Origin of the sequence: Micromonospora sp. GCM10011541 (assembly GCF_042650725.1) — a bacterium.
Lineage (GTDB): Bacteria > Actinomycetota > Actinomycetes > Mycobacteriales > Micromonosporaceae > Micromonospora > Micromonospora sicca.
Genome location: NZ_JBHSBP010000057.1, coordinates 113,764 through 169,112, shown reverse-complemented (window position 1 = coordinate 169,112; position 55,349 = coordinate 113,764). Strand labels below are relative to the sequence as shown.

The 55,349-nt window shown below is 73.5% G+C and carries 52 protein-coding genes, 1 tRNA gene and 2 pseudogenes (2 of these 55 only partly in view); 21 read left to right on the top strand and 34 right to left on the bottom strand.

Translation table 11 applies throughout. The annotated features are described in order from the left end of the window. Window positions 1–305 carry the 3' portion of an aminodeoxychorismate/anthranilate synthase component II gene (locus ACFOYX_RS25445; RefSeq protein ID WP_322439771.1) on the top strand. Its footprint begins 346 nt before the window's first position, so 305 of the gene's 651 nt are visible here — the last part of the coding sequence; its start codon lies off the left edge, out of view; its stop codon occupies window positions 303–305. Between the two features lie 15 nt (window positions 306–320). Here ACFOYX_RS25445 and pknB read toward each other — a convergent pair whose 3' ends face one another. The 7 genes from pknB to ACFOYX_RS25410 are packed head-to-tail and all read right to left on the bottom strand — an operon-like array spanning window position 321 to window position 9,229. Next, window positions 321–2,120 carry a Stk1 family PASTA domain-containing Ser/Thr kinase gene (gene pknB, locus ACFOYX_RS25440; protein WP_322439772.1) on the bottom strand — a complete coding sequence of 600 codons (1,800 nt, stop codon included), beginning with the start codon at window positions 2,118–2,120 and terminating at the stop codon, window positions 321–323. Beyond that, the gene (locus tag ACFOYX_RS25435) at window positions 2,117–3,493 is read right to left on the bottom strand and encodes a protein kinase (RefSeq protein WP_322439773.1); all 1,377 of its coding nucleotides are present in this window, start codon (window positions 3,491–3,493) and stop codon (window positions 2,117–2,119) included. The genes pknB and ACFOYX_RS25435 overlap by 4 nt, the downstream gene beginning before the upstream one ends. A 1-nt stretch (window position 3,494) precedes the next feature. Continuing rightward, complete coding sequence (locus ACFOYX_RS25430) at window positions 3,495–5,000, bottom strand: penicillin-binding transpeptidase domain-containing protein (RefSeq protein ID WP_322439774.1); 1,506 nt, start codon at window positions 4,998–5,000, stop codon at window positions 3,495–3,497. After that, window positions 4,997–6,484 carry an FtsW/RodA/SpoVE family cell cycle protein gene (locus tag ACFOYX_RS25425; RefSeq protein ID WP_109802037.1) on the bottom strand — a complete coding sequence of 496 codons (1,488 nt, stop codon included), beginning with the start codon at window positions 6,482–6,484 and terminating at the stop codon, window positions 4,997–4,999. The genes ACFOYX_RS25430 and ACFOYX_RS25425 overlap by 4 nt, the downstream gene beginning before the upstream one ends. Window positions 6,485–6,512: 28 nt before the next feature. Next, the gene (locus ACFOYX_RS25420) at window positions 6,513–7,949 is read right to left on the bottom strand and encodes a PP2C family serine/threonine-protein phosphatase (protein WP_109802036.1); all 1,437 of its coding nucleotides are present in this window, start codon (window positions 7,947–7,949) and stop codon (window positions 6,513–6,515) included. Next, complete coding sequence (locus tag ACFOYX_RS25415; RefSeq protein WP_322439775.1) at window positions 7,946–8,431, bottom strand: FHA domain-containing protein; 486 nt, start codon at window positions 8,429–8,431, stop codon at window positions 7,946–7,948. Before ACFOYX_RS25415 ends, ACFOYX_RS25420 begins: the two co-directional genes overlap by 4 nt. Before the next feature lie 6 nt (window positions 8,432–8,437). Beyond that, window positions 8,438–9,229, bottom strand: a complete 792-nt coding sequence (locus tag ACFOYX_RS25410) for a DUF3662 and FHA domain-containing protein (protein ID WP_238455054.1) — start codon at window positions 9,227–9,229, stop codon at window positions 8,438–8,440. A 210-nt stretch (window positions 9,230–9,439) separates the two neighbouring features. Between ACFOYX_RS25410 and ACFOYX_RS25405 the strand changes: the two genes are divergently transcribed. The 3 genes from ACFOYX_RS25405 (at window position 9,440) to ACFOYX_RS25395 (ending at window position 11,509) form a co-directional block, all read left to right on the top strand. Next, window positions 9,440–9,525, top strand: a tRNA-Leu gene (locus tag ACFOYX_RS25405). Window positions 9,526–9,632: 107 nt separating this feature from the next. Then, entirely contained in the window at window positions 9,633–10,706 is a 1,074-nt protein-coding gene (locus tag ACFOYX_RS25400; protein WP_322439776.1) for an NAD-dependent epimerase/dehydratase family protein, read from the top strand. Continuing rightward, a complete protein-coding gene (locus tag ACFOYX_RS25395; RefSeq protein WP_322439777.1) occupies window positions 10,703–11,509 on the top strand; it encodes a WecB/TagA/CpsF family glycosyltransferase in 807 nt (268 codons plus the stop codon). The genes ACFOYX_RS25400 and ACFOYX_RS25395 overlap by 4 nt, the downstream gene beginning before the upstream one ends. Window positions 11,510–11,603: 94 nt before the next feature. Here the strand turns inward: ACFOYX_RS25395 and ACFOYX_RS25390 are convergent, their stop codons facing one another. Further along, a complete protein-coding gene (locus tag ACFOYX_RS25390) occupies window positions 11,604–13,613 on the bottom strand; it encodes a S8 family serine peptidase (RefSeq protein ID WP_322439778.1) in 2,010 nt (669 codons plus the stop codon). Between the two features lie 215 nt (window positions 13,614–13,828). Between ACFOYX_RS25390 and ACFOYX_RS25385 the strand changes: the two genes are divergently transcribed. Next, entirely contained in the window at window positions 13,829–14,428 is a 600-nt protein-coding gene (locus ACFOYX_RS25385; RefSeq protein ID WP_322439779.1) for a hypothetical protein, read from the top strand. Here ACFOYX_RS25385 and ACFOYX_RS25380 read toward each other — a convergent pair. From ACFOYX_RS25380 to ACFOYX_RS25370, 3 genes are all read right to left on the bottom strand, one after another. After that, complete coding sequence (locus tag ACFOYX_RS25380; RefSeq protein WP_322439780.1) at window positions 14,396–14,797, bottom strand: hypothetical protein; 402 nt, start codon at window positions 14,795–14,797, stop codon at window positions 14,396–14,398. The two genes, ACFOYX_RS25385 and ACFOYX_RS25380, sit on opposite strands and share 33 nt — an antisense overlap. A gap of 191 nt (window positions 14,798–14,988) precedes the next feature. Further along, a complete protein-coding gene (locus ACFOYX_RS25375) occupies window positions 14,989–15,210 on the bottom strand; it encodes a DUF397 domain-containing protein (RefSeq protein WP_130330317.1) in 222 nt (73 codons plus the stop codon). Beyond that, window positions 15,180–16,061: a helix-turn-helix transcriptional regulator gene (locus tag ACFOYX_RS25370; protein WP_322439781.1), complete on the bottom strand. Its 882-nt coding sequence runs from the start codon at window positions 16,059–16,061 to the stop codon at window positions 15,180–15,182. Before ACFOYX_RS25370 ends, ACFOYX_RS25375 begins: the two co-directional genes overlap by 31 nt. A gap of 634 nt (window positions 16,062–16,695) precedes the next feature. Here ACFOYX_RS25370 and ACFOYX_RS25365 point away from each other — a divergent pair. Continuing rightward, window positions 16,696–16,980, top strand: coding sequence for a hypothetical protein (locus tag ACFOYX_RS25365; RefSeq protein WP_109802030.1), 285 nt, complete (start codon window positions 16,696–16,698; stop codon window positions 16,978–16,980). Window positions 16,981–17,080: 100 nt separating this feature from the next. Further along, window positions 17,081–17,512 (top strand): hypothetical protein, encoded by a 432-nt coding sequence (locus ACFOYX_RS25360; RefSeq protein WP_238455163.1) that lies wholly within the window; start codon window positions 17,081–17,083, stop codon window positions 17,510–17,512. Window positions 17,513–17,515: 3 nt separating this feature from the next. Here the strand turns inward: ACFOYX_RS25360 and ACFOYX_RS25355 are convergent, their stop codons facing one another. Continuing rightward, the gene (locus ACFOYX_RS25355) at window positions 17,516–18,256 is read right to left on the bottom strand and encodes a PASTA domain-containing protein (RefSeq protein ID WP_322439782.1); all 741 of its coding nucleotides are present in this window, start codon (window positions 18,254–18,256) and stop codon (window positions 17,516–17,518) included. A gap of 100 nt (window positions 18,257–18,356) precedes the next feature. Further along, window positions 18,357–19,040, bottom strand: coding sequence for a PASTA domain-containing protein (locus tag ACFOYX_RS25350; RefSeq protein ID WP_322439783.1), 684 nt, complete (start codon window positions 19,038–19,040; stop codon window positions 18,357–18,359). 118 nt (window positions 19,041–19,158) lie between these two features. Between ACFOYX_RS25350 and ACFOYX_RS25345 the strand changes: the two genes are divergently transcribed. Beyond that, on the top strand, window positions 19,159–20,601 hold the full coding sequence (locus tag ACFOYX_RS25345; protein WP_322439784.1) for a hypothetical protein: 1,443 nt from the start codon (window positions 19,159–19,161) through the stop codon (window positions 20,599–20,601). A 97-nt stretch (window positions 20,602–20,698) separates the two neighbouring features. Here ACFOYX_RS25345 and ACFOYX_RS25340 read toward each other — a convergent pair whose 3' ends face one another. After that, on the bottom strand, window positions 20,699–22,177 hold the full coding sequence (locus ACFOYX_RS25340) for a glutamate--cysteine ligase (protein WP_109806008.1): 1,479 nt from the start codon (window positions 22,175–22,177) through the stop codon (window positions 20,699–20,701). Window positions 22,178–22,436: 259 nt separating this feature from the next. Beyond that, window positions 22,437–23,018: a YceI family protein gene (locus tag ACFOYX_RS25335; protein ID WP_322439785.1), complete on the bottom strand. Its 582-nt coding sequence runs from the start codon at window positions 23,016–23,018 to the stop codon at window positions 22,437–22,439. Between the two features lie 102 nt (window positions 23,019–23,120). On the opposite strand from ACFOYX_RS25335, the gene ACFOYX_RS25330 reads away from it, so the two are divergent. Continuing rightward, complete coding sequence (locus ACFOYX_RS25330; RefSeq protein WP_109806010.1) at window positions 23,121–23,630, top strand: MarR family winged helix-turn-helix transcriptional regulator; 510 nt, start codon at window positions 23,121–23,123, stop codon at window positions 23,628–23,630. A 258-nt stretch (window positions 23,631–23,888) separates the two neighbouring features. Here the strand turns inward: ACFOYX_RS25330 and ACFOYX_RS25325 are convergent. From ACFOYX_RS25325 to ACFOYX_RS25295, 7 genes and pseudogenes are all read right to left on the bottom strand, one after another. After that, a pseudogene (locus ACFOYX_RS25325) lies at window positions 23,889–24,182 on the bottom strand (hypothetical protein); the annotation flags it as partial. A gap of 75 nt (window positions 24,183–24,257) precedes the next feature. Continuing rightward, window positions 24,258–26,474 (bottom strand): annotated as a pseudogene (locus ACFOYX_RS25320) (ATP-binding protein); the annotation flags it as partial. A 129-nt stretch (window positions 26,475–26,603) separates the two neighbouring features. Then, window positions 26,604–27,758, bottom strand: a complete 1,155-nt coding sequence (locus ACFOYX_RS25315; RefSeq protein WP_322439787.1) for an acyl-CoA dehydrogenase family protein — start codon at window positions 27,756–27,758, stop codon at window positions 26,604–26,606. A 137-nt stretch (window positions 27,759–27,895) separates the two neighbouring features. Then, window positions 27,896–29,428: an acyl-CoA carboxylase subunit beta gene (locus tag ACFOYX_RS25310; protein WP_322439788.1), complete on the bottom strand. Its 1,533-nt coding sequence runs from the start codon at window positions 29,426–29,428 to the stop codon at window positions 27,896–27,898. A 106-nt stretch (window positions 29,429–29,534) separates the two neighbouring features. After that, entirely contained in the window at window positions 29,535–30,455 is a 921-nt protein-coding gene (locus ACFOYX_RS25305; RefSeq protein ID WP_322439789.1) for a hydroxymethylglutaryl-CoA lyase, read from the bottom strand. An 84-nt stretch (window positions 30,456–30,539) separates the two neighbouring features. Beyond that, window positions 30,540–31,877: a biotin carboxylase N-terminal domain-containing protein gene (locus tag ACFOYX_RS25300; RefSeq protein WP_322439790.1), complete on the bottom strand. Its 1,338-nt coding sequence runs from the start codon at window positions 31,875–31,877 to the stop codon at window positions 30,540–30,542. A 112-nt stretch (window positions 31,878–31,989) separates the two neighbouring features. Continuing rightward, window positions 31,990–32,616: a TetR/AcrR family transcriptional regulator gene (locus tag ACFOYX_RS25295; protein ID WP_238454475.1), complete on the bottom strand. Its 627-nt coding sequence runs from the start codon at window positions 32,614–32,616 to the stop codon at window positions 31,990–31,992. Between the two features lie 126 nt (window positions 32,617–32,742). Here ACFOYX_RS25295 and ACFOYX_RS25290 point away from each other — a divergent pair, with 126 nt between their 5' ends. Together ACFOYX_RS25290 and ACFOYX_RS25285 are read left to right on the top strand one after the other, a co-directional pair. Further along, entirely contained in the window at window positions 32,743–34,008 is a 1,266-nt protein-coding gene (locus ACFOYX_RS25290) for an MFS transporter (RefSeq protein WP_322439791.1), read from the top strand. 214 nt (window positions 34,009–34,222) lie between these two features. Continuing rightward, entirely contained in the window at window positions 34,223–34,321 is a 99-nt protein-coding gene (locus tag ACFOYX_RS25285) for a hypothetical protein (protein WP_322439866.1), read from the top strand. A gap of 78 nt (window positions 34,322–34,399) precedes the next feature. Here the strand turns inward: ACFOYX_RS25285 and ACFOYX_RS25280 are convergent, their stop codons facing one another. The 3 genes from ACFOYX_RS25280 to ACFOYX_RS25270 form a co-directional block, all read right to left on the bottom strand. Continuing rightward, a complete protein-coding gene (locus ACFOYX_RS25280) occupies window positions 34,400–35,302 on the bottom strand; it encodes a sulfurtransferase (protein WP_322439792.1) in 903 nt (300 codons plus the stop codon). Between the two features lie 149 nt (window positions 35,303–35,451). Then, complete coding sequence (locus tag ACFOYX_RS25275; protein ID WP_322439793.1) at window positions 35,452–35,898, bottom strand: hypothetical protein; 447 nt, start codon at window positions 35,896–35,898, stop codon at window positions 35,452–35,454. Between the two features lies 1 nt (window position 35,899). After that, entirely contained in the window at window positions 35,900–36,667 is a 768-nt protein-coding gene (locus ACFOYX_RS25270) for an SGNH/GDSL hydrolase family protein (RefSeq protein ID WP_109801611.1), read from the bottom strand. 230 nt (window positions 36,668–36,897) lie between these two features. On the opposite strand from ACFOYX_RS25270, the gene ACFOYX_RS25265 reads away from it, so the two are divergent. Then, complete coding sequence (locus ACFOYX_RS25265; RefSeq protein ID WP_377534446.1) at window positions 36,898–38,427, top strand: hypothetical protein; 1,530 nt, start codon at window positions 36,898–36,900, stop codon at window positions 38,425–38,427. Window positions 38,428–38,567: 140 nt separating this feature from the next. Here the strand turns inward: ACFOYX_RS25265 and ACFOYX_RS25260 are convergent, their stop codons facing one another. The 3 genes from ACFOYX_RS25260 to ACFOYX_RS25250 all read right to left on the bottom strand — a co-directional run bounded on the left by ACFOYX_RS25260 (window position 38,568) and on the right by ACFOYX_RS25250 (window position 40,712). Further along, a complete protein-coding gene (locus ACFOYX_RS25260) occupies window positions 38,568–39,731 on the bottom strand; it encodes a hypothetical protein (RefSeq protein WP_322439795.1) in 1,164 nt (387 codons plus the stop codon). After that, window positions 39,728–40,258, bottom strand: coding sequence for a SigE family RNA polymerase sigma factor (locus tag ACFOYX_RS25255; protein WP_322439796.1), 531 nt, complete (start codon window positions 40,256–40,258; stop codon window positions 39,728–39,730). Before ACFOYX_RS25255 ends, ACFOYX_RS25260 begins: the two co-directional genes overlap by 4 nt. A 103-nt stretch (window positions 40,259–40,361) precedes the next feature. Next, window positions 40,362–40,712 carry a hypothetical protein gene (locus ACFOYX_RS25250; RefSeq protein ID WP_322439797.1) on the bottom strand — a complete coding sequence of 117 codons (351 nt, stop codon included), beginning with the start codon at window positions 40,710–40,712 and terminating at the stop codon, window positions 40,362–40,364. Window positions 40,713–40,983: 271 nt separating this feature from the next. Here ACFOYX_RS25250 and ACFOYX_RS25245 point away from each other — a divergent pair, with 271 nt between their 5' ends. Together ACFOYX_RS25245 and ACFOYX_RS25240 are read left to right on the top strand one after the other, a co-directional pair. Further along, complete coding sequence (locus tag ACFOYX_RS25245) at window positions 40,984–41,787, top strand: helix-turn-helix transcriptional regulator (RefSeq protein ID WP_322475085.1); 804 nt, start codon at window positions 40,984–40,986, stop codon at window positions 41,785–41,787. Beyond that, entirely contained in the window at window positions 41,778–41,960 is a 183-nt protein-coding gene (locus ACFOYX_RS25240) for a DUF397 domain-containing protein (RefSeq protein ID WP_322439799.1), read from the top strand. Before ACFOYX_RS25245 ends, ACFOYX_RS25240 begins: the two co-directional genes overlap by 10 nt. Window positions 41,961–42,005: 45 nt before the next feature. Here the strand turns inward: ACFOYX_RS25240 and ACFOYX_RS25235 are convergent, their stop codons facing one another. After that, a complete protein-coding gene (locus tag ACFOYX_RS25235; RefSeq protein WP_322439800.1) occupies window positions 42,006–42,752 on the bottom strand; it encodes an SDR family oxidoreductase in 747 nt (248 codons plus the stop codon). 83 nt (window positions 42,753–42,835) lie between these two features. Between ACFOYX_RS25235 and ACFOYX_RS25230 the strand changes: the two genes are divergently transcribed. The 5 genes from ACFOYX_RS25230 (at window position 42,836) to ACFOYX_RS25210 (ending at window position 46,904) form a co-directional block, all read left to right on the top strand. Continuing rightward, complete coding sequence (locus ACFOYX_RS25230; RefSeq protein WP_236647727.1) at window positions 42,836–43,444, top strand: TetR/AcrR family transcriptional regulator; 609 nt, start codon at window positions 42,836–42,838, stop codon at window positions 43,442–43,444. 71 nt (window positions 43,445–43,515) lie between these two features. After that, the gene (locus ACFOYX_RS25225; protein WP_322439801.1) at window positions 43,516–45,285 is read left to right on the top strand and encodes a proline--tRNA ligase; all 1,770 of its coding nucleotides are present in this window, start codon (window positions 43,516–43,518) and stop codon (window positions 45,283–45,285) included. Window positions 45,286–45,339: 54 nt separating this feature from the next. After that, on the top strand, window positions 45,340–45,759 hold the full coding sequence (locus tag ACFOYX_RS25220) for a CBS domain-containing protein (protein ID WP_322439802.1): 420 nt from the start codon (window positions 45,340–45,342) through the stop codon (window positions 45,757–45,759). Between the two features lie 66 nt (window positions 45,760–45,825). Beyond that, on the top strand, window positions 45,826–46,251 hold the full coding sequence (locus ACFOYX_RS25215) for a SufE family protein (RefSeq protein ID WP_109801601.1): 426 nt from the start codon (window positions 45,826–45,828) through the stop codon (window positions 46,249–46,251). 20 nt (window positions 46,252–46,271) lie between these two features. Beyond that, window positions 46,272–46,904 (top strand): DsbA family oxidoreductase, encoded by a 633-nt coding sequence (locus ACFOYX_RS25210; protein ID WP_322439803.1) that lies wholly within the window; start codon window positions 46,272–46,274, stop codon window positions 46,902–46,904. 88 nt (window positions 46,905–46,992) lie between these two features. On the opposite strand, the gene ACFOYX_RS25205 is transcribed toward ACFOYX_RS25210, so the two are convergent. The 5 genes from ACFOYX_RS25205 to ACFOYX_RS25185 all read right to left on the bottom strand — a co-directional run bounded on the left by ACFOYX_RS25205 (window position 46,993) and on the right by ACFOYX_RS25185 (window position 50,381). Beyond that, window positions 46,993–47,541: a YbaK/EbsC family protein gene (locus ACFOYX_RS25205; RefSeq protein ID WP_322439867.1), complete on the bottom strand. Its 549-nt coding sequence runs from the start codon at window positions 47,539–47,541 to the stop codon at window positions 46,993–46,995. A 68-nt stretch (window positions 47,542–47,609) separates the two neighbouring features. Continuing rightward, the gene (locus ACFOYX_RS25200) at window positions 47,610–47,804 is read right to left on the bottom strand and encodes a hypothetical protein (protein ID WP_109801598.1); all 195 of its coding nucleotides are present in this window, start codon (window positions 47,802–47,804) and stop codon (window positions 47,610–47,612) included. Window positions 47,805–47,841: 37 nt separating this feature from the next. Continuing rightward, the gene (locus ACFOYX_RS25195; RefSeq protein ID WP_322439804.1) at window positions 47,842–48,624 is read right to left on the bottom strand and encodes an NAD(P)H-binding protein; all 783 of its coding nucleotides are present in this window, start codon (window positions 48,622–48,624) and stop codon (window positions 47,842–47,844) included. A 15-nt stretch (window positions 48,625–48,639) separates the two neighbouring features. Further along, on the bottom strand, window positions 48,640–50,037 hold the full coding sequence (locus ACFOYX_RS25190) for an MFS transporter (RefSeq protein WP_322439805.1): 1,398 nt from the start codon (window positions 50,035–50,037) through the stop codon (window positions 48,640–48,642). Window positions 50,038–50,120: 83 nt separating this feature from the next. Further along, complete coding sequence (locus ACFOYX_RS25185; protein ID WP_322439806.1) at window positions 50,121–50,381, bottom strand: hypothetical protein; 261 nt, start codon at window positions 50,379–50,381, stop codon at window positions 50,121–50,123. A 225-nt stretch (window positions 50,382–50,606) separates the two neighbouring features. Here ACFOYX_RS25185 and ACFOYX_RS25180 point away from each other — a divergent pair, with 225 nt between their 5' ends. Continuing rightward, window positions 50,607–55,211 (top strand): HAD-IC family P-type ATPase, encoded by a 4,605-nt coding sequence (locus ACFOYX_RS25180; protein WP_322439807.1) that lies wholly within the window; start codon window positions 50,607–50,609, stop codon window positions 55,209–55,211. Between the two features lie 9 nt (window positions 55,212–55,220). Further along, window positions 55,221–55,349: the beginning of an MBL fold metallo-hydrolase gene (locus tag ACFOYX_RS25175; protein ID WP_322439808.1), read on the top strand. 675 nt of this gene lie beyond the right edge of the window; 129 of the gene's 804 nt are visible here — the first part of the coding sequence; its start codon is at window positions 55,221–55,223; its stop codon lies beyond the right edge, outside the window.

Here is a 55,349-nt window from a genome sequence, read left to right as displayed (position 1 = left end):
TCGCCGGGCTGCCGGACCCGTTCACCGCGACCCGGTACCACTCGCTCGCCGTACTGCCGGAGACGCTGCCGGACGACCTGGAGGTCACCGGCCGGACGGAGTCCGGTGTGGTGATGGCCATGCGGCACCGGACCCTGCCGATCGAGGGGGTCCAGTTCCACCCTGAGTCGGTGCTGACCGAGGGCGGGCACCTCATGCTGGCGAACTGGCTGGCCGTCTGCGGCTACCCGGAGGCGCTGGAGCGGGCTCCGGAGCTGGCCGCCGAGGTGGACGCCCGCCGCCGGGCCGCCTTCGCCGCCGCCTGACCGGCCAGCTCACCGTTACTGAGTGGCCGCTCCGGGTGGCCGGGTGGTGGGCAACGGCCAGCCTCCACCGCTACCCGGCGTGGTCGGCGTGCCGCTGGGGGTCGGGCTGGTCGGCGTAACGGTGGGCTCGGGCGGCGCGAAGTCGACGTAGATGGTGACCCGCTTTCCCTTCGCCAGCTCTTTCCTGGCGTCGGGGCTCTGCCTGCCGACCTTCCCTGCCTGATCCGGTGCCACCTCGTCGCCGTCTAGCACCCGCACCTCGTAACCGGCGTCCTTCAGCGTCCTGACCGCCTGGTCCTTCGGGAAGCCGACGACGTTCGGCACCTCGGCTACGTTGCCCCGGGAGACCTTCACCTTGACGGTGCTGCCCTCGGGGACCTTGGTACCCGCCTTGGGTTCGACGTCGACGACCGTGTCCTTCGCCTCACCGCTGTCGACGTACTGCTCATCGACGGTGAGGTTCAGGGCCGCCAGCTGCTGCTTGACGTTGTCGAGCCGGTTGCCCACCACGGGCGGAATGGCGACCTGCTGCGGGCCGCCGCACAGCTGGTAGGTCACCTGGCGTTTCTGTTCCAGCTGCGTGCCGGCGGCCGGGTCCTGTTGGACCACCGTGCCCTTCGTGCAGTCCGTGCCGGCAATCGGATCACCGGGCTGCGGAATGAGCCCCGCCTGCTGGATCTGGGCCCGGGCGACGGCCTCCGCCTTGCCCTTGAGGTCCGGCACGGCCACCTTTTCGTTGCCGCCCTGGTTCAGCAGCAGGGCGGCGACCAGGGCGATCACGGCGAGCACGCCGAGCGCCGCGAAGGTGGCGATCACCCAGGAGGAGCTCTTGCGCTTGCCCGGGTCGCCGACGCGGGCCGGGACCTGCCGGGTCTGCGGCCCCATCACCTGGGTCTGGTAACCCGCACCGGCGGCCGGGGCCATCGGGGCGGTCTCGTCCTCGCGCAGCACCGGGGTGGCCAGCACCGGCCGGCCGGCCGCCGCCCGCAACAGGTCGGCCCGCATCTCGCCGGCGCTCTGGTAGCGGTTGAGCGGGTTCTTCGACAGCGCCTTGAGCACGATCGCGTCGACCGCCGGGTTGACGTCGGGGTTGATGTCGCTCGGCGTCGGCGGCGCCTCCCGGACGTGCTGGTACGCGACGCTGACCGGGCTGTCCCCGACGAACGGCGGGTGCCCGCAGAGCAGTTCGAACAGCACGCAGCCGGCGGCGTACACATCGGAGCGGGCGTCGACGGCCTCGCCGCGCGCCTGCTCCGGCGAGAGGTACTGCGCGGTGCCGATGACCGCGCTGGTCTGGGTCATCGTGGTGGCGCCGCTGGCCAGCGCCCGGGCGATGCCGAAGTCCATCACCTTGACCTGGCCGGTCTGGGTGAGCATCACGTTGCCCGGCTTGATGTCCCGGTGGATGATGCCGTGCCGGTGGCTGAACTCCAGCGCCGCGCACATGTCCGCGCAGATCTCCAGCGCCCGGCGCGGCTGGAGCCGCCCCTCGACGCCGAGGACCTCCTTGAGGGTCCGTCCGTTGACGAACTCCATCACGATGAACGGCAGCGTCTCGCCGGTCGGGGCGGTCTCCTCGCCGGTGTCGTACACGGCGACGATGGCCGGGTGGTTGAGCGAGGCGGCGTTCTGCGCCTCCCGGCGGAACCGCATCTGGAAGGTGGCGTCCCGGGCGAGGTCGGTCCGGAGCATCTTGATCGCGACATCCCGACCGAGCCGGAGATCGCGACCGCGGTGCACCTCCGCCATGCCGCCGTAGCCGAGCAGCTCGCCGACCTGGTACCTGCCACCGAGCAGGCGGGCCTGCGCTGTCATCGCGTCTCTCGTCCTTCGCTCGTCGTCGTCTCGCCGCCACCGGGCTGGAGCCGTACCCCACGACGGTACGACGTCCGGACCGGATCGTCGGCTCCGTGGGCCCGCACCGCGCCGGAGGTCACGCTCACCGGAGCGAGCGCCCCGGTGTCACCGGACGCCGCGCTCTTCCGGAAGTTGTAGGAAATCACGCCGGAGCAGATCAGGACCAGCGCGGCCACCAGGATGGCGGCCCACCACAGGCCGCTCCGGGACCGGCGGGGGGCCGGCAGCGGCGGAGCCGGGGCGACCGGCGGCCGGGCGTACCCCAGGGGATTGTGCTGGCGGGGCGGCGGCACCGACGCCGCCCCACGCGGGGCGACCGGCGCCGCCACCGGCGGCCGGGGCGCGGATGCCGCCGCCGTCGGCCGGGACGCGAGCGGCGGGCGCGGCGCGACCGCGGGCGGACCGGACTGCTGCCGCGACGCGGTGGGGACCTGGGCGCGGGCCGACGGCGCGGCCGGCGACGCGGGTACGCCGGAGATCGGACCCGGGTGGGCGCCGGTACGCGCCTGCTGCGACAGCGCCAGCTTGGCCTGGCGGGCGACGCCGGCCAGCGCGGCGGCGCTCGGCCAGCGGGCCGCCGGGTCCTTCGCCAGGGCCCGCTCCACGATCGCCTTGACCTGCGGCGGGATGTCGTTGGGCAGCGGTCGCGGCGGCTCTTGCACGTGCTTCATGGCGATTTCGAGCGGGTTGTCCCCCTCGAAGGGACGCCGACCGGCGAGGCACTGGTACGCGACCACGCCGAGCGCGTACACGTCGGAGGCGGGAGTGGCGACCGCGCCGGTGGCCTGCTCGGGCGAGATGTAGGAGGCCGTGCCGAGCACCGAGCCGGCCGCGGTGAGCTGGCCGACCAGGTCGGAACGGGCGATGCCGAAGTCGGTGAGCACCAGCGTGCCGTTCGGCCGGACCAGCAGGTTGCCGGGCTTCACGTCGCGGTGCACGATGCCCTTCTCGTGCGCGGCGTGCAGCGCGTCGGCGGCCTGCGCCAGCAGGGCCATCGTCCGGGCCGGGGTGAGCCGGCCGACCCGGCTCAGCGTGGCGGAGAGGGCGTCGCCCTCGACGTACTCCATCACCAGGAAGGCGATGTGCTGGTCGCTGCCGAAGTCGTAGACGTCGACCACGCCCGGGTGGTTGATGGTGGCCATGGTGCGTGCTTCGCCGCGGAACCGCTCGGCGAAGCCGGGCTCGTCGAGCAGCGCCGGGAGCAGGCTCTTCACCGCGACCGTACGGCCCAGCACCTGGTCGGTGCCACGCCAGACGTCGCCCATGCCACCGCTGGCGATCCGCTCGTCGAGGCGGTAGCGGTTGCCGAGCTGGACGCCGGGGCTGAGCATGTCAGCGGCCCCCGGAGTCGGCGATCGCCGCCTGCATGATCCTGCCGGCGATCCGGGCCGCCTCGGCGCTGCCGCCGCTGCCGGCCTGCTCCAGCTCCACGCAGACCGCGGAGACCGGGGTGCCGTTCTTGTCCAGCGCGAAGCCGATGAACCAGCCGTGGTCGGGGGTGTTCGGCCCGGACTGGGCGGTACCGGTCTTGCCGCCGACGGTGTAGCCGTCGATGGCGGCCTTCCGGCCGGTGCCGTTCTTGACCACGCTCTCCATCATGTCCCGCAGGTCGCCGGCGACCTGGCCGCTCACCGGCCGGCGCAGCTCCCGCGGCTTCGCGGTGTAGTAGCTGGTGGTGCGGTCCGGGGCGAGCAGCTGCTTGACCAGGTACGGCCGCATCTGGCTGCCGCCGTTGGCGACCGAGGCGGCGATCAGCGCGCCCTGGAGCGGGGTCATCCGCACGTCCCGCTGGCCGATGGAGGACTGGGCCAGGGCGGCCGGGTCGGTGGCTCCGCCGGGAGCCTCCATGTCACCGGTCCGGCTGGCCGCCACCCCGAGGCCGCCCTCGCCGAGCTGCCCGACGGTCAGGTCCTCCTGCTCGAAGCCGAACTGGCGGGCCTTCTCCTTGAGCTTGTCGGCGCCGAGCTTCACGCCGAGCTGGGCGAAGCCGGTGTTGCAGGACTCGGTGACCGCCGCCATCAGGCTGACCTGAGGCTCGGGGCAGATCGACGGCGCGGCGTTGCGGATCGGCTGGCCGGACGTCGGCGGGGTGTAGCTGGACCCGGCCGGGATCTGGGTGCTCTTGCCGACGCCGCTCTCCAGCGCCGCCGCGGCCACCACGATCTTGAAGGTCGAGCCGGGCGGCAGCGTCTCCGACAGCGCCCGGTTGGCCAGCGGGCGTTCCGGGTCCTTCTCCAGCCTGTTGTACGCCGCCGACGCCTCGTTGGTGTCGTGGTTGGCCAGCGGGTTGGGGTCGAAGCTCGGCATGGAGACCAGCGCCTGCACCGCCCCGGTCCGCGGGTCGATCGCGATGGCCGCGCCCCGCTTCGCCCCCACCTGGTTGTCCTGGAGCTGCTTGAACGCCGTGTCCTGGGCCCGCTTGGAGAGGGTGAGCAGCACGTTGCCGCCACCGGTCTCCTCCCCGGTGAACATGTCCTTCACCCGGTTGGCGATCAGCTGGTCGCTGGTGCCGGCGAGGAAGTCGTTCTCGGTGCGCTCGATGCCGGTCTCCGCGAGGTTGACCGGCTTGTAGCCGAGCACGTGCGCGTACGTCTCCCCACCCGGGTAGGTGCGCAGGAACCTCAGCTTGCCGCCGGTCTCCTTGCTGAGCGCGTACGCGGTGCCGCCGACCTCGATGTTGCCGCGCTTGCGCTCGTACTCGGCCACCTGGACCCGGCCGTTGTAGTCGCTGTTGCGGTACTCATCGGCCTTGTACGCCTGGATCCAGTTGAGGTTCGCGAAGAGCAGGCCGAAGAGGATCATGACGACCACACCGACGCGGCGCAGGGGTGCGTTCACGGCCTGATCACCTCCGTCGGGGCCCCGTGCAGCTGCTCGGGCGGACCGCCGCTCGGGCGGGCCGCCGGGCCGCCGCCGGTCACCGGACGGCGGGCCCCGTCGGAGACCCGGAGCAGGACGGCGATGAGCAGCCAGTTCGCCATCAGCGACGAGCCGCCGGCGGAGAGGAACGGGGTGGTCTGGCCGGTCAGCGGGATGAGCTTGCTGATCCCGCCGACGATGACGAAGACCTGGAGGCCCAGGGTGAAGGCGAGACCGCCGGCCAGCAGCTTGCCGAAGGAGTCGCGCACCGCCAGCGCCGCCCGCAGGCCCCGCTCGACGACCAGCAGGTAGACCACGAGCAGCGCGGAGAGGCCGAAGAGCCCGATCTCCTCGCCGATGCCGGCGAAGATGAAGTCGGTCTGCACCTCGGGCAGCAGGGTCGGCTGGCCGCCGCCCGGGCCGGCGCCGAAGAGGCCGCCGGTGCCGAGGGTGAGCAGACCCTGGACGAGCTGATAGCCCCGGTCGTACGGCTCGGCGAACGGGTCCAGCCAGATCTGCGCCCGGTCGTAGAAGTTGAGGAACGGGCCGCCGACCGTGCTGCCCAGCAGGTACGCCAGGTAGGCGCCGCCGAAGAAGAGGATCAGACCGATGAGCAGCCAGCTGACCCGTTCGGTGGCGATGTAGAGCGTCACCACGAACATGCCGAAGTAGAGCAGCGAGGTGCCGAGGTCCTTCTCGAAGACCAGGACCAGCAGGCTGATGATCCAGACCACCAGGACCGGGCCGAGGTCCCGCCCGCGCGGGAAGTCGATGCCGAGCACCCGCCGGCTGGCCAGCGACAGCACCTCGCGCTTGCGGACCAGGTAGTACGCGAAGAAGGCGAGCAGGGCGAGCTTGGCGAACTCACCGGGCTGGATCGAGAAGCCGCCGATCCGGATCCACAGCTTGGCGTTGTTGATCTCGGAGAACCGGGCCGGCAGCACCGCCGGGATCATCACCAGCACGATGCCGGCCAGGCCCAGGGTGTACGCGTACCGGGAGAGCGACCGGTGGTCCCGCATGATCGCCAGCAGCCCGGCGGCGAGGATCACCGCGCCGAGTGTCCAGGCGAGCTGCCGGCCACCCGTACCGGCGAAGATCGCCAGCGTCTCCCGGTCCGCCGGGGCCGCCTTGGCCAGGTCGTACCGGCGCAGGAAGCCCACGCCGATGCCGTTGAGCAGGGCGACCGCCGGCAGCAGCGCCGGGTCGGCGAACGGCGCCAGCCAGCGGATCACCAGGTGCAGACCGAGGAAGACCAGCCCCAGCGCGGCGGCCGGCATCCAGAAGTCCGGGGTGACCGTGTCCAGCACGTTCGCCTCGACCGTCGCCGAGTACGCCGCCACGAGGACCATGGCGAGCAGCAGCAGCGACAGCTCGGCGTTCCGCCGGGACCGGGCCAGGCGTACGCCGGGCTGCTCGCCCGTCGAGGCGGGCGAGGCTACCGGTACGGCCGCTGCGGTCACGGATGAGTCCTCGGTGTCGAGCCGACGCTCACTCCGGCGACCGGCAGCCCGCCGGGTCGACCGGCGGGACGGTGTCGGAGGGGACGGCGTCGGGAGTGGTGGTCGGCGCGGGTGTGGGGGTGACCGGCGGCCGGGCGCTGGCGCTGACGGGCGGGGCGACCGCGGAGGCGGTGACCGCCGGCGTCGGGCTGACGGCGGCGGCCGTCGGGCTGACCGCGGCCGCCGTCGGGCTCGGTGGGCACATCGGCTTGAGGTTCGGGTTCGCCGGGTCGTCGCTGGTCAGCTCGGCCAGCCGGCGCTGCGCGTCCGGCTCGCTCTTGGCCTGGATGCCCTGCTTGACCTGCTCCTGCGCGGCCAGCGTGAGGTCGTCCAGCTTGGCCCCGCTGGTGGAGTGCACGCTGGACAGGTCGAGGCCGGCGATCTGGCCCGGCACGCCGCGGAAGACGGCGAGCTGGCCCTGCTCGGTGGCGCCGACGTAGTACTGCCGCTGGGTGTAGCTCCACCCGGCGAACAGGCCACCGCCGAGGATGACCAGCAGCGCCAGCAGCATCGCCGCGCTGCGCAGCGGGCGGTGCCGGCGCCGTTCCGGCTCGTCGTCCCGGTTGTCCGCCGGCTCCTCTGGGGCCGGCGAGCGCGGGGCGGACAGCGCCGAGGCGCGGGCCGCCGGGGTGGAGACGTCGGCCGACGTGGCCATGCCCCGGTCCCGGGCGGCGGCGCCGCCGACGATCGGGGAGGCCTCGACGATGTCCTGGTCGGTGGCGTCGGCGATGATCACCGTGATGTTGTCCGGGCCGCCGCCGCGCAGCGCGAGCTGCACCAGGCGCTCGACGCACTGCTGCGGGTCGGGGTACTCCCGCATGGTGTCGCCGATGGTGTCCGCGCTGACCACGCCGGAGAGCCCGTCGCTGCAGATCAGGTAGCGGTCGCCGGGAAGGACCTGGCGGACGCTGTACTCCGGGTCGATGTCGCGGCCGTCCAACGCGCGGGTGAGCAGCGAGCGCTGGGGGTGGCTGCTCGCCTCCTCCGCGCTGATCCGGCCCTCGTCGACGAGCATCTGGACGTACGTGTCGTCCTTGGTGATCTGCGCGAACTCGCCGTTGCGCAGCAGATAGGCCCGCGAGTCACCGATGTGGACCATGCCGAGCTTGCTGCCCGAGAAGAGGGTGGCGGTGAGCGTGGTGCCCATCCCCTCCAGCTGCGGGTTGGCGTCCACGGTGTCGCGGAGTTGTTGGTTGGCGGTGCCCACGGCCGAACGCAACGCGTCGACGAGGGCGTCCCCTGGGACGTCCTCGTCGAGCGGCGCCATGGCACCGATGACGATGTTGCTGGCGACGTCACCGGCGGCCATACCGCCCATGCCGTCGGCGACGGCGAGTAGCCGCGGCCCGGCGTAGACGGAATCCTGGTTACCGTCTCGGATCAGACCGCGGTCGCTGTGGGCCGCATAGCGCAGGGTCAGAGTCATGGCCGTAATTCGAGAGAAGTGCGGCCGATCCGGATCGGCACGCCGAGGGGGACGGGGGTTGGTCCGGTGACCTTAGCGCGATCCAGATAGGTGCCGTTAGTCGAGCCGAGATCCTCGACGAACCACTGCCCCTCGCGCGGCACGAGCCGGGCGTGCCGCGCGGACGCGTAGTCGTCGGTGATCACCAGCGTGGAGTCCTCGGCCCGTCCGATGGTGATCTGGGCTTCGCCGAGGGTGATCCGGGTGCCGGCCAACTGGCCGGCGGTGACCACCAGCTGGTGCGCGGCCCTGCCCCGCTTCACCTTCGCCGGCCTCGCGGCCTGACCGGTCGAGGCGCCGACCGCGCGTGGCGCGGCCACCAACCGACCCGACCGGGCCCCGGCGAAGAGGTCCCGGCGGATGACGCCGACCACCGTGAACACGAAGATCCACAGCAGGATGAGGAACCCGAACCGGGCGACGGTGATGACGAGTTCCGGCAAGGCGGGTCAGCCGTCCACGCGGAAGGTCAGGGTGGTCGTGCCGAGCTGGATCATGTCGCCGGGGTTGAGGGCGACGGCGGAGACGCGCTGGCCGTTGACCATCGTGCCGTTGGTGGAGCCGAGGTCGGTCAGCACGACCTGGCCGCCGTCGAAGTCCAGCCGGGCGTGTCGCCGGGAGATCCCGACGTCGGGCAGGCGCAGGTTGGCCTGGTCGCCGCGGCCGATCACCGTCGAACCCATCTGGAGAGGGTAGGTGCGACCGTCGCCGGAGACCAGCCGCACGTTGCGACCGCCGCCCTGGCCGGGCGGGGGGCCGTAGCCGCCGCCCTGGTCGTACGCCGGGTACGCCGGCGGGCCGGCGTCGTAGCCGGCGGGCGCGGAGACCGGGGCGACGTCTCCGCCGGTGTAGACCTCGGCGGTGACCCGGAACATGCCGGTATCCAGCCCCTCGCCGCGCTCGATCTCGACGATCACGTCGCCGTAGACCGTCCAGGCCTGCTCGCCGATGAACTCCGCCTGCGACTGGGCCAGCTCCTGGGCCAGCGCGGCGGCGTACGGCGCCAGCCTGCTGTGGTCGTACGGCGAGAGATCGATCACGTAGCGGTTGGGCACCAACGTGCGCCCACCGGCCAGGATCGCCTTGTGCGCCTCGGCCTCCCGCTGCATGGCGTTGAGGATCTCCACGGGGTGGACCACCCCTTTGAAGACCTTGGCGAAGGCCCCCTCTACCAGGCCTTCCAGACGCTTCTCGAAGCGTTGCAGCACGCTCACCGGCTCCTCCTCGGGTCCCGAGGGAATGATGGTATCTGGACACCGCCCGCGCAGCTCACATGCCGCTCGGCCGGCCGCCGGCGGCCCGTTCGAACGGACCCCACGGGTCGTGCTACAGTTTCGTCCGCCACGAACGGTGATCGCTCGTGGCGATGACCGGTGACAGCGTAATATGTCTCGGCACCCGCCGCAGGTGGCGGGGCCGCGATGGGATACGGTTGTTCCAGGTCAGGCCACGGGGAAGTGGCGGAATGGCAGACGCGCACGGTTCAGGTCCGTGTGTCCGAAAGGACGTGGGGGTTCAACTCCCCCCTTCCCCACCATCACGAGGGCTCCGCAGCTTGCGGGGCCCTCGCGTCATATCGGGGCGTGCCGGACGTCACGCTATGCTCCGATGGTTTCCCTGCCTCCTACTGACCAGGAGTGGCGTGTGACTGTCGCGTTGGTGACCGGCTCGGGCGGTCTGATCGGCTCGGAGGCGGTCCGGCACTTCGCCGGCCTCGGGCTCGACGTGGTCGGCATCGACAACGACATGCGGCAGGAGTTCTTCGGCGCCGAGGCGTCGACCGCCTGGAACGTCCGCCGGCTGACCGACGAGCTCGGCTCCGCGTACTCGCACCACAGCATCGACATCCGGGACCGGGACGCGCTGGCGAAGCTCTTCGCCCGCTACGGCCGGGACATCGCCGTGGTGGTCCACACCGCCGCGCAGCCGTCGCACGACTGGGCCGTCCGGGACCCGTTCACCGACTTCGACGTCAACGCCGGCGGCACCCTCAACGTGCTGCAGACCGTCCGCGAGCACTGCATCGAGACGCCGGTGATCCACTGCTCGACCAACAAGGTCTACGGCGACCGGCCGAACAGCCTCCCGCTGATGGAGCTGGAGACCCGCTACGAGCTGCCCGAGGACCACCCGTACTACCAGGGCGTCCGCGAGGACATGTCGATCGACGCCTGCCTGCACTCGGTCTTCGGCGCCTCCAAGGTCGCGGCCGACGTGATGGTCCAGGAGTACGGCCGCTACTTCGGCATGAAGACCGCCTGCTTCCGGGGCGGCACGCTGACCGGCCCGGCGCACTCGGCCACCGAGCTGCACGGCTTCCTCGGCTACGTGATGCGCGCGAACATGGAGCGCCGGACGTACAAGATCTTCGGCTACCAGGGCAAGCAGGTCCGCGACGCCATCCACAGCTCGGACGTGGTCTCCGCGTTCGAGGCGTTCTTCCGCAACCCGCGCTCGGCGGCGGTCTACAACCTGGGCGGCGGCCGGCACTCCAACATCTCCATGCGCGAGGTCTTCGCGCTGGCGGAGGAGATCACCGGCCAGGAGATGATCAGCGAGTACGTCGAGGCGAACCGGATCGGCGACCACAAGTGGTGGATCGGCTCGAACGAGGCGTTCCAGGCCGACTACCCGGACTGGAAGCAGGTCTACGACGTGCCGATGATCGCGCGCGAGATCTACGAGGCCAACGTGGACAAGTGGGTGCCGCAGGCATGACCACCGGCACCAAGCGGAACGTGCTCGGCGTGCTCGTCGACGCGACCGACTACGCCACGGCCACCGAGGCGGTCGTCACCGCGGCGCGGGAGCGCCGCCCACTGGCGCTGACCGCGCTGGCCGTGCACGGGGTGATGACCGGGGTGCTCGACCCGGCGCACAACGCCCGGCTCAACTCGTTCGACGTGGTCACGCCGGACGGCCAGCCGGTCCGCTGGGCGCTGAACCTGCTGCACGGCGCGGGCCTCACCGACCGGGTGTACGGCCCCGAGCTCACCCTCCGGGTGCTCGCCCGCTGCGCCGACGAGGGGCTGCCGGTCTACCTGTACGGCTCCACGGAGGAGACCCTGGCGCGGCTGATCCCCGCGCTGGAGGAGAAGTTCCCGGCGCTGAAGATCGCCGGCGTCGAGCCGTCGAAGTTCCGTCAGGTGCAGCCCGGCGAGGACGTGGAGATCGCCGACCGGATCAAGGCCAGCGGTGCCCGGCTCGTCCTGGTCGGGCTGGGCTGCCCCCGGCAGGAGGTCTTCGCGTACGCCATGCGGCCGCTGCTGGACATGCCGCTGATGGCGGTCGGCGCGGCCTTCGACTACCACGCCGGCCTGCTGCGCAACCCCCCGCCGTGGATGCAGCGCGCCGGGCTGGAGTGGGTCTGGCGGCTCGGGCTGGAGCCGAAGCGGCTCTGGCGCCGGTACGTCATCCTCAACCCGGCCTACCTGTCCCGCCTGGCGGCCCAGAAGACCGGCCTGTGGAAGGCCACCCCGCCGCCCCCGGCCACGGAACGCCCGCCCACCTTCACCGTCTGAGCCCGACACCGGCCGGCCGGCTGGCCTCGGCCCGGAAACGACGCCCGGCGGCCACCCGTGGAGGTGACCGCCGGACGCCGGTGGGAAGGTTGGCTCAGGAGACGTTCAGCGCGGTGTCGTCGAGGACGAACGAGGTCTGCAGGGAGATGTCCTCCACGCCGGTGAACTTGATCTGGATGGTCTGGCCGGCGTATGCGCCCAGGTTGAACGACTTCTGCGCATAGCCGGTGTTCTTGTCCAGGTTCGAGTAGGTGGCGAGCGTGGCCAGCACCGAGCCGCTGCTGTTGAGCACCTGTACCCGCAGCGTGTCGTAGGCGGTGCCGGTGGTGGTCTCGGCGGTGTCGATGTGCAGCCAGAAGCTCAGGCTGTACGACGAGCAGCCGGCCGGCAGGGCCACCGACTGGGCCAGGGTGTCGGTGTGCGAGGTGCCGTAGCCGTCCAGCCAGGCGTTCCAGGTGCCCGTGCGGGGCGGCTGGCCGGAGGAGCCGTACTGGCCGATCACCCCGGAGGTGGCGGTCCACCCGGTGTTCCCGGACTCGAAGCCCGGGTTGGCGAGCTTCTGACCGGCGCCCGTGCAGCCACCGGTGCCGGTGACGGTGAGGGAGTAGCTCGCCGTCTTCGTGCCCGAGGCTGCCGTGCCGCTGACCGTGACCGCGTACGTGCCGGCCGGGGTGCTCGCCGAGGTGGTGATGGTGAGGGTGGACGAGCCGCCGGAGGTCACCGTGGCCGGGTTGAACGAGGCGCTGGCGCCGGCCGGGAGGCCGCTGGCCGAGAGGCTGACCGACTGGGCGGAGCCGTTGGTGGTGGCCGTGGCGACGGTGGCGCTCACCGAGCCACCGGGGGCGGTGGATCCGGTGGTGGGCGACACCGAGACGGAGAAGTCGTTGGTCGGCGGCGGGGTGCTGCCGTTGACCACGTAGAGCAGCCGGTTCGGGGTGCCGGTGCCCACGTTGGTCACCACGTTCGGGGTGGCGTTGTTGACCAGGCTGTCCCGCACCTGCTGCGGGCTCCACGACGGGTTCGCCGAGAGCACGAGCGCCGCGGCGCCGGCGACGTGCGGCGACGCCATCGAGGTGCCGCTGATCGTGTTCGTCGCGCTGCTGCCGGTGTACCAGGCCGAGGTGATGTTGACGCCCGGCGCCAGGATGTCGACGCAGGTGCCGTAGTTGGAGAAGCTCGCGGCGGCGTCGTTGTTCTGCGTGGCGCCGACCGTGATCGCCGACGCGACCCGGGCCGGGGAGTAGTTGCAGGCGTTCTGCCGGTTGCCGAAGATGTCGCCGTTGCCGGCCGCCACCGCGTAGGTGATGCCGGAGTTGATGGAGTTGGTGACCGCCGTGTCGATCGAGCTGTTGGCGGAGCCACCGAGGCTCATGTTCGCCACCGCCGGCTTGACCGCGTTCGCGGTGACCCAGTCGATGCCGGACACCACCTGGGCGTTGGTGCCGCTGCCCTGGCAGTCCAGCACCCGGACGCCGACGATCTGGACGGCCTTGGCCACGCCGTACGAGGAGCCGCCCACGGTGCCCGAGACGTGCGTGCCGTGGCCGTTGCAGTCGTCGGCGGAGCCGCCGTCCACCGCGTCGAAGCCGGACACCGCCCGGCCGCCGAAGTCGTTGTGCGCGAACAGCACGCCGGTGTCGATGATGTACGCGTGCACGTTGCTCGCCGTGTTCGGGTAGGTGTACGAGCTGTCCAGCGGCAGGTTGCGCTGGTCGATCCGGTCCAGGCCCCAGGACGGCGGGTTCGTCTGGGTGCCGAAGATCGAGACGGTGTGGTTCTGCTCCACGTACGCCACGGCGGGGTCGGCGGCGATCCGTGCGGCGGCCGGCGCGCCGACCCGGATCTCGAAGCCGCGCAGCGCGGCGCGCCAGGTGCGGGCGACGCTGCCGCCGTGCCGGGCGGTGAGCCGCCGCGCGGTATCGGCGACCTGGCTGGGGGCGACGGCACTGTCCTTCAACACGACGATGTAGCTGTCGGCCACCGCGGTGGTGCCGCCGGCGGCCCGGATCACTCCGGTCGGTTCGGCGGCCAGCGCGGGGCTGGCCGCCGCGAGCATCGTCAGGGCGGCCACGCCGACGAGTACGGACCTGTGTGGGAGACCCATCTCCCTACCTCCCTCCGACCGGCACCCGATCGTCCGCCGGCGAGGCAGGCAGATCGACGCTGACCGATCAGTCTGAGACTAGGTCAACGGGAGGAAGGTGGAACATGTCGAAGTTTCCATATCACCGGTGGGATGGCCCCTACGGGCTGACGTAGGGGCCGAACCGGGGGCCGGCCCCGGATCCGGTGAACGCCGAGCTCGGCGAGGCTGGTGGCATGGCTGACCAGCTCGCCGTGCTGCTCCCGGTCGCCGCCGTCTGGGTGGCCGCCGCCGTCGTCGCGGACGGACTGCCCCGGCTGGACCGCGCCCGCGCGCTCCGCCGGCGTACCGGATGGGTGTCCGCCCTGGTCCTGACCGGCCTGGCGCTGACCGCGGCGGTGCTGTTCACCGGCCTGCAGAGCGCGGGCGGCACGGCGGTGGACCGGGCGGCCGGCGGCCTCGCCCTCGCGGCGGTCCCGGCGCTGCTGGTCGCGGTCTGCACCGTCCGCCGGGTCCGGCGGCTGCGGGCCGGCGCCGGGGCGTTCGCCCGGGCGCCGGAGACCCCGGCCCCGCACGGCCTGCGGGCCGCCGCCGCGCATCCGCTGATCGGGCTGCCGGTGCAGGTCACCGCCCTGGCGACCGTCCCGGCCGTGGTGTCGGCCGCCGGCCTCGACCGCTTCACCGGGCCCGGCCCGACCGGCGCCGCGGTCACCGTCGGCGTCCTGGGGATCGCCACGATCGGGGTACGCCATGCGCTGCGGCACAACCGGCTCGCCGAACGGGCGATGCCGGTGGCCGTCAGCTCACCGCGAGCGGCCGGTCCCCTGCACGTATAGCAGCTCCAGGATCGCCCGGGTCGCCTCGAACCAGCGGTCCAGCCAGCCGGGCGGCGGGACGCTGCCCTTCGGCGGCAGCTCCATCAGCAGGCCGCGCAGCAGCGGGTGGTCCACCAGGGACTCGGTGGGCTCCAGCGGCCAGCCGGCCGGCGGGAACGACGGCTCGGTGAGCGGGTTCGGGTCCAGCGACGGCAGGGACAGTGGCGGACCGGCCTGCTCCGGCGGGGCAGCGTCCCGACCACCGACCTCGCTGTCGGCGGAGACCACCTCGGTGAGCACGGTGTCCCGGCGGGCGCCGCGGTACTTGCCGCCGAACCGCTCCGGCTTGCCCGGGCCGTTGGTGAGGTTGTCTGAACCGATCGTCGTCATCCGTCTCGCCTGCCTCGCTCGGTTGCCGATCCGTGCGGTGTTGCCGATCCGTGCGGTTCAACGAGGCGGACCGGATGTGGCGACGGGTGACCCGCGCCGGCCCGTCCGGTGGACGGATTGGTGGACACGGGAATGGCCCGCCCGGCGACGCTGCCGGGCGGGGCCACGCTTCCCAAGTCCGGGTCGCCGGGTCAGGCCCGGGCGAACACACCGTCCCTGGCACCCGCGACGAAGGCGTGCCAGTCACCCGGGGCGAAGACCAGGGCGGGACCGGTCTTGTCCTTCGAATCCCGGACGCCGACCGCCCCGGTCACATACGCGACCTCCACGCAGTTGTCACAGTTCGGCCCGCTCTTCGAGCTCTTGAACCACGTCGCCTGCGTCAGGTCCACGGGGAACTCCTTGGTCGCCATTTCCACAACGGCTCCTCTGCCAGTTTTGCGATGTGTGCGATAGATTCCTCCGGGCGTATGGCCGCTGCTCGAATGTGATCGAAGATGAAGCTGTACTTCTGCAGTTCGTCGCTCTTCTCCAGGAAGAGCCCACCCGTGGCGTTCTCCGCGTACACGACATCGGGATCACTCGGCTCGGGGAAGCTGAGGATCGTGAAGGTCCCGTCCATGCCGGCGTGCGCGCCCACCTCGAAGGGCAGGACCTGCAACGTCACGTTCGGCAGTTCGGCCACCTCCACCAGCCGTTTGAGCTGGCCACGCATCACCGCGTCGCCGCCCACCGGCCGGCTCAGCACCGCCTCATCGAGCACCACCCACAGATCGACCGGATCGTCCTGGGTCAACAACGACTGACGGCCCAGACGGACACGCACCCGTTGGTGAACCTGGTCGGCGGTGAAGTCGGGCCGGGCGGCCCGGATCATCGCCCCCGCGTACTCCTCGGTCTCCAGCAGGCCCGGCACCACCTGCTGCTCGTACGCCCGGATCGAGCTGGCCGCCGCCTCCAGCCCCACGTACGCCCCGACCAGCACTGTGCTGTACGGATGCCACCAGCCCTTCTGGCGGGCCTCCCGGGCGATCTGCACCAGCTCGTCGCTCTCGGCGCCCACCACCCCGTAGATCCGGAGCATGTCCCGGACGTCGCGGGGGGTGGCGGTGGTGTGACCGGTCTCGATCCGGGAGATCTTGGAGGCGGAGCACTCGAGCTGCTCGGCGACGGTCTCGATCGTGATGCCGGCGGACTCTCGCTGGCGGCGCAGTTCCGCCCCCAGGCGACGACGCCGGATGGTGGGGCTGCGCCGCTCGCTCACGACGCCGCTCCCCGGGTCGTGGTGCGGGAACCCCGGTCCCTCGCGCTCACCCGGCCACCTCCGGTCGCTCGCGCCCGGCTCGACCCCCGCCGGGGGCGCGACCCGTGGTACGGCGGGCGATCGTTCGCGGCAGGGGTGGTGCCGGTCGTCGACCGGCCGCGACGGGCGAAACCGGCGTCCAGTGTGCCGTCCCGATAGCGAGGTCATCAAGCATGTCGTTCACGTGTCCTGCTCGCGTATCGGCAAAAGTCGACGTGCAACTTGCATGAAGCACGTCACTGATGCACTCTGTCCGTATGGCACGGGTTACTCACCGTCCCCACTCGATCTCCCGACGTGGTGATCCCGCCGGTCGCTGGTCGGTGGGGGGTGAGCCGGCCCGAGCTGCCGTAACGAGACCTGCCCCGGGGTGAAGACCCCGCCGCTGCACGCCCGACGGCTGCGGCGGCGGGAGCGGTAACCGGGAGCAGCCGGGTGATGGTCGGGTGGCGGCGCGCCACCGCGGGTACGGCCCGACCAGCACCGAAAAGCGATCAGCCGGTCCACGAGGCACGACCTGCGTCACCGGGCCCGAACTGTCCCCCGATCAGCGCCCGCCGGCTCGCCCGCCGGCCGACCCTTCCCAGGAGCCCATGTGCTTCCCCGCTCCGGTGACGTACTGCACGTGACTCGCGCGGCGAGTGTCCAGTTCCTTCGACCGATCCTGTTCCGTGTGATCCGGGTGCTCGACTGGCCGACGTACGACGGCTGGCTGTGGCTCGACGGCTACGAGTTGAACGCGGCGGGGGACGCGGTCAACCGGCGGTCGATCTTCGTGCAGTCGGCCGGGCTGCGCCAGCTCCAGGCCGCGCCGGCGCCCCGCCCGCACACCGTACGCACCCGGCGACCGGTCGCCCGGACCCCGGTCGGAGTGGGCTGACACCGCGATTGCCAGGTCGGGGGGCGTGCCGCCGCCATAGAATCGGTATGCCCACCCCGGCGAAGTCTCCACCCCGCGCGTCCCGGACCCTGAACCTGGGATGGCCATGGTCAATCTGCCCGCCGCGCGGCGGCACCACCGGTCCCGTGTCGGTTACGCCTTCGGGCTCTTCGCACTCCTCGGCACCGCCACCGCACTCGCGGTCGCGGTCAACCTCCCCGCCCTCTCCGCCACCCAGCAGCTCAGCGAGCCCGTACCGGCTCCGGAGATCACCGTGGTCGGGGAAGGCACCGCACCGCCCGACGATCCGGTCGAGCCCGGCTGGGCCGGCGGATTCGGTGGTGAATCCCCGGGCGCGCAGCCACCAGCGCCCGCGGACCGGGCCGGGGAGGGCGCGGTGGCCGAGGGGCCGGCCGGCGTACGGACGACCGCGGAGGACCTCAGCCGGTCGCTGTTCTACTCCGGTCTCCTGGGGCTCGCCATCTCGCTGGCCGGGCTCGGCCTGGTCGGCACCAGACGACGGCAGTGGTGAGGGTCAGGGGGTTCCGCTGGCCGAGGGGGCGGGCGTGGGAGTGCCGGCGCCGGTCGTCGGGGCCGCGGCCTCGGCGACCACGACGGTGACCTGGTCGCCCTCGGCGATCGCCTCGCCGGCGCCCGGGTCGGTCTCGATCACCGTGCCGGCGGGTCGGTCCGACGTCCGGGTCACCACCCGATAGTCCACGCCCAACCGGTCGAGGACCGCCCGGGCGGTCGCCTCCGGCAGCCCCACCAGCGGCGGCATCGGCACCCGGGCCGCGGCCGTGGTGGTGGGCGGGGTGGTCGGCGGCTGGGTGGTCGGCGCCGCCGAGGTCGGCGCGGCGGTGGTCGCCGGGGCCGTGGTCGGCCCCGGCGTGAGCGAGGGGGACGGCTCGGGCCCCCGGTCCGCCGCCCGCAGCGCCAGCCAGACGCCCACCCCGATCAGCGCGATCAGCAACAGCGCGAGGATGCCCAGCAGGATCGGCATCCACCAGCGGCGGCCGGCCTGCTCCTCGGTGTACCACTCGGTGCCAGCCTCCTGGTAGCCGACCGGCCTGGGTGGCGGCACCCCGGCCCGCCCGGACCAGGCCGCCGGCAGGGGTGCGGTCCGGTCGGCGGGCTGCTGCCGCGCGGTCCGGTCACCGGTCGGCGGCAGCGCCCGGGTGGCATCGGCGTCCGCCCCACCGGGGCCACGGTCCGGCGGCAGCGCCCGGGTGGCGTCGGCGTCGTCCCCGGGTGGTTCCTGGCGGTCGCCGCTCATCGCACGTCCTTTCCCCACCGGGGCGGGCGCCCTGGCCCTCGATCATCCAAGTTAGCGGTCCGGACCGCCATCGGTGGGGATCAGCGCGGCGAGCCGCCGGTCAGGGGGTCGGCGCCGGACTGTCGGGTGTGGTCGACGGCGGGTCGCCGCAGCCGAGGGCGACCGGGTCGTTCCACCGGGCCGACGCGCCGGCGGCCGGATCCTGCGCGGTGACGGTGCCGCGCCGACCGGTGCGGTAACGCGGGTAGAGGCCCGCCTCGACCAGGTCATCCGCGGCGGCGGCGCAGTCGTCGCCGACCAGATCCGGTACGGGCACGGCCGGCGCCGGGCCGGCCACCCAGAGGGTGACGGTGACTCCCCGGCGAACCGGGGTACCGGGCTCGGGCGAGGTGCGCTCGACGTTGCGGCCGGTGCCCGTGCCGAAGACCAGCCGCCAGCCGAGCTTCCGCTCGTGCAACTGCCGGCGGGCGTCGGTGAAGTCGACCCCGACCAACTCGGGCACGGTCAGCCCGCCGGCCGGCGTGGTCCGCGCGGTCGTCCGGGTCACCGGGGGCGTGCTGTGCGGCCCGTCCGTGGTCGGCATCGGGGCGGGCGCGGTGGTCACCGCCGCAGCCGGCGGGCCGGCGGGACCGGGGTCGCCGCCCGCGATGAGCCAGCCGCCGCTGGCGCCGATCACGGCCAGCAGCGCCACCGCCAGCCCACCGCCGAGCAGCAGTCTGACCCGGTCCGGCCCCTGGTCAGCCGGCCCGGGTGCGGTCTGCCGCACCGGGTACCCGTCCGTCATCACGTCCACCGCCTCATCACCGGCGACCGTAGCCGCCGCCACCAACCCCCGGCCGCGACCGGTTCCGGCTGCCCGCCACGACTCGCCGAGCCGATCCTGGGACGCTACGCTCCCCGGCATGGCCAGACGGGGCTGGGGAGGATCGGTCGCCATCGCGATCGGCGTCGCTGCCGGTGCGGGCGCGGCGCAACTGGGTTTCGGCTACGGCCTGGGCATCATCAACTGGACGCCGAACGACGCGGCCCGGGTCGACGCGGCGTGGGTGGCGAGCCTCGCCTGGGCCACCTGGATCTCCGCCACCTCGGTGGTCGCGGGCGCGGTCTGCGCGCAGCGGCTGCGGGCGCGGGGCGGCGAGGACGAGGAACCTGGCCGGACGCTGGGGAAGCTCGCCCTGGCCGTCGCCGGGGCGGTCGGCGCGCTGATCACGGTGCTCCTGGTCGCCGTACCGGCCCGCGCGGCGCGGGTGCCGGACACCTTCTCCCCGCAGACTGTCGCCGCTGGCTACGCCGCCGTCGGACTCCTGGTCGGCGTGCTCGTGGCGGCCTGGGCGCTGCACTCGAGGGCGGCCGCCACCAACCTGATCGCGACGACCGGATGGCTCTGGCTGCTCGCCGTGGTCTCGGTGGTCGACAGCGTGCTCGCCGGACGGGGCCTGACCAGCGCGCAGCTCGGCATCTGGCAGATCAGCTCCGACAGTGAGCGGTTCTGGATCCGGGACTACTTCTACTGGCCGGGCGCACTCCTCGCGATGGGCTCCGCGCTGGTGATCGGCGCGCTGGCCGCCCGGCGCACCGCGCGGCTGGCGGAGCGGCGGGTCGGGGCGGCGGCGTCCGGAGCGGCCGGCCCGCTGCTCGTGGCGGTGGCGTACCTGCTGGCCGTGCCGAGGCTCGCCGCGATCGCCGCCGAGCAGGTCTCGGCCCACCTGATCGCCCCGTACGCGGTGATCGCCGGGGTGGGCGGCTCGGTCCTGGTGGCCGCGCTGGCCCAGCGGGCGGAGCGCCGCACCGTCGCGCCGGACGGGGTGACCGTGCCCCGGCAGCGCACCGCCGGGCCCGACGAGCTTCCCACCGGCACCGACCGGGGGACGCTCGACCTGCCGCCCGGCGGCGAGGCGCCGGAGCGCGTCGACCCGGTGCCGGGGGCCGGTGCGCCGGAGGCCGGTGGCCGGTCGAGCGGGCGGCCCACCGGAGCGGCGCGGAGCACCGGCGCGGCTGCCGAGCCGGCGGAGCGCGCGGCGGGGCTGGCGGCCGAGGAATCCGCCACGCCGCCCGGTGAGGCCACGGGTGCCGCAGCGGACCGCTCGACCGCCCGTCGCGGTCGCGCGAACCCGCCGAGGCGGAGCGCGGCGCCGGTGGCGGCCGACGCGGACACCGGGACGGCTTCCGGCCGGAGCATCCCGAGCCAACGCGAGGCCGCATCGGCGGACGTCCCGTCCACCAGGGATCCGGCACCGGACGTGCCGCCGCCGAGCGAGGCGAGCGGAGTCGACCAGCCGGGGAACGGCCCGACGAGCCCGCCGACCACCGGCCCGAAGACCAGGCCCAGCCGCCGCGGCCGCTGATCCGCCACGCCCCGACGCCAGGACCGGTGACCCGGCCAGCCCGGGCCGGGTTTCTGTCGTACCGCCGGACAGGGTGGCGTGGCGCGGACCCGGCGGGTCAGTCGACCGGCCAGGTGTGCACGGGCTCGTTGCCGCGCTGGAGTTCGGCGTAGCGCTGGAGCATGTGGTGCAGCGCGGCGTCGCGGTCCATGCCCCGGTGCCGTTCGGCCGCCCAGACGGTCTCGGTCTGCCAGACCGCCCCGTTGCGGCCGGTACGGCAGCGCTGCTCGATGACGCCGAGCAGCCGGTCCCGCTCGGCCGGGGCGACGCCGAACCGGTCCAGCCCCTGGGCGGCCTTCGGCAGCAGGACGTCGAGCACCAGCTTGGTCACCGGGACGTCGCCCAGCCGGGGCCAGTGCAGCACGGCGTCCATGCCGCGGCGGGCGGCGGCGTGGAAGTTCTCCTCCGCGGAGCTGAAGGTGAGCTGGCTCCAGATCGGCCGGTCCGCCTCGGCCAGCCCCCGGGCCAGCCCGAAGTAGAAGCCGGCGTTGGCCAGCATGTCCACCACGGTCGGGCCGGCCGGCAGCACCCGGTTCTCCACCCGGAGGTGCGGGCGGCCGTTCATGATGTCGTAGACCGGCCGGTTCCAGCGGTAGACGGTGCCGTTGTGCAGCCGCAGCTCGCTCAGCTCGGGCACCCCGCCGGCGTGCAGCACCTCGACCGGGTCCTCGTCCTCGCAGATCGGCAGCAGCGGCGGGAAGTACCGGACGTTCTCCTCGAAGAGGTCGAAGATCGAGGTGATCCAGCGCTCGCCGAACCACACCCGGGGGCGTACGCCCTGCGCCTTGAGCTCGTCCGGGCGGGTGTCGGTGGCCTGCTCGAACAGGGCGATCCGGGTCTCCGCCCAGAGCTGCCGGCCGTAAAGGAACGGCGAGTTGGCGCCGATCGCGACCTGGACGCCGGCGATGGCCTGGGAGGCGTTCCAGTAGTCGGCGAAGCTGTCCGGCGCGACCTGGAGGTGGAACTGGAGGCTGGTGCAGGCGGCCTCGGGGGCGATCGAGTCGGTGTGCGTCTGGAGCCGCTCGACCCCCCGGATGTCCAGCTCGATGTCCTCGCCCCGGGCGCCGACGATCTGGTCGTTGAGCACCCGGTAGCGCTCGTTGGTGGAGAGGTTGTCGGCCACCAGGTGGCGTTCGGTGAGGGTCGGCAGGATGCCCACGAGGACGATCTTGGCGTCCGACTTCGCCGCGCGTTCGTCGGCGCGGCTGAGGCTGCTGCGCAGGTCCTGCTCGTAGTCGGCGAAGCCGACGCCCTCGATGAGCCGGGGTGGGGCGTTCAGCTCCAGGTTGAACTGCCCCAACTCGGTCTGGAAGAGCGGGTCGGCGATGTCGGCGAGGATCTGGTCGTTGCGCATGGCCGGCTCGGCGGCCGAGTCGACCAGGTTGAGTTCGATCTCCAGCCCGGTCATCGGGCGGTCGGCGTCGAACCCGAAGTCGTCCAGCATCAGCGCGAAGACGTCCAGGCACCGCCGGACCTTCTGCCGGTAGCGGACCCGGTCCTCCCGGGAGAAGGCGCCCTGCTCGACGTCCCTGCCCATGTGTCCTCCCGGCGCGAGGCGCAACGGAACCGTACCGTCCCGGAGCGCAGTGTGAACCACCCACGTTAGGAGCGTCCCGTTGTCGGAACCAGGGGTCCGGCCCGACGGTGCGCTCCCGGCGGCATCTCTACCCAGCCGGCGCCCGGGTCACCGGTGGCCGATGCCGAATGAGCCGTGACAATTCGCACCCGAGGGCGTACGCGAACGGGCCCGCGCCGTCGGTGGACAGCGCGGGCCCGTCGGATCGTACGGGGGGGGATCAGGCCTGGCGGACGGCCTCGCCCTCGATCTCGATCTTGATCTTCTTGCCGACCAGCACGCCACCGGTCTCCAGGGCGACGTTCCAGGTCAGGCCGAACTCCTCGCGGTCGATCTCGGTGCTGGCGGAGAACCCGAAGATGTCCTGGCCGAACGGGCTGCGGCCGACGCCCTCGAACTCGACCTCCAGGTCGACCGGGCGGGTGACACCCTTGATGGTCAGCTCACCGGAGAGGACGAACTCGTTGCCCGAGCGGGACTTCACGCCGGTGCTGCGGTACTCCAGCGTCGGGAAGACCTCCGCGTCCAGGAACTCCGGGCTGCGCAGGTGCGCGTCCCGGTCGGCCATTGCGGTGTGGATGCTGGCCGCCTGGATGGTGGCGGTGACGGAGGACTCCATCGGGTCCTCCGCGACGGTGATCGTGGCGGTCGCGTCGGCGAACTCGCCGCGCACCTTGCTCACCATCATGTGCCGCGCGACGAACCCGACCCGCTTGTGAGCCGCGTCCAGCAGGTACGTGCCGGCAGCCGGGATGGTCAGACCGCCCCAATCGCGGGTAACCGCTTCGGTGCTGCTGGTCATGGTGCTGTCCTCCAGGGGGAGATTGTTTAGTTGCCCAACGACTGACTGAGCAACTATAAGCACAGCAATATTCCGTGTGTCAAGTACTGCTAGGATGGTCAGGTGGACGAGAACGTGTTCGACGACCCCCGGATCACCGCCGTCGGCCTCTTCTACGAGGTGTACGCCGGACTGACGGCCCGGTTCGCCGCCCAGTTCGACGAACACGGCCTCTCCTCGGTCGAGTTCGAGGTGCTGACCAGACTCGCGCGCTCGCCCGGCAACCGGCTGCGGATGACCGATCTCGCCGCGCAGACCTCCCTCTCCACCAGTGGGGTGACCCGGGTGGTCGACCGGATGGAACGCGACGGCCTGCTCTGCCGCCGGGCCTGCCCCTCCGACCGGCGCAGCTCGTACGCGGTGGTCACCGGCGCCGGCCTGGCCCGGCTGGACGAGATCCTGCCCGGGCACCTGCGGATCATCGAGGAGTGGTTCACCGGCCAGCTCCAACCGGCCGAGCTGGCGGCGCTCCTCCACGGCCTGCGCCGGGTCCGGGACGCGGTCCACCCGGGCGCGACCGCGGGCAGCACCGACCCCGCGCCGACCGAGGAAGCGGCGAAGGCGGGCCGCTGACCCCGGAATCCGTCGCCCCAGCCGCCCACCGGCAGAAAGACCGGCAGAACCGATCTACCGCCGGTCTATAGGGCTTGAAAAGCCCCCAAATCACCCATCCGCAGCGGATAGTCTTGGTCAGCGGGGGAGCACCGGGGGGTGCCGGCGCGAGCGATGAGCGAGGGGCATACCAGGGGGCTTTTTCGCTCGCGCCACCCCCGCGCCCCCTTCCCCGCGGACACCGCCGCGGGTCGAGTCCGCGGACGGACGACAGCGTGATCAGTCGGGTGCACCCCGTCGGGCGCCGGACGTACGACGCGCCACCAACGCGTACAGCAGCGCCTCCTCCTGCGGCAGCAGACTGACCCCGCCCGCCCGGCGGGCCTCGTCGAGCCGCCTCAGCATCGTCACGTCGGCCGTGCTCGCCGCGAGCCCGACCAGCGCCTCCACCACGTCCCGCCGGTCCTGGCCGTCGACGCCCGCCTCGGCCGCGGCGGCGAACCACTCGGCCGCCAACTCCCGGTCGCCCTGGTACAGGGCGAGGTTGCCCTCGATCAGCGCGCAGACCGCGTCCTCCGGCCGACCGGCGGCCGAGGCGCCCGCGCCCCGCGACGGGCGGCGCTGCACGGGCACCGGGGAATCGGCAGCGCCCGAGCGCAGCTCGGCCACCACCTCCAGCGCCTCGGCGGCCCGGCCGTCCTGGGCGAGCGCCAGCCCCACCGTGCCCAGCACCCGGCGGCGGTGCCCCGGGTCGCCCAGGTCGGCCAGCGCCGTCGCCACCCGCCGTCCCTGCTCCACCGCGTCGGCGTACCGGCCCTCCAGGCGGATCACCTCGGCCAGGTTGGCGCGGGCGAGCACCCGCAGCCGCCGCTCCCCGCACTGGGCGGCCAGCCGGTCCACCGCGGCCAGTCGGCGCCGCGCCCCGACCAGGTCGCCGACCCGGATGTCGTGCCAGGTCAGATTGTTCTGCGCGACCGCCATGTCCCGCACCCACCCGTGCCGGGTGGCCAGCTCCAGCACCGCCTCGGCGTGCTCCCTGGCCTCGTCGTGCCCGCCGGTGGCGTGCAGCAGCGCGCAGAGCACCGACCGGGCCGCGAGTTCCCCGGACACCTCACCGGCGTCGCGGAAGACGGCCAACGCGGCGCGCGCCGCCGGCAGCTCCTCCGCCCCCGCGCCGTGCTCGGCGGCCAGCTGGGCCACCCCGACCAGCGCCCAGGCCCGCAGCACCGGATCGGCGTCGGCGGTACGCGGATCGGCCAGCAACCGGCGCAGCCAGCGCCGCCCGGAGACGTCCCGCCCCCGGAACCGCCACCACCGGGGCAGCGCGGCCGCCAGCCGCAGCGCGGTGACCGGATCGTCGCCGGCGGCGTGCGCCAGGGCGGCGCTGATGTCGCTGGTCGCCTCGTCGAGCAGGTGCACGGCGGCGTTCAGGTTCGCGCCCACCAGGTCCGGGGCGGCCCGGACCACCAGCTCGGTGACGACCCGGGCGTGCCGGCGCCGGATCAGGGCCAGCTCCCCCTCGCGGCCGGCCTGTTCGGTGGCGAAGTCGCGGACCGCGTCGAGCAGACGGAACCGGAACGGACCGGTGCCCCGGACGCTGAGCAGCCCGAGTTCGAGCAGCCGGTCCAGCAGCGGAACCGCGTCCGCCCGGTCGCCGCCGTCGGCCAGCAACTCCTCGGCCAGCTCCACCGACCAGCGGTTGCCGAACGCGGAGAGCCGGCGCAACGCCGCCCGCTCGCCGGGCGCCAGCAGCCGGTAGCTGGTCGCCACCGCCTCGCGGAGGGTCACCGCGCCCTCCGCCGGGTCCCGGCCGGGCCGGCCCTGCGACGTGGCCAGGTCGAGGACGCGGTCGCCGTACCGGTCAAGCAGCTCGGTCACGTCGAGGATCCGGCCGCGGGCGGCCATCAGCTCGATCGCCAGCGGCAGCCCGCCCAGCCGGCGGACCAGCGCGGCGACCGCCGGCAGCTCGGCGGGGGTGGGCGGCTCGCGGCGTACCAGGGCGAGGCGGGCGGTGAAGAGCGCGGTGGCCGGCCAGCGGTCGAGGTCCGACCGCTCCGCCGGCACCGTCCCGGCCGGTGGTACGTCCAGCGGAGCCACCGGCCGGACCAGTTCCCCGGGCAGGCCGACCGGGTGCCGACCGGTCACCAGCACCCGCAGGGCCGGAGCCGCGGCGAGCAGCCGACGCACCGCCTCGGCCACCGGATCGGGTGCCCGTTCCGCCGCGTCCAGCAGCAACAACGCGGGTCGCCCGCTGAGCCGCGCGGCGAGGTCGGCCAACCGGTTCACGCCGAAGACCCCGACCGAGGCGGCCAGCACGTCCGCCGTGTCGGAGCCCTCACCGACCAGCACCCCGGCGACGCCGGCGGGGTGGTCGGCGGCGACCGCGTGGGCCACGGTCAGGGCCAGCGCGGTCTTGCCGACGCCGGCCAGCCCGACCAGGCTCACCACCGGATGGTCGGCGCTCAGCAGGGCGGCGACCTCGGCGACGTCGCGGTCCCGGCCGATCAGCGGGACCGGCTGCGGGAGGGCGATCGGCGTACCGGAGGGGGCGGCGCCGGGGCCGGTGACCGGCAGGTGCCGGCCGGCCGGGGGCGGCCCGGCGGCGGACGACGGCCGGGCCGCGGCGAGGAAGGTCGTCCGGGCGGCGTGGGTCAGGTGCAGGGCGTCGGCGAGCAGCTCGACGGTGGTGCGCTGGGGGCGCACGGACCGGCCCCGCTCCAGATCGCGGACGGTCCGCACCCCGACGCCCGCCCGGGCGGCCAGCTCCGCCTGGGTGAGGCCGGCGGCGAGCCGGTGCCCGCGCAGCAGATCGGACAACACGGTACGGCCGTCCGGGCTCCGCGAACGATCATGATCCGGAGTCATGGGCACGAAGAGTACGGACCCGGTGCGACGGGCGGCAGGCCATCGTCGGCCAGCCGACGATCCGTCGCGGATATCCGACAGCGGTGCGACCCGTCCGGACCTCGACCGGCCCGGACGGGTCTGATCACCTCACATGCCGAGGTCGCGGGCGATGACCATGCGCTGCACCTCGCTGGTGCCCTCGCCGATCTCGAGGATCTTCGAGTCGCGCCAGAACCGGGCCACCGGGTACTCGTTCATGAAGCCGTAGCCGCCGTGGATCTGGGTGGCCTCGCGGGCGTTGTCCACCGCGACGGTGCTGGCGTGCAGCTTCGCGATGGCGGCGTGCCGCTTGAACGGCTCGCCGGCCAGCATCCTGGCGGCGGCGTCGTAGTAGGCCAGCCGGGCCGTGTGCGCCTTCAGCTCCATGTCGGCGATCTTGAACTGGATCGCCTGGTAGTTGCCGATCGGCTGGCCGAAGGCGTGCCGCTCCTTGGCGTACTTGATCGACTCGTCAACGCAGCCCTGAGCGAGGCCCACGGCCAGGGCGGCGATGGCGATCCGCCCCTCGTCGAGGATCCGCAGGAACTGGGCGAAGCCCCGGCCGCGCTGGCCGAGCAGGTTCGCCGCCGGGACCCGGCAGTCGTCGAAGGTCAGCTCGTGGGTGTCCGAGGCGTTCCAGCCGACCTTGGAGTACGCCGGCGCGACCGTGAAGCCGGGCGTACCCGACGGCACGATGATGGTGGAGAGCTCCTTCGAGCCGTCCGGCTTGGTGCCGGTGACCGCGGTGACGGTGACCAGCGAGGTGATGTCGGTGCCCGAGTTGGTGATGAACGCCTTCGAGCCGTTGATCACCCACTCGTCCGTGGTCTCGTCCAGCACCGCGCGGGTCTGGGTGCCGCCGGCGTCCGAGCCGAAGCCCGGCTCGGTCAGCCCGAAGCCGGCGAGGGCCTCGCCGCTGAGCAGCTTCGGCAGCCACTGCGCCTTCTGCTCGTCCGTGCCGAACCGGTAGATCGGCATGGCGCCCAGGGAGATCGCCGCCTCCAGGGTGATCGCCACGCTGGAGTCGACCCGGGCCAGCTCCTCCAGGGCCAGGCAGAGCGCGAAGTAGTCGCCGCCCATGCCGCCGTGCTCCTCGCCGAAGGGCAGGCCGAACAGGCCCATCTTGCCCATCTGCCGGACGATCTCGTACGGGAAGGTGTGCCGCTCGTAGTGCTCTCCGATGACCGGGGCGACCACCTCGCGGGCGAACTCCCGCACGCTCTCCCGCAGCGCCTCTTGTTCCTCGCTGAGCCGGAAGTCCATCGGTTCCTCCTGTCAAGGACGGCTCCGCCGGTCGCTCGTGACGCCGGGCGGGTCGTGGGTCTGGTGGCGGTGGGTGCGCTGCGGTCTCGTCGCTGTCGCGGGTGGCTCGCGGTCGGCGGGTCGCGGTGGCGGCCCGGTCAGACCGGGGTGACGCCGTGCCGGCGCCGGGAGAAGTGCCGTTCCTTGGTGCGGGCGGCGGCGAACCGGCGGACCAGTTCGGCGCGCAGCTCGTGCGGCTCGACGATCGCGTCGACCACCAGCTCGCTGGCGAGCCGGACCACGTCGATGTCCCGCTCGTACTCCTCGCGCTTCGCGGTGACGAACGCGGCCCGCTCGGTCTCGTCCTCGATCGCGGCGATCTTGTTGGCGTAGACCGCGTTGACCGCGGCCTCCGCGCCCATCACCGCGATCTTCGCGGTGGGCAGGGCGATCGTGGCGTCCGGCTCGAAACCGGGGCCGGCCATCGCGTACAGGCCGGCGCCGTACGCCTTGCGGACCACCACGCAGATCTTGGGTACGGTCGCCTCGGAGATCGCGGTGATCATCTTGGCGCCGTGCCGGATGATGCCCTGCTTCTCCACCCCGCTGCCGACCATGAACCCGGGCACGTCGCTGAGGAAGAGCAGCGGCACGTTGAACGCGTCGCAGAGCTGCACGAACCGGGTCGCCTTGTCCGCCGAGTCGACGAAGAGCACCCCGCCCTTGAACATCGAGTTGTTGCCGACCACGCCGACGACCTCGCCGTTCAGCCGGCCGAAGCCGATGGTGAGCTCCTTGGCCCAGAGCGCCTGGATCTCGAAGAACGAGCCGTCGTCGAGCAGGCCCTTGACGTACCGGCGCATGTCGAAGGCCTGCCGCTCGCTGGCCGGGACCAGCGCGGCCAGGTCGACCTTGTCGGAGGCGGGGACGGCCTCGGCGGCCGGCGGCTGCTGCGTCCAGTTCGCCGGCAGGTACGACAGGTAGCGCTTCACCACGTCGAGCGCCTCGGCCTCGGTCTTGCAGAGGAAGTGCCCGACGCCGGACTCGGCGCAGTGCACCTTCGCCCCGCCCATCGCTTCGAGAGTGGTCTTCTCGCCGGTGACCATCTCGACCATCCGGTCGGAGCCGAGGTACATGCTGGCGTTGCCGTCCACCATGGCCACCACGTCGCAGAACGCCGGAATGTACGCCCCGCCGGCCGCGCTCGGCCCGAACAGTGCGCAGACCTGCGGGATGGAGCCGGAGGCGCGGACCTGGTTCCAGAAGATCTTGCCGGCGCCGCGCCGGCCGGGGAAGAGGTCGACCTGGTCGGTGATCCGGGCGCCGGCCGAGTCGACCAGGTAGACCATCGGCACGCTGGTCGCGTACGCCCGCTCGATGATCCGGATGATCTTCTCGACGGTACGCGCGCCCCAGCTGCCGGCCTTGACCGTGGAGTCGTTCGCCATCAGGCAGACCTGCCGGCCGTCGATGGTGGCGGTGCCGGTGACCACGCCGTCGGCCGGCAGCCCCTCGGCCATGGCGTTGGCGTAGAGCCCGTCCTCGACGAAGGAGCCCTCGTCGACCAGCAGGGCGACCCGCTCGCGGGCGAAGAGTTTGCCCTTGGCGGCGTTCGCCGCGTGGTACTTGTCCGCACCGCCGGCCCGGGCGCGCTTGCGCAGCTGCTCCAGTGCCTCACCGTCGAGCGTCACGCCGACTCCCTCGCCACCTGGGGCCGGCCACCTCGTGAGTGGGCCGACCGACCTGAACGATCGTTAGGTTAGCGCATCGGCGCGACGCTCGGCGACCCGCGGCGCCCTAGGCGGGCAGCGGGGTGAGGCGGGTGCGGGGGCCGGCGCGGAGGACGCCGGAGGGGAGCTTCTTGCCGAGCAGCTCCTCGGCCAGCTCGGCGGCCTCGATCAGGGCGTCCAGGTCGATCCCGGTGTCGACGCCCATGTCGTGCAGCATGTGCACGGCCTCCTCGGTGGCCAGGTTGCCGCTCGCCCCCGGGGCGTACGGGCAGCCGCCCAGGCCGCCGACGCTGGCGTCGAACTCGGTGATCCCCAGCTCCATCGCGGTCAGCAGGTTGGCCAGCGCGGTACCCCGGGTGTTGTGGAAGTGCAGCAGCACCGGGATGTGGGCGTTGCGGTCGCGTACCGCGGTGATCAGCTCGCGGACCCGGCGCGGCGTGCCCATGCCGGTGGTGTCGCCGAACGCCACCCGGTCCGCGCCGTCGCGGGCCACCCGGTCGACGATGCCGGCGACCCGCTGCGGGTCGACGTCCCCCTCGTACGGGCAGCCGAAGCTGGTCGCCACGATCACCTCGGCCCGGGCGCCCGAACCGTGCAGCAGGTCGATCAGTTCGGCGATGTCGTCGAGGGACTCCTCGGTCGACCGGTTGACGTTGCGCCGGTTGTGCGTGTCGCTGGCCGAGACCACCACCTCGATCTCGGTGAAGCCGGCGGCCAGGGCGCGCTGCGCGCCGCGGGTGTTCGGCACCAGCGCCGAGTAGCGCACACCGTCGGCCTTCGCGGCCCGCTGCCACACCTCGTCGGCGTCCGCCATCTGCGGGATCGCCTTCGGATGCACGAAGGAGACCGCCTCGATCCGCTTGACGCCGGTGCCGGAGAGCGCGTCGAGCAGCCGCACCTTGGCGTCGGTGGGGATCGGGTCCTCGTTCTGCAGCCCGTCGCGCGGTCCGACCTCACGGATCGAGACGAAGTCCGGCAATTCCGCCATAAGGGGTCACCTCACTGTGACGCGTCGCTGTTCTGGGGTCCCCCCAGCCTCCCACTCCCACCCCGCCGGCCGCACCCGACGCGGTCAGCGCATCCGGCCCACGATGCCGGTGTCGTAGTCGCCGGAGAGGAACTCCTCGTTCTCCAGGAGTTCGGCGAAGAAGGGCAGGTTGCACTTCGGGCCGGCGATCTCGAACTGCGCCACCGCGGCCTTGGCGCGCTCGACGGCCTCGGTCCGGTCCTTGCCGCTGACGATCAGCTTGGCCATCAGGCTGTCGTAGAACGGGGTGACCGTGTTGCCGGCGACGTAACCCGAGTCGACCCGGACGCCGGAACCCGTCGGCTCGTTCCAGGTGGCGATCGCGCCCGGCCCCGGCAGGAAGCGCTTCGGGTCCTCGGCGTTGATCCGCAGCTCGATGGCGTGGCCGCGCGGCGCGAGCGCCTCCGGGTCGAAGGTCGGGGCCAGGCCGGCGGCCACCCGCAGCTGCTCCTCCACCAGGTCCACCCCGTAGACCAGCTCGGTCACCGGGTGCTCCACCTGGAGCCGGGTGTTCATCTCCAGGAAGAAGAACTCGTTCGTCGCGGGATCCAGGAGGCACTCCACCGTGCCGGCGTTCCGGTAGCCGACCGCCTCGCCGGCCCGTACCGCCGCGGCCAGGAAGCGCTCGCGCAGCTCGGGCGAGACCGCCGGGGACGGCGACTCCTCGACCAGCTTCTGGTTGCGCCGCTGCACCGAGCACTCCCGCTCGCCGAGGGCCACCACCCGGCCGTCGGTCAGGCCGAGGATCTGCACCTCGACGTGGCGCACCCGGGGGAAGTACCGCTCCAGCAGCACCGAGCCGTCGCCGAACATCCGCTCGGCGAACGCCCGGACCTTGTCGTACTCGGTGCGTAGCGCGGCCTCGTCGATCGCCACGCCCATGCCCATGCCGCCGCCACCGGCCGCGGCCTTGACCATCACCGGGTAGCCGATCTCGGCGGCGCCGGCGACCGCCGCCGCCAGGTCGGCCGCCGGCTCGGTGGTGCCGGGCGCGACCGGCACGCCGGCCGCCGCCATCAGGTTGCGGGCGTTGATCTTGTCGCCCATCGCGGTGATCGCGTCCGCGCCGGGTCCCACCCAGATCAGGCCGCTGGCCTCGACGGTACGGGCGAAGTCGGCGCTCTCCGACAGGAAGCCGTACCCGGGATGGATCGCCTGCGCGCCGGTGGACTTGGCGGCGGCGAGGATCGCCTCCACGTTCCGGTAGCTCTGCGCCGGGTTCGCCGGGCCGACACAGACCGCCTCGTCGGCCTCGGTCACGAACGGCAGGCCGGCGTCGGCCTCCGAGTGCACCGCGATCGCGCGGATCCCGAGCCGCTTGGCGGTGCGGATGATCCGGCGGGCGATCTCGCCCCGGTTCGCGACCAGCAGTGACTCGATCATGTTTCCTCCCGGCGTCCAGGGGTGGGGACGGCTGTCAGGTAACCACGGGCCGCCGGTTACTCACGAGTCGCCTGGCACCCGTGACCCGGTCGGTGACCGGGTGGGACGGGGGTCAGGCGGGGGTGGTCGGGGCGAGGAGCGCGGCGAGGGTCGCGGCGCGGAGCAGTTCGGCGCGGCGCCGGCGGTCGACCTCGCCCCCGAGGAACGGGGTCGAGTTCATCAGGCCGAAGGCCGCGTGGGCCAGCACCCGCGCCTCACCGTCGGGCAGGCCCGGGTGCAGTGCGGTCAGCACGGTCACCCACTCCTCGACGTAGAGGCGCTGGAGCCGGCGGATCCGGCGGCGCGGCTCGTCGGGGAGCCGATCCAGCTCGTGCAGGTGCAGGGCGATCACCGCCGGGTTGGCCAGCGCGAATTCGACGTGGAAGTCGATCAGCGACTCCAGCGTGCCGCGCGGGTCGTCCGGGTGGTTCGCGGCCCGCTCCCGACCACCGGCGAGCAGCCCCTCGCTGACCGGGATCAGCGCGGCGGCCAGCATCGCCTCCTTGCCGGCGAAGTGGTGGTACAGCGCCGGACCGGTCACCCCGGCGGCGGCGCCGATGTCGTCCATCGACACGCCGTGGTAGCCCCGGGCGGCGAAGAGGCCGACCGCGATCTCCAGGATCTCGTCCCGCCGGGACCGGCGTCGACCCGCGCCCGTCGCGCCGTTCGCCGCACCCCGCGCCTGCTGTTCCACCGCCACCGGGCAAGCCTAGACCGCGACCGCGACGAGGTGGAGGCTCGGTTACCCGTCGGTTGCCTCACGCTCCCCGCCCGGTCGCGTTGGCGCTTGACCCTCGACCGGGTGCAGGCCGCAGGGTCCGTCGACATGACCGCTACCCCGCTCGGCCGCGACTACCGGCTGCTCTGGTCCGCCGCCGTCTCCTCCCGGTTCGGCGATGCCCTGCGTACGCCGGCACTGGCCCTGCTGGCCGCGACGCTGACCCGCGATCCCCGCGCGATCGCCGCGGTGACCGTGGCGGGGCAACTTCCGCCGCTGCTGTTCGGCCTGCTCGGCGGGGTGTACGCGGACCGCTGGGACCGCCGCCGCGCGATGGCGGCGGTGGACGGGCTGCGGGCTGTCGTGGTGGCCGCCCTGGCCGTGCTGGTCGCCACGGACCGGGCCGGCGTGCTCGTGCTCGCGGCGACCGCGGCGCTGCTGGCGACCCTCGGCACGCTCTTCGACGCCGCCTCCTTCGCGGTGCTGCCGGCGCTGGTGCCGGCAGCCGCCCTGCCCACCGCCAACGGCCGCCTCCAGGCCGGTACGGCGCTCGCCGGCGGCTTCCTCGGCGCCCCGCTGGCCGGCCTCCTCTTCGCCCTGGCGGCCCCCCTCCCATTCACCCTCGACGCCCTCACCTTCGCCGCCGCTGCCCTCCTCGCCCGCTCCCTCCGCCCCACCCCCACCCCGCGATCTTGCAGTTGTCGTCCGGACGAACTCGGTGAAAAGGGGCGATTCGGGGGCCACAACTGCAAGATCGGCGCGACGAGGGGGGTGTGGGCGGGGGTGCGGTTCGTTCGGGGGGAGGCGGTGTTGTGGCGGGTGGCGGTGCTCAGTGCGGGGACGAATCTGGCGATCAGCGCGCTGATGGCGGTGCTGGTGCTCTACGCGCTGGAGGTGCTGCGGGTGCCGGCCGCCGGGTACGGGCTCTTCATGACGGCGGTGGTGCTGGGCGGGCTGGTCGGCGCGCTCGGGGCGGGGCGGATCGCCGCCCGGCTCGGTACGGTGCCCGCGCTCCGCGCGGTGCTGGCCGTGCAGACCGTCGCCCTGGCCGGCTTCGCGCTGGTCCGGCAGCCGGTGGCGGGCGGGTTCACGCTGGCCGTCTTCGCCGCCGGCAGCACCGTGTGGAACAGCCTCTGGGCGGCGTACGGCCAGGGTCGGGTCCCGCCCGAACTGCTCGGTCGGGTGGGCGCCGCGCAGCGGGTCGTCGCGCTGCTGACCGCACCGGTCGGGGCCGCGCTCGCCGGGCTGGCCGGCGCCGCGTACGGGGTGGCGCCGGTGGTCGGCGCGGCGGCGGCGGTCTTCGCGCTGGTCACGCTCGCGGCGTGGCGGGCACCGAGGTCGGAGCGCGACGCCCGCCCCGCCGGGGTCGCCTAGGTGGGGCGGTGGTTCAGGCCGGAGAGCCGCAGGGCGAGCCGTTGCCGGGCCGGCGGCAGCGCGGAGACGGTGCGGAGCAGCACGTCGCGCAGGGGGCGACCGGCCGGGGGCACGGTGGCGAGCCGGGTGATCCGAAGCCGACGACGTCCTCGGCGCGCGGCCGGCGCGCGGCGGCCCAGTCGTCGAGGAGCGCGTCCGGTCCGCCGTCGCGCACCTGCCGCCGATGGTGGACGCGGAACCGGCCGAGCTGGTCGCCTGGGTCGCCCCGACCCTCCAGCGCTACCTGACCGGCCCGGTCCCGGGTACCCCCTGACCCAGCAGCCGGTCCGGCGCGGACGGCGACGGCCGTGGCCACCCGGGGTGACCACGGCCGTCGGCGGCGCGGAACGGATCAGCCGGTGATGCCGCCCGGCTGGTCGCCCTTCACGACAGGCGCCCGGACCAGGTTGCCCCACTCGGTCCACGAGCCGTCGTAGTTGCGGACCTGCGGGTAACCCAGCAGGTGGCGCAGCACGAACCAGGTGTGGCTGGACCGCTCCCCGATCCGGCAGTACGCCACCACGTCGTCCGACGGGCTCAGCCCGAGCTGGTCGGCGTAGATCGCCCGCAGCTCGTCGGCCGACTTGAAGGTGCCGTCGTCGTTCGCGGCGGACTTCCACGGCTTGCTCACCGCGCCCGGGATGTGCCCGCCGCGCAGCGCGCCCTCCTGCGGGTAGTCCGGCATGTGCAGCATCTCGCCGGTGTACTCACCGGGCGAGCGCACGTCGACCAGCGGACGACCGGCGGCGACGTGCGCCATCACCTGCTCGCGGAACGCCCGCAGCGGCGCGTCGTTCCGCACCGGCACCGGGTACTCGGCGCGCGGGCGGGTCACCTTCTCCCGGGTCAGCTCCCGCCCCTCGGCGATCCACTTCTGCCGGCCGCCGTCGAGCAGCCGCACGTCCGGATGGCCGAAGAGGGAGAAGACCCAGAGGGCGTACGCGGCCCACCAGTTGAAGTTGTCGCCGTAGAAGACCACCGTGTCGTTCTGGCCGATGCCCTTGGCGGCGCAGAGCTCGGCGAAGCTCTTCGCGTCCAGGTAGTCCCGGGTCACCTGGTCGTTCAGCTCGGTATGCCAGTCGACCTTGACGGCGCCCGGGAGGTGACCGGTGTCGTAGAGCAGCACGTCCTCGTCGGACTCCACCACGACGAGTCCCTCGTCGCCCAGGTGTTCGGCCAGCCACTCCGTCGTGACCAGGCGCTGCGGGTCGGCGTACGACTGGAGGCGGGGATTCGGATCGTTCGGCACAGGCATGAGCCCCAAGGTACGCCCGATCCCCGGGCGGCGGCCGGTGATCGGAAATCGGGGGCAGCGGATGTGACCGGCCGCACCTGGCGGTCGCGGGACCCGCCGACCACAGAGGATGACCGCACGGCGGCAGACCGGGCCGCCCCGACCGGCGGTCAGGCGCGGCGGTGCACCAGCCGGCCCGCCACCACCGTAGCGATGCACGTCCCGTCGTCGGCGAAGGCGGCCAGGTCCGCCCGGTCGGTCGGGATCAGCGCCGGCGGCCGGGGTGAGTCCAGCACCGCGACCCCGTTGCGGACGGCCGCGGCGCGCAGCTCCGGGTCGGTCAGCTGCGCGGCGAGCACCGCGCCGACCCCGAGCCGGAACAGCGCGTGCACCCGTTCTCGCGGGGTGGGGGCGGGCGGCAGCGGCCCGTCGTGCACCAGCGCGGGCCCGAGGATGCCGTCCCACCGCCGCACCCGCACCTGCGGGTACGCGGCCACCAACTCGTCCAGCGGGCCGACCGCCTCGATCCGGTTGCCGACGATCAGCACCGCCCCGCCCGGCGTCGGCTCGTCGTCGAGCGTGTGCCGCAGCAGCGGGGCGGCGTGGATGGTCCGCACCTCAGTCGGTGAGCGGGCCGAGGACGGGGCGCTTCGGGGTGACGGTGTCGCCGGAGGAGCGGCCGGTCAACCGGCGCTTGATCCAGGGCGCCAGGTGCTGGCCGGCCCAGCGCAGGTCGGCGGCGCGCGCGGCCAGCCACGGGGTCGGCGCCGGGTGCGGCGGCACCATCAGCCAGTCCTCGTCGCAGCCGACGCCGAGTGCGGTCAGCACCTGCCCGGCGACCCGCCGGTGCCCGGCCGCCGACAGGTGCAGCCGGTCGGTGCTCCACAGCATCGGGTTGAGGTAGGTGTCGTCGGCGTACAGGTCGACCAGGATCGCGCCGTGCCGCTCCGCGACCTCACCCACCACCCGGTTGAGCAGGGTCACCCGGGGCGCCACGAGGCGCTGGCCGGGCAGCCGGGCCATCACGTCGGCGAACCGGAAGAGGATCACGTCCGCCCCGCCGGAGCGCAGCTCGCCCACCACGTCGTCGAAGCGGGCGACGAACGAGTCCGGGTCGAAGGTCCGGCGCAGCACGTCGTTGCCGCCGGCCGCGAAGCTGATCAGGTCGGGCTTCATGGCCAGGGCGGCCGGCACCTGTTCGGCCACGACGCTCGGGAAGAGGCGGCCCCGGATCGCCAGGTTGGCGTACCCGAAGTCCGGGCCGGCCTCGGCGGCGAGCCGGGTGGCCACCAGGTCCGCCCAACCGCGGTAGGTGCCGTCCGGATACGCGTCGTCCATGCCCTCGGTGAAGCTGTCGCCCACCGCCACGAAACTGCGCCAGCGCACCTGTTGTGCCCTCCGGTTCCCGGGTTCCCATCGGTGTCGTCCAGTCTGGCACCGGAGGTGGCCGGCGGGCGCCCGCCGCGGACGGACGTGGCGTGGCCCACGCCGCCGGCGGTGACGCGGGGCAGCAAATCGGGCGCTCGGGCGGAAATAATGACGCCTCGATCCCAATCGGGGGCGGTCCCGAGTGGACGGCGGCCCCGATCCGTCGGACCCGAGCGAGGACGCCAGCCATGACCGAGGGACCGCCCTCCGTTCCCCCACCGGGACACCCCGGACCGTACGGCCCACCGCACGCCCACCCGGCGCCGGCCGGCCCGTACGGCGCACCCGTGCCGTACGGGCCGGCGCCCTACCCGCCACCGGGGGCGTACGCTCCGCCGCCCGCACCGGGCCGGCGGTCCCGGCGCGGCCTCTGGATCGGGCTCGGCGCGGCGGTGCTGGCCCTGTTCCTGTGCGCGGCGGTCTCGCTCGTCGGGCTGAAGTCGTACCTCGACGAGCGGAACGACGCCTCGGCCGCCGCGCTCGACGACAGGTACAACCCGATCAGGCAGGAGAAGATCGAGGCGCTGCTGGCGGCGCACACCAAGGCGCTCGCGGAACGGAACGAGAAGACGTTCGTCGCGCCGTTCGATCCGACGACGAAGGGCCTGGTCGCGGAGCAGACCAGCCTGTACCGGAACCTGAGCGTGCTGCCGCTGGCCGACGTCCGCTTCGAGTACCTCACCAAGGGCGACTTCCGGCCGGTGGGCGGCGGGCACGAGGTCGACGTGACGGTGGCGTTCGTGCACCGCTTCGACGGCTTCGACCTCGGCCCGGTCGAGGAGTGGTACCGATGGACGGTCGTCCAGACCGACAAGGACGGCCCGCTGAAGGTCACCCACGCGGGTGGCGTCCCGGCGGAGCGCAAGCGGGACGCGATCACCCACTACCCGGCCCCGTGGGACAAGTGGCGGAGCATCCACGTCGAGCGGACGCCGCACACGCTGCTGATCGTCGACTCGTCGTTGCGGGCGGAGGCGCAGCGGTACGCCCCGATCGCCGAGCAGGCCGCGGTGGCCGACCTGGCCGCCTGGCAGGCCGGCGGGGTGAGCGCCGCGGCGCCGTCGGGTTTCGTCATCTCCCTGGTCAAGGGTCGCGCCGAGCTGGGTTCCCTCTACCGGACCACGAAGGAGACGCCCACCGAGTCCGGGGTCGCGATCCCGGTGCCGCCGGAGGGTGTGCTCAACAGCGACGAGAAGGGCCCGGTGGTCGGGGCGACCCGGGTGGTGGTCGACGTCCGCGACGCGTACCACTTCACCAGGGGCACCCGGGAGCGGCAGCTGAACCTCTTCCGGCACGAGATCGGCCACGCCCTGGTCGGCAACCTCACCGCCCGCGCCCCGGGCTCGTATCTGCTCGCCGAGCGGGAGACGTGGCTGGTCGAGGGGTTCGCGGAGTACCTGGGTAACGGCCGGAAGCCCTGGCTGACCAGCGAGCGTACGGCGGACTCCCGGGCGGTGATCCGGGAGATCGGCCTGCCGTACTCGCTGCCGGGCAGGCTGACCTGGGACCAGGAGGGCCGGGTCGGCTACCACTACTGGCTGGGCCACTCGGCCATCGGCTACCTCGTCGAGCGGTACGGGGAACAGAAGATGTTCCAGCTCGTGGCCGAGCACTACCGCAGCAGAAAGATCGGAGAGGTGACGCGGGACGTCCTCGGGGTGTCGTACGAGGAGTTCGAGAAGGGGTGGCTCGCCTACCTCAAGGCCAAGGTGCGCTGAGCGCGGGCAAAGCGCGGGGCCACCGCCGGTGGCGCCGAGCAGCGCTGATCCTCAACAGCATGCGGGCCCCCAGCGCCGAGCGCTGGGGGCCTGCGTCATGCCGGGACCGGTTCACCCCCGACCATCTGTCGACCGCTCGCCTAGCCGGCGACCCCGAGGATCTGCATGTCCTTCAGGACGTCCGGTTCGGCGATCTCGGAGACCTTCCGACCGTCTCCGTCGATCAGCACCAGGGCGAAGCCCTTTCCGGAGGCCACCCGGGCCACCAGCCTCCCGTCGGCCTGGAAGTACGCCTGGCGCAGTTCCCGCCCGCCGAGCGGCAACCCGACCTCATTGCCGGTGCGGGTGTCGAGCACCACGTTGGCGTCGAGTTCCCGGGCGACGTCCCCTGACGGCACGTCTGGCCCGCGCCGGTACAGCGCGATCCGGTCACCCTCAGGGGAGAGGCTGGCCACGTCGAAGCAGTCGTACCGGGCGGTCCCGCCGAGCTTCGGAATGGACCACTGTCCGGCGCCGTCCGGCGCCGTCATGGTGACCCGTCCTGCGGAGCCGTCCGGAAAGGCGAACACCTTCCCGTTGGCCGACCAGAGCGGGTGGCAGCCGATGAGTTTGCCCACCTCGGTGAACGTGTTCGAGGCCAGGTTCAGCACGCCCCGCCGGCTGGCGCCGGGGGTGGCCGGGTCGACCAGCGCCAGCGCCAGCCGCTTGGAGTCGGGGGACCAGGTGGGGCCCCAGCAGTCGCCCTCCACCCCGGCGCGCACCTTGCGCCGCCCGGAACCGTTGACGTCCGCGACCCAGAGGTTGGCGTTCCGGTCCACCCAGGCCACCCGCTCGCCGTCTGGCGAGACGGCCGCGTTGGCCAGCGCCGACGTGCGCGGGACGCTGAGCAGGTCCACCGGTACGCCGCCAGGCTTCCAGGAGCGCAGTCGCGCCGTGGTCGCAGACGAGTTGTCGGGTGCCGGGCCGTAGAAGACCCGGCCGATCGTCGCGGTCGCCGCCGGTTCCGAGGTGGTGGTCGCCGGGGGGCTCGCGCTCGGCTCCGGCGTCGGGGTCACCTCGACCGCGGGCCAGGTCGCGATGAGGGAGGGGCCGGCGGGGGCGGGCGCGGGTGCCCCGCCGTCCGGGCGGATGGCGAAGGCCGTGCCGGTGGCGGCGGCGAGCAGCACCAGCGCGGCGGCCGAGGTGGCCACGGCCCGCTGGATGCCGAGCCGGCGGGAGGTACGCAGGGCCCGGTCCCGCAGGTCGACCGGGGTGACCTCGTCGGCCAGGTCGGCCAGGTCGAGCCGGAAACGGTCGTCGTTCATCGGGCGCTTCCTTCCAGGACGTACAGCTCGGCGAGTTCCGGGGCGACGGTGCGCAGCTTGGCCAGGGCCTTCGAGGTCTGGCTCTTGACGGTGCCGACGGTGACGCCGAGCAGGTCGGCGGCCTCGGCCTCGGTGCGGTCCTCGAAGAACCGCAGGACCAGCACGGCGCGCTGCTTGGTGGAGAGCTTCGCCAGCGCCGCCCGCAGGGTCAGCCGGAGGGTGGTCTGCTGGGCGTGGTCGGGGGCCCGGTCGCCTCCGCGTGGCTCGGGCAGGTCGCCCGGCATCGACTCGGGAACCCGGCGCCGCCGCCACCAGGAGACCTGGAGGTGGTACATGATCTTGCGGGTGTACGCCTCGGCGTTGCCGCTGTCGTGCAGCCGGCTCCAGGACCGGTGGGTCCGGGCCAGCGCCGACTGGACGAGGTCCTCGGCCAGGTGCTGGTCACCGGTGAGCAGATAGGCGGAGCGCAGGAGCGCGGGCGTCCGGTGACGGACGAACGAGTCGAACTCACTCAGCAGAGGGTCCACACGAGCCGATCCTTGGGGTGAGGTGGTGCATCATCCTGACGCCCCTCCAGACGTCACACTCAGCCGCGGTGGTTGCCGTGCCTCGATGAGAAGTTCCGGCCGATCACCGGTCGCCGGTCGGCGGGTCGACCAACCCTCTCCGGTACGGACCCCAGGCGACGAACCGCTCGAACAGCTCCCGCGGGGTGGGGCCGTCGTGCGGGTTCAGCCGGAACAGGTCGTGGGTCGCCTCGTGGTAGAGCCCGGACAGGTAGATGGCCAGGTCGACGGGGCTGGCGTCGTACTCGACCTTGAGGAGCAGCCGGGCCTCGGCACACGGCCACGGCAGCCCGCAGGCCCGGCACACCCACAGCGGGCGGATCGGCAGGTGCGGCGGGTGGCCCGGCGGGTACGGCCGCGGCCGGTCCGGGTACGGCCCGAGGCGGGGCACCGGAAGCGGACCGGAGGGGATCATCGGCACACGACGTTGTCGGTCCGGCACCGGAACGAATGGAATGGGTTGCGCATCTCGACCTCCTTCAGCAGCACGGAGCCGGGGCCGCCCCTGCATCGGGGGATCACGGGCGGCCCCGCAGCGGGCCGGACGGAGGCAGCCCGCTACGTGACAGTCTGCTGAGGACGGAACTACGCTCGGAAGGCATCGACGCCGGCCGTGGCGAGGTCAGGTCGGCTGTGCCCTCGGCGAGGGAAAGCCGTGGAGACGCCGGGAGAATCGTGGAGGAAGCGTGGAAGGTGAGCCGACCGCGGAGCTGATCCGGGCACAGCTGCGCCGGCTGCGGATGAACGCTGAGCTGAGCCAGGAGGAGTTCGGGAAGCTGGTCCACTTCTCCGGCTCCCAGGTGTCCGCGGTCGAGCTGGGCCAACGGCCGCTCGACCGGTTCTTCCTGAAACGGGCCGACGAGGTGCTGGGTACCGGCGGGCTGTTGACGTCCCTGCTCAAGCTGGCGGAACGGGACGGACAGCCGAGCTGGTTCCGGCCGTGGTTGGAAGCCGAGCGGCAAGCACAGCAGTTGCGCTGCTACCAGCCGAGTCTTGTGCCCGGCCTGCTCCAGACCGAGAACTACGCCCGAGCCATCATCCGCACCGACGCCATGCTCGGCGACGACGAGGTGGAGAAGCGGCTCGCGGTCCGGATGGACCGACAGTCAATCCTGACGCAGCCGAACCTGACGACGTTCGTGGCCGTGATGGATGAACTCGTCCTCAGGCGGGCTGACGAGAGCTTCCGAGGGCTCATGAGCCAGCAGATCGCGCACCTGATCGAGTGCGTCGAACGCTCGAAAGTCAGCGTGCACATCGTCCCTGCCGAGGTCAGCCTGCACGTCGGACTCGCCGGACCGTTCAGTCTTGCGCGGGGCTCGGATGGCGGATGGGTTGGCTACCTGGAGAACCAGCTCGGCGGCGCGGTCATCGACAAGGAGGACGATCTGGCAGTCCTTCTGTCCAGGTGGGAGAGTGTCCGAAGCGAGGCACTACCTCGCGGACGGTCGGTCGACCTGATGAAGGAAGTGATGACGTCATGGAGCTGATCGGCGCGATCTGGCGCAAGTCCACCCGCAGCGCTCAGAGCGAGTGCGTCGAGGTGGCCGACAACCTGCCTGGCGTCGTCGGCGTCCGCGACAGCAAGGACCCGACCGGCCCGGCCCTCACCTTCGCCCGCCACACCTGGCGCACCTTCATCGAGTACGCCAAGCGCCGCTGAGCCTCGGGGCGAGCGTGGTGATGTCCGCGGTGCGGCCTCGCCGGGTCAGACGATCCCGCCGTTGACCCGGATGACCTGGCCGTTGATCCAGCGGGCGGGTCCGGCCAGGAACGCCACCACGGTGGCGACATCGTCCGTGGTGCCCAGGCGCTCCAGCGGCGGCTGCGCGGCCATCCGGGCGATGGTCTCCTCGTCCTTGCCCTCGAGGAACAGGTCGGTGGCGGTGGGCCCGGGGGCGACAGCGTTGACGGTGATGTCCCGGCCGCGCAACTCCCGGGCCAGGACCCTGGTGAGCCCCTCGACGGCGCCCTTGCTGGCGATGTAGGCCGCGTAGGTGGGCAGGGCCAGTCCGAGCACGGAGGTGGAGAGGTTGATGATCGCCCCACCGGCGCGCAGCCGGCGGGCGGCCTGCTGGTCGACGACGAACGTGCCGCGCACGTTGACGCGCTGCATCCGGTCGAACGCGTCGAGGTCGAAGTCGGCCAAGGGGGCGAGGATCATGATGCCGGCGCTGTTCACCACCACGTCGACGCCACCGAACGTCTGCTCGGCGATTTCGAACATGGCGGCGACGGCGGTCTCGTCGGCGACGTCGGCCCGTACCGCGACCGCCCTGCCACCGGCGGTGGTGATGTCGGAGACGACCCGGTCGGCCTCGGCGGCGCTGCCGGAGTAGCCGACCACGACCGCGAACCCGTCGGCGGCGAGGCGTCGGGCGCTCTCGGCACCGATGCCTCGGGAACCGCCGGTGACGATCGCGACCCGGTCGGTGTGGGTGGTTGGCGTGGTCATGGGATCCTCCTGCCATCGCTGTCGTGTACGCTGTGTCCATATAATCAAGACGAAGACACGGTGTCCATATAAGGAGACGGCTGGTGTCCGAAGCCACACCAGGTGCCGCGGCAACGCCCCGACGCGGCCGGGGCCGCCGCCCCGCCGACCAGGTCCGCGCCGAGATCCTCACCGCCGCCGGAAACCTGCTGCTGGCGCAGGGCATGGCGGGCTTCACCATCGAGAAGGTGGCCGCCGAGGCCGGTGCCAGCCGCATGACGATCTACAAATGGTGGCCCTCCAGAGGCGCCCTCGCCCTCGACGGCTACTTCACCGTCGTCGGCCCGGCCCTCGCCTTCCCCGACACCGGCGACATAATCGTCGACCTGACCGACCAGCTCACCGCATTCGTCCGCCTCATGCGGGACACCCCCGCCGGGCGCGTGATCAGCCAACTCATCGCGCAGGCCCAGACCGACCCGGACCTGGCCACCGCGTACCGCGAGCGCTACTCCGGGCCCCGCCGCGCCCTCGCCGTCGAGGCCCTCACCAGAGCCGTGGCCCGCGGACAGCTACGTGCCGACATCGACCCTGAGTCCGTCGTCGACCAACTCTGGGGCGCCTGCTACCACCGCCTTCTCCTGCCCGACCAGCCCTTGACCGAGGACTTCGCCCGCACCCTGATCGACAACCTCATCCGCGGACTGCGCTGACCACCGGGGCACGGCCACGCACCCGACGAATTGGATCGCCCTTCCCATCGCGCCCGCCGTACGCTGCGGCAATGCTGCTGCGCATGTCGACCCTGCTGCTCCGGACCCTGCGCGAGGACCCGGCGGACGCAGAGGTGCCGAGCCACCGACTGCTGGTCCGTGCCGGCTACGTCCGCCGCGCCGCGCCGGGCGGCTACACCTGGCTGCCGCTCGGCAAGCTGGTGCTGGACCGGATCACCGAGATCGTCCGCTCGGAGATGACCGCGATCGGTGACCAGGAGGTGCACTTCCCGGCACTGCTGCCGGCGGAGCCGTACCGGACCAGCGGGCGGTGGGCGGAGTACGGCGACGACATCTTCACCCTCGCCGACCGGAAGGGCGCGGAGCACCTGCTCGCCCCGACGCACGAGGAGCTGGCCGCGCTGCTGGTCAAGGACCTCTTCTCGTCGTACCGCGACTTCCCGGTGACGCTGTTCCAGATCCAGACGAAGTTCCGGGACGAGGCCCGGCCCCGGGCCGGCCTGCTGCGCGGGCGCGAGTTCCTGATGAAGGACGCGTACTCCTTCGACCTGGACGAGGCCGGTCTGCAAGCGGCGTACGACCGGCACCGCGACGCGTACCGAAGGGTCTTCGACCGGCTCGGGCTGGACTACACGGTGGTGCACGCGATGTCCGGGGCGATGGGCGGCTCGGCGTCGGAGGAGTTCCTGGCCGCCACACCCGTCGGCGAGGACACCTTCGTCGGCTGCACGGCCTGCGACTACGCCGCCAACACCGAGGCGGTGGTGACCCGCGCCCCGGCGACCGGTGACCCGGACGCGCACCCGGCGCTGGAGGTGCACGACACTCCGGAGACCCCGACGATCGCCTCGCTGGTCGAGCTGGCGAACGCGCGCGGCCTCGGCGGGCGGCGCGCCTGGACCGCCGCGGACACCTTGAAGAACGTGGTGCTGACCGTGCGCCGGCCCGGCACCGAGGAGTCCGAGCTGCTGGTGATCGGGCTGCCCGGCGACCGGGAGGTGGACCTCAAGCGGGTCGAGGCGGCGCTGCACCCGGCCACGGTCGCGGTCTTCGACGACTGGGCGGCCCACCCCGAGCTGGTCCGCGGCTACATCGGGCCGCAGATCCTGGAGAAGCTCGGCGTCCGCTACCTGGTCGACCCCCGGGTGGTCACCGGCACCACCTGGCTGACCGGGGCGAACGAGCCGGGCCGGCACGCGGTCGACGTGGTCTGCGGTCGGGACTTCACCCCGGCGGGCACGATCGAGGCGGCCGAGGTGCGCGCGGGCGACGCCTGCCCGGCGTGCGAGGTCGGCGAGCTGACCATCCGGCGGGGCATCGAGATCGGGCACATCTTCCAGCTCGGCCGGCGGTTCACCGACGCGTTCGCCGTCGACGTGCTCGGCCCGGCGGGCAAGCCGGTCCGGCCGACCATGGGCTGCTACGGCATCGGGGTGTCCCGGGCGGTGGCGGCGGTCGCCGAGCAGCACCACGACGAGCGGGGTCTGGTGTGGCCCGCCGCGGTCGCGCCGTGCGACGTACACCTGGTGGCGGCCGGGAAGGGGCCGCAGCTCGACGCGGCACTCGACCTCGGCGGACGCCTGGCCGCCGCCGGCCTGCGGGTGCTGGTCGACGACCGGACGCACGTCTCGGCCGGGGTGAAGTTCACCGACGCCGAGCTGATCGGCATCCCGCGCGCCGTCGTGGTCGGCCGCCGGCTCGCCGACGGGTACGTCGAGCTGCGCGACCGGGCCGGCGGCGAGCGGGTCGAGCTGCCGCTGGACGGTCTGGTCGAGCGGCTCGTCGTCGAGGTGCGCGCGGCGCGCCGCGACGGGGTGTAGCGGACGCGCCACCGGGTACCGCTGCGGGATCGACCGAGGTTTGCGGAGGCTCTCATGTACCGGGTCAGCGACGTGATGACGAAGCAGGTGGTCTACCTAGCGGCGGAGACCATGCTGGACGAGGCGGCCAGGGTGATGAAGGAGGCGGACATCGGCGACGTGGTGGTCACCGACGGGGCCACCCTCGCCGGCATGCTGACCGACCGCGACATCGTGGTGCGGGCGGTGGCCGAACGCGCCGACCCGGGGACCACCACCATCGGCTCGATCATCACCCGCGAGGTCGTGATGATCGAGCAGCACTCCACCGCGAGCGAGGCGGCCGCGCTGATGCGCGAGCGCAACATCCGGCGGGTGCTGGTCTGCGACAACGACCGCAAGCTGGTCGGCATCGTCTCGCTCGGCGACCTCGCCATGCAGCTCGACCCGAACTCCGCCCTCAGCGACATCAGCGAGGCCGCCCCGAACGTGTGACCCGGCCGACGGGGCGCCCACCGCCGACCCCGGTGGGCGCCGCGTCGGCGGCGGTAGCCTGACGGGATGCCCGAGATGCCGACCAAGCTGGCCGAGATCGTCGACGAGTTCGCCGCCGCGCCCCGCGACCTGGTCCTGGAGATGCTGCTCGAGTACGCCGACGTCATCCCCCCCCTGCCCGCGGAGATCGACCGGGCGGGCATGGAGCAGGTGCCCGAGTGCCAGACGGCGTTCTTCCTGCGCGCCCAGGTCCAGCCGGACGGGACGGTGCTCACCTGGTTCGACTGCCCGCCGGAGGCACCGACCACCCGCGCCTTCGCCGGCATCCTCGCCGAGGGGCTGGCCGGGGCGAACGCCGAGCAGGTGCTGGCCGTGCCGGACGACCTCTACCAGCGGATGGGGCTGGCCCAGGCGATCAGCCCGCTGCGGGTGCGCGGCGGGACCGCGATCCTGGCCCGGCTCAAGCGCCAGGTCCGGGAACAAGCCGGCTGAGCTGGGCGTTCACAGCGTTCATGGAGATCGAAATCTACGCCGACGTGGTCTGCCCCTGGTGCTGGATCGGCAAGCGCCGGCTGGAGCAGGCCCTCGAGTCGTACGACGGTGAGGTGACCGTCCGGTACCGGCCGTTCCAGCTGGACCCGACGCCGGTCACCGAGCCGAAGCCGCTGGTCGAGGCGATGGGCGCGAAGTTCGGCGGCCGGGAGCGGGCCGAGGCGATGTTCGCCCAGGTGTCGCAGGTCGCGGCCGGCGTCGGCCTGGACATGCGCTTCGACAAGGCGGTGCACTCCAACACCTTCGAGGCGCACCGGCTGATCCGGTTCGCCACCGAGCGCGGTCGCGCCGCCGAGATGATCGGCGCGCTCTACCGGGCGCACTTCACCGACGGGATCGACGTCGGTTCGAAGGACGCGCTGGTCAAGCTCGCCGCCGAGGTCGGCCTGGACGAGGCCGAGACCCGGGAGTACCTGGACTCGAACGTCGGCCGGCGCGAGGTCGCCGCCGACCTGGCCGCCGCCCACCAGCTCGGGGTGACCAGCGTGCCGACCTTCGTGCTGGCCGGGAAGTACGCCGTCACCGGCGCGCAGGAGCCGGAGACGCTGCTCGCCGCCCTCCGCGAGGTCGAGCAGCGGGAGTCGGCGGCCTGACGACGTGGACGTCCGGTGTCGACCGACACCGGACATTCATCGATGATCGTGATGTTTCACGTGCAACCGCATCGACGCCCGCGATGATCTAGGCCGGCCTGGCCAGCCCGTCCACCACCGTCGCCCCGGGCAGCGCGCCGAGCGCCGGCCCGGGCAGCGCGATCTTGCTGTGCCGTACGCCGGACCCGATGATCACGTGCGGGGCGGCGAGCACCCGCGAGTCGACCAGGATCGGCCACTGCTCCGGCAGGCCGATCGGCGTGATGCCGCCGTACTCCATGCCGGTCAGCTCCACCGCGTCGGCCATCGGCGCGAAGCTGGCCTTGCGCACGTTCAGCGCCCGGCGGACCACCCCGTTCACGTCGGCCCGGGTGGTGGCGAGCACGATGCAGGCGGCGTACCGGATCTCGCCCTCCCGCTTGCCGGCGATCACCACACAGTTGGCCGACACGTCGAGCCCCACCTCGTACGCCGCGCAGAACGCGGCCGTGTCGGCCAGTTCGGCGTCGATCGGCGCGACCAGCACGTCGTCCACGTCGACCGGTGCCTCGGCCGGCCACCGCTCGATCGCGGCGGCCACCGGCGGTGCCAGCAGGTCCAGCCGGGCGCGGGCCGGCTCGGTCTTCAGCGTCCCCATCACGGATGCGATCCTCGCACCCGCGCCCCGGTTGCGCTCGGTGGACCCGGCCCGCGGCTCGGCCGAGGTCAGCTGCCGGTGAGGAAGGCGTTCTCGCGGGCGAAGGTCCGGTCCTGGAACGAGGCGAGCTCCTCCGCCCGGGCCGCCTGGATGCGGTGCGCTTCGACGTCCTCGATCCCGTGCCGGACACCCAGCCGGATCACGCCGTAGAGGAAGACGAAACCGAACACGTAGAGGATCACCGTGGTGACGAAAACGAGCATGCGGCCACGCTAAAGCGAAGGTGAATCGCCGACGCTTTCATCTCCGCCCGGTTCCCCCGTACGTGTCAGCGAGATGATCCGCCCAGGTCCGGGTGCCGGTCGGGGTCGCCGCGGTGGTCAGCCCGCCGGACCGCAGCGCCCGGCCCAGCCGCCCCGGAATCCGTACCGGCAGCAGCGACCGGCGGGAGTTCCGGGCCGCCCGCCAGGCGCGTGCCGCCTCGTCGAACCGGAGCACCTGCGGCCCGGCGAACTCCTCGACCGCGTACGACGGACCGGCCGCGAGCCGCGCGGCGAGGCGGGCCGCCACCTCGCCCGGGTCGACCGGCTGGGCGAGCACCGCCCGGTCCCCGATCGTCGGGCCGAACCGGCTGGCGGACCGCAGCAGCTCGTCCAGGAACTCCGCGAACTGGGTCGCCCGCAGGATGCTCCACGGCACCGCACCGGCCCGGACCACCTCCTCCGCGGCCAGCTTGTGGCGGTAGTAGCCGAACGGCACCCGGTCGATCCCCACGATCGAGACGTGCACCAGATGCCGTACGCCGGCGGACCCGGCCGCGACGACCAGTCGCCGGGTGCCGAGCACGTCCACGTCGTGGGTACGACCACCGCCCGGCGCGGAGGCCAGATGCAGCACCGCCTCGACGCCGCCGACCGCCCCGGCCAGCCCCTCCCCGGTCGCGAGGTCCGCCACCACCCACTCCACCCGGGGGTCGTCGCGCCGGTGCCGGCTCATCGCCCGCACCGCGAAACCCTCGCCGAGCAGCGTCGGCAGCACCACCCGCCCGAGCCGGCCGCTCGCCCCGGTGACCAGAACCCTCATGAACCGCCCCCTGCCTCACCCGGACTGACGAGCCGGCATCCCCATTCGTGACGGCACCACCACCCGGCCCGCGAGCAGCACCCCGAGCAGCCCGCAGCCGGCCGCCACCGCGAGCGTCGCCGCGTACCCGGCCGGACCGGGCGCCGGGCCGACGGCCAGCACCGCACCGGTCAACGCCAGCACGGTGGCGGCGAACAACGAGTCGCCCAGTTGCAGCGAGGAGCTGTTCCGGCCCTGCTCACCCGGGGCGGAGAGGGCCAGGGTGAGCACCGACAGGGACGGGTAGAGCAACCCCATCCCGAGCCCGGCCGTGGCCCAGCCGAGCACCGCGAACGGCACCGGCACGGCCGGCACGACGGTCAGCGCCACGACGGCCGTACCGGCGGTGACGCAGCCCAGCCCGGCCCGGGGCAGCGTGGCGGCGGAGCGCGGAGTACGCAGCCGCCCCTGGAGCCAGGAGCCGGCCGACCAGGAGACCGCGCCCACGGTGAGCACCAGACCCGCCGCGGTCGGGGCGAACCCGCGCTCCCGGGAGAGCATCAACGGGATCACCACCTCCGCCCCGGCGAACGCCGCCGAGGCGAGGCCACGCAGCCCGATCACCGTCGGCAGCCCCCGCCGGGCCCGCAGGAAACCCGCCGGCAGCAGCCGCGGCGCGCAGCCGAGCAACCCGACCAGGGCCACCCCCACCAGGCCGACCGCGAGCGCGCCGCGCTGCTGCCCCCCGTAGTGCAGCAGTGCGGCGCTCGCCCCCGCCCCGCAGGCCCAGCCGATCCGGGCCGCCGCGCCCGCGGGCGGCCGGACCGGCGCCGTCGCGCCGAGCGCCCGCAGCCCGGGCTGGATCAGCAGCACCGCCGGCACCGCGACCGCCGGCACCGCCAGGAAGACCCACCGCCAGCCGAGGTGCTCGACGATCAGGCCGGCCAACGCCGGACCGACCAGCGACGGGACGACCCAGGCCGCCGCGAACGCGGCGAACACCCGCCGCCGCAACTCCTCCGGGTACGCCTGACCCACGATCACGTAGAGCGCCACCGACAGCAGGCCCGAGCCGAAGCCCTGCACCACCCGGCCGACGACCAGCACCCCCATCGCCGACGCGCTCCCGGCGACCAGCAGCCCCACCACGAACCAGGCCACCCCGTGCCACATCGGCGCCCGGGGCCCCCGCGCGTCGCACCAGATGCCGGAGACCACCATCGCGACCACGCCGGAGGCGAACGGGCCACCGAAGGCGAGCGCGTACAGGGCCAGCCCGTCCAGGCTGCGGGCGACCGTCGGCATGGCGGTGCCGACGGCCAGCGCCTCGAACGCCAGCAGGGACACCAGGGCGACGCTGCCCACGGTCATCGCCCGCAGGCGCGGGGCGTACAGGTGCTCGGGCGGGACGGCCGGAGCGGCGGTGGCGGTCACCGGCGGGCCGCGCGGGGGGTGATCGGCATGCCCTCAGCCTCGGCCCTGAACCCGGGTTGAGGTCAACCGTGAGTCCCGTCTCGTCAGGCCGACTCCAGCGCCTCGCCCACCCCCTTCACCAGCCCGGACATGCGCTGGTCGGCCAGCACGTGCCCGGCGGTGATCACCAGGGCCAACGGCCACTCGATGACCTGCAGCGCGGCCAGCACCCCGAGCCCGGCGTAGTAGGCGACCTTGTCCGGCGGCGGCACCGCCACCTCGCCGAGCATCGGGATCTCCACCCGCCGGCCGTACGTGCGGAGCGTCTCGTGTCCCCCACTGAGGTTGCGCGTCAGCGCGCTCATCCCGACCTCCCCGGTTCGCCCGACCATCGACGTCCGAACCGGCATTCCACCGGCGACCCGGTCCATGCCCGCGGCCGGCAGGGAAACTTCCCCTGCTCGCAGGGCATAACGGACTCTCCGTCGGGAAGCCAGGCCGCCGGGACGAGGCGCGGGAGGCGAGATGGCGTACGGCGAGCGCGGCAGCGGCACCGGGGAGCAGGGCCGGCGACTCGGCCGTACCGCTCGATGACGTCGCTGGGCCGGGTCGCCGGCCGGCTCCTGCCGCCGGTCGGCGTGCCGGAAGCCGTCGCGCACGCGGTCCGTACCGTCGCCGCCGCCGTGCCGGACGCGGCCCGCGGCGTCGCGTCGGCCCTGCCGGACGCGGCCCGGGCCGCCACCTCGGCGGTGCCCGGCGGCCCAGCGGTGCGGGACCTGGCCGGGCGGACGGGCGTGCCGGCGGCGATCGCCGGCGCCCGCGGCGTCGGCGACGCCGCCGCGCGGCTGGCCCGGGTGGCCGGGCTGACCCGCCGCCGGGTGTCGTCCCGGGACGGCCGGCACCACATCGAGGTGCACGGCGTCTGCCAGGACGGCGGAGACCGGCTGGCCCGCCAGGTCGAGCAGGCGTTGGAGCGGATGCCCGGGGTGGCCTGGGCCCGGGTGAACGCCCCCTCCGGCCGAGTGGTGGTGGCCGTCGAGGAGCCGAAGCCGAAGCTGCGCGACCTGATCGCCACGATCGCCCGGACCGAGCGCGTCTGCCCGTACGAGCCCGACCCGGAGGTCACGCCGCCGCAACCGGCCGAGGAGGGGCCGCGCACCCCCCGCACCCTCGGCGCGCTGGCCTCCGACGCGCTCGGCCTGACCATCTCGGCGGCCACCCGGATCCTGCCGTTCACCCCGGTCCCCGGCGAGGTCGCCGGCTTCCTCACCGCGGTCGACCTGCACCCGAAACTGCACGCCCTCGCCGACCGGGGGCTGCGCGCGGACCCCCGCGCCCAACTGCTCTTCCCGCTCGCCGAGGCGGTCGCCCAGGGGCTCGCCGGCGGCTGGACCGGGATCGTCCTCGACGGCGCGCAACGGGTGGTGCAGTGGGGTGAGGCCCGCGCCCAGCTCGCCGCCTGGTCGAAGGCCGAGCCGAGGCTGACCGGCGATCCGGAGCGCGCGGTCGCCCGGGTACCCGCCGGCGAACGCCCCTGTCCGCCGCCGCCGGGGCCGGCCGAGCGGTACGTGACCCGGTCGCTCGCCGCGGGCGCCGCCGCCGGCGCGGTCGCGGTCCCGGTGGCCGGCCCGAAGCGGGCCGCCGCGCTGGCACTGTCCGCGCTGCCCAAGGCCCCGGGGAGCGGCCGCGAAGGATATGCGGCCCAGCTCGGACGGATGCTGGCCCGGCGCGGTGTGATCGTCATGGACCGCAGCGTGCTGCGGGAACTCGACCGGATCGACACGGTGGTGCTGGACGCGGCGGTCCTCGGCTCGGACCGGGGCGTGCTGGCCGACCTGGCGCCGCTGCCCGGGGCGGACACCGGTCAGGTCGCCGCGCGGGCCTTCGCGCTCTTCGACCCGGAGGCCTCCGACAGGCTGCGGGAGGCCGACGGGTGGCGGCTCGGGCCACTGGACCGGATCGACGCCGACGACCCCGGCGACACCCCGGACAGCCGCCGGCTCCGCGACGACGGGGGCACCCTGCTCGGTCTCGCCCAGGGGGACACCCTCGCCGCGGTGCTGCGGGTGGAACCCGCGCCGGCACCCGGCGTCGACGCCCTCCCCACCGCCGCCCGCCAAGCCGGACTGCGGCTGGTGGTGGGCGGTGACGACGACGGCCGGTACGACTTCGCCGACGCCGTGCTGCCCGGCGGCCCGCGACTCACCCAGTCGGTACGCGCCCTGCAACGCGACGGCGCGGTGGTCATGCTGGTCTCCGGCGACCGCTCGGCGCTCGGTGCCGCCGACTGCGGCCTGGGCGTCGCCGACCCGGACGACCTCCCGCCGTGGGGCGCCCACCTGCTGGTCGGCGTCGACCTGCGGATCCCCGCGCTGCTGATCGAGGCGACCGGAGTGGCCCGCCGGATGACCGGGCAGAACATCCGGATCGGGATGGCCGGCAGTGGCCTCGGCGCGCTGGGCGCGTTCACCGCCGACCCGCAGCAGCTCCCCGGCCGGGCCCTGGCCGCGGTGAACGGCGCCGCCGCGCTCGCCTTCGCGCACGGCGTGTGGCGGGCCCGGCGGCTGCCGGACCGCACCCGCCGGTCCGTGCCGCCGGTGACCGCCTGGCACCTGATGCCGGTGGAGACCGTGCTGCGACAGCTCGACACCGGTCCGGACGGGCTCAGCACGGCCGAGGCGGCCCGCCGGCGCGATGGCGTCACCGGCGAGGCCGCCGGACCGTCCGGGCTGCTCCGGGTGTTCGTCGACGAGCTGGCCAACCCGCTCACCCCGGTGCTCGCCGCCGGGGCGGTGCTCTCCGCCGCGTTCGGCTCGCTGGTCGACGCCGCCCTGGTCGGCGGGGTGGTGGGCGGGTCGGCGCTGATCGGCGCGGTGCACCAGCGCAACACCGAACGCTCCCTGGCCGAGCTGCTGACCCGCGCGGCGGTGACCGCGCGGGTCCTCCGCGACGGCGCGGAGCAGGTGGTCGCCGCGGAGGACCTGGTGCCCGGCGACGTGGTCACGGTCGGCCCCGGCGACGCGATCCCCGCCGACTGCCGGGTGCTCACCGCCGACGGGCTGGAGGCCGACGAGTCGTCGCTGACCGGGGAGTCGCTGCCGGTCGGCAAGACCCCGGACCCGGTGGTGGCCGCCGCCGTCGCCGACCGGCGGTCGATGCTGTACGAGGGCACCACCGTCGCCGCCGGGCACGGCACCGCCGTGGTCGTGGCGACCGGGGAGGAGACCGAGGCGGGCCGCAGCCTCGCCCTGGCCCGCCAGGCACCCCCGCCCAGCGGCGTGGAGACCCGGCTGGGCAGGCTCACCAGTGCCGCGCTGCCGCTCGCCGCCGGGTCGGCGATCGCGGTGGCCGGGGCGGGGCTGCTCCGGGGCGTACCGCTGGCGGAGACGGCGGCCACCGCCGCGAACCTGGCCGTGGCCTCGGTGCCGGAGGGGTTGCCGTTCCTGGTCAGCGCCGCGCAGCTGGCCGCGGCCCGCCGGCTCGCCGAGCACGGCGCGCTGGTCCGCAACCCGCGCACCATCGAGGCGCTGGGCCGGGTCGACGTGCTCTGCTTCGACAAGACCGGCACGCTCACCGAGGGGAAACTGCTGCTCGCCGGGGTGGGCGACGGCGGTGGCCGGCACGCCCCGCCGGACCGGTTGGACGAGCCGCTCAAGCTGACCCTGGCCACCGCGCTGCGCGCCACCCCCGCCGCGGCCGAACCGGACGAGCTGCCCCAGCAGACCGACCGGGCGGTACGCCGCGGCGCGGACACCGCCGGGGTGACGGAACGGACCGGCGCGGCGGAGTGGGAGGCGGTGGGCGGGCTGCCGTTCGAGCCGTCCCGGGGCTACCACGCCACGGTCGGACGGACCGAAGGCCGGCTGCTGCTGAGCGTGAAGGGCGCCCCCGAGACGGTGCTGCCGCGCTGCGCGGCCCGGCGTACCGCCGCTGGGGACGAGCCGTTGGACGAGGCGGGCCGGGCGGAGCTGCACGGGATGCTCGCCGAACGGGCCAGGGCCGGGCATCGGGTCCTCGCCGTCGGCGAGTGCGCGGTCGGCACCGAGACGGTGACCGACGAGCAGGTCGAGGGGCTGGTCTTCGTCGGCTTCCTGGCGCTCGCCGACGGCGTCCGGGAGAGCGCCGCCCCCGCCGTGCGGCGGATCCGGCAGGCCGGCGTGCACACCATCATGATCACCGGGGACCATCCGGCCACCGCCGAGGCGATCGCATCGATCATCAGTCCCGACAACGGCGAGCAGCGCGTGGTCACCGCGACCGAGCTGGACCGGCTCGACGACAAGGCCCTGGCCGAGCGGCTCACCAACACCGACGTGGTCGCCCGCTGCACCCCCGCCCACAAGGTACGCATCATCCAGGCGTTGCAGCGGCACGGCCGGACGGTGGCGATGACCGGGGACGGCGCCAACGACGCGCCGGCGATCCGGCTGGCCGACGTGGGCATCGCCCTCGGCCAGCGCGGCACCCCGGCGGCCCGCGCCGCGGCCGACCTGGTGGTCACCGACGACCGGCTGGAGACCATCATCGCCACCCTGGTCGAGGGGCGGGCGATGTGGTCCTCGGTCCGCCACGCGCTGAGCATCCTGGTCGGCGGCAACCTGGGCGAGATCGGGTTCAGCGTGCTGACCGCCGCGTCGACCGGCCGGTCCGCGCTGACCGGCCGACAACTGCTCCTGGTCAACCTGCTCACCGACCTGGCGCCGGCGCTGGCCATCGCGGTCCGGCCGCCCGCCGCCGACGGGGCCGAAGACCTGCTGCGCGAGGGTCCGGACACCTCGCTGGGCGAGACGATGACCCGGGAGATCGGGCTGCGGGCCGCCGCCACCACGCTGGGCGCGACCGCCGGCTGGACGTTGGCCCGGTACACCGGTCGACGTCGGCGGGCCGGCACGGTCGCCCTGGCCTCCCTGGTCGGCACCCAGCTGGGGCAGACGGTGCTGGCCGGCGGCACCAGCCCCGCGGTACTGGCGTCCACCGCCACGTCGATCGGCGTGCTGGTCGCCGTGGTGCAGACGCCCGGGGTCAGCCAGTTCTTCGGTTGCACCCCGCTCGGCCCGGTGGGCTGGTCCATCGCCGCCGGCTCCGCGCTCGGCGCCACCGTCGCCAACGGCGCCCTGACCCGGCTCGTCGACCGCCTCCCGCAGCCCGGCGTCCGACCGTCGGCCGAGCCGCATGCCCGCACCGCTGGCGGGTAGGACCCGACCATGGCGAGCGACCAGCCCGAGGTGACGTTCATCGGCACCGCCACCACCCTGCTCCGGATCGGGGGTTTCACCCTGCTCACCGACCCGAACTTCCTGCACCGGGGACAGCGGGCGTACCTGGGTCGCGGG

Coding starts and splice junctions, on each gene's coding strand:
- ACFOYX_RS25340 (WP_109806008.1), bottom strand. CDS start 22,177: ATGGGCAGGGACGTCGAGCAGGGCGCCTTCTCCCGGGAGGACCGGGTC.
- ACFOYX_RS25355 (WP_322439782.1), bottom strand. CDS start 18,256: ATGAGCGGCGACCGCCAGGAACCACCCGGGGACGACGCCGACGCCACC.
- ACFOYX_RS25280 (WP_322439792.1), bottom strand. CDS start 35,302: ATGCCTGTGCCGAACGATCCGAATCCCCGCCTCCAGTCGTACGCCGAC.
- ACFOYX_RS25290 (WP_322439791.1), top strand. CDS start 32,743: ATGACCGCTACCCCGCTCGGCCGCGACTACCGGCTGCTCTGGTCCGCC.
- ACFOYX_RS25395 (WP_322439777.1), top strand. CDS start 10,703: ATGACCACCGGCACCAAGCGGAACGTGCTCGGCGTGCTCGTCGACGCG.
- ACFOYX_RS25180 (WP_322439807.1), top strand. CDS start 50,607: ATGACGTCGCTGGGCCGGGTCGCCGGCCGGCTCCTGCCGCCGGTCGGC.
- ACFOYX_RS25185 (WP_322439806.1), bottom strand. CDS start 50,381: ATGAGCGCGCTGACGCGCAACCTCAGTGGGGGACACGAGACGCTCCGC.
- ACFOYX_RS25380 (WP_322439780.1), bottom strand. CDS start 14,797: ATGACGACGATCGGTTCAGACAACCTCACCAACGGCCCGGGCAAGCCG.
- ACFOYX_RS25205 (WP_322439867.1), bottom strand. CDS start 47,541: ATGGGGACGCTGAAGACCGAGCCGGCCCGCGCCCGGCTGGACCTGCTG.
- ACFOYX_RS25210 (WP_322439803.1), top strand. CDS start 46,272: ATGGAGATCGAAATCTACGCCGACGTGGTCTGCCCCTGGTGCTGGATC.
- ACFOYX_RS25265 (WP_377534446.1), top strand. CDS start 36,898: ATGACCGAGGGACCGCCCTCCGTTCCCCCACCGGGACACCCCGGACCG.
- ACFOYX_RS25345 (WP_322439784.1), top strand. CDS start 19,159: ATGGCCAGACGGGGCTGGGGAGGATCGGTCGCCATCGCGATCGGCGTC.
- ACFOYX_RS25220 (WP_322439802.1), top strand. CDS start 45,340: ATGTACCGGGTCAGCGACGTGATGACGAAGCAGGTGGTCTACCTAGCG.
- ACFOYX_RS25350 (WP_322439783.1), bottom strand. CDS start 19,040: ATGACGGACGGGTACCCGGTGCGGCAGACCGCACCCGGGCCGGCTGAC.
- ACFOYX_RS25260 (WP_322439795.1), bottom strand. CDS start 39,731: ATGAACGACGACCGTTTCCGGCTCGACCTGGCCGACCTGGCCGACGAG.
- ACFOYX_RS25240 (WP_322439799.1), top strand. CDS start 41,778: ATGGAGCTGATCGGCGCGATCTGGCGCAAGTCCACCCGCAGCGCTCAG.
- ACFOYX_RS25225 (WP_322439801.1), top strand. CDS start 43,516: ATGCTGCTGCGCATGTCGACCCTGCTGCTCCGGACCCTGCGCGAGGAC.
- ACFOYX_RS25385 (WP_322439779.1), top strand. CDS start 13,829: ATGGCTGACCAGCTCGCCGTGCTGCTCCCGGTCGCCGCCGTCTGGGTG.
- ACFOYX_RS25435 (WP_322439773.1), bottom strand. CDS start 3,493: ATGCTCAGCCCCGGCGTCCAGCTCGGCAACCGCTACCGCCTCGACGAG.
- ACFOYX_RS25390 (WP_322439778.1), bottom strand. CDS start 13,613: ATGGGTCTCCCACACAGGTCCGTACTCGTCGGCGTGGCCGCCCTGACG.
- ACFOYX_RS25420 (WP_109802036.1), bottom strand. CDS start 7,949: ATGACTCTGACCCTGCGCTATGCGGCCCACAGCGACCGCGGTCTGATC.
- ACFOYX_RS25250 (WP_322439797.1), bottom strand. CDS start 40,712: ATGATCCCCTCCGGTCCGCTTCCGGTGCCCCGCCTCGGGCCGTACCCG.
- ACFOYX_RS25235 (WP_322439800.1), bottom strand. CDS start 42,752: ATGACCACGCCAACCACCCACACCGACCGGGTCGCGATCGTCACCGGC.
- ACFOYX_RS25315 (WP_322439787.1), bottom strand. CDS start 27,758: ATGGACTTCCGGCTCAGCGAGGAACAAGAGGCGCTGCGGGAGAGCGTG.
- ACFOYX_RS25375 (WP_130330317.1), bottom strand. CDS start 15,210: ATGGCGACCAAGGAGTTCCCCGTGGACCTGACGCAGGCGACGTGGTTC.
- ACFOYX_RS25305 (WP_322439789.1), bottom strand. CDS start 30,455: ATGGCGGAATTGCCGGACTTCGTCTCGATCCGTGAGGTCGGACCGCGC.
- ACFOYX_RS25215 (WP_109801601.1), top strand. CDS start 45,826: ATGCCCGAGATGCCGACCAAGCTGGCCGAGATCGTCGACGAGTTCGCC.
- ACFOYX_RS25200 (WP_109801598.1), bottom strand. CDS start 47,804: ATGCTCGTTTTCGTCACCACGGTGATCCTCTACGTGTTCGGTTTCGTC.
- ACFOYX_RS25195 (WP_322439804.1), bottom strand. CDS start 48,624: ATGAGGGTTCTGGTCACCGGGGCGAGCGGCCGGCTCGGGCGGGTGGTG.
- ACFOYX_RS25300 (WP_322439790.1), bottom strand. CDS start 31,877: ATGATCGAGTCACTGCTGGTCGCGAACCGGGGCGAGATCGCCCGCCGG.
- ACFOYX_RS25360 (WP_238455163.1), top strand. CDS start 17,081: ATGGCCATGGTCAATCTGCCCGCCGCGCGGCGGCACCACCGGTCCCGT.
- ACFOYX_RS25335 (WP_322439785.1), bottom strand. CDS start 23,018: ATGACCAGCAGCACCGAAGCGGTTACCCGCGATTGGGGCGGTCTGACC.
- pknB (WP_322439772.1), bottom strand. CDS start 2,120: ATGACAGCGCAGGCCCGCCTGCTCGGTGGCAGGTACCAGGTCGGCGAG.